General features: G+C 74.4%; 56 protein-coding genes, 1 other RNA gene, 1 pseudogene and 1 riboswitch (1 of these 59 running past the window's edge). Of the genes and pseudogenes, 23 read left to right on the forward strand and 35 right to left on the reverse strand.

The genetic code is table 11. The features are described from left to right. The 5 genes from M1O15_RS28620 to M1O15_RS28640 all read right to left on the reverse strand — a co-directional run. On the reverse strand, positions 1-624 hold a 624-nt coding region (locus tag M1O15_RS28620), incomplete at its 3' end, for a DedA family protein (protein WP_308282417.1). Between the two features lie 321 nt (positions 625-945). Then, the gene (locus tag M1O15_RS28625) at positions 946-1401 is read right to left on the reverse strand and encodes a DoxX family protein (RefSeq protein WP_248637118.1); all 456 of its coding nucleotides are present in this window, start codon (positions 1399-1401) and stop codon (positions 946-948) included. Between the two features lie 51 nt (positions 1402-1452). Then, complete coding sequence (locus tag M1O15_RS28630; protein ID WP_248637119.1) at positions 1453-3531, reverse strand: FAD/NAD(P)-binding protein; 2079 nt, start codon at positions 3529-3531, stop codon at positions 1453-1455. Between the two features lie 181 nt (positions 3532-3712). Further along, entirely contained in the window at positions 3713-5386 is a 1674-nt protein-coding gene (locus tag M1O15_RS28635; RefSeq protein WP_248637120.1) for an alkaline phosphatase D family protein, read from the reverse strand. A gap of 210 nt (positions 5387-5596) precedes the next feature. Beyond that, entirely contained in the window at positions 5597-6241 is a 645-nt protein-coding gene (locus tag M1O15_RS28640) for an HNH endonuclease family protein (protein WP_248637121.1), read from the reverse strand. 346 nt (positions 6242-6587) lie between these two features. Between M1O15_RS28640 and M1O15_RS28645 the strand changes: the two genes are divergently transcribed. The 3 genes from M1O15_RS28645 (at position 6588) to M1O15_RS28655 (ending at position 8540) form a co-directional block, all read left to right on the forward strand. Further along, positions 6588-7742 carry a helix-turn-helix domain-containing protein gene (locus M1O15_RS28645; protein ID WP_248637122.1) on the forward strand — a complete coding sequence of 385 codons (1155 nt, stop codon included), beginning with the start codon at positions 6588-6590 and terminating at the stop codon, positions 7740-7742. A gap of 178 nt (positions 7743-7920) precedes the next feature. Beyond that, positions 7921-8340 carry an ATP-binding protein gene (locus tag M1O15_RS28650; protein WP_248637123.1) on the forward strand — a complete coding sequence of 140 codons (420 nt, stop codon included), beginning with the start codon at positions 7921-7923 and terminating at the stop codon, positions 8338-8340. Continuing rightward, positions 8337-8540 carry a hypothetical protein gene (locus M1O15_RS28655; protein ID WP_248637124.1) on the forward strand — a complete coding sequence of 68 codons (204 nt, stop codon included), beginning with the start codon at positions 8337-8339 and terminating at the stop codon, positions 8538-8540. The genes M1O15_RS28650 and M1O15_RS28655 overlap by 4 nt, the downstream gene beginning before the upstream one ends. Before the next feature lie 22 nt (positions 8541-8562). Here M1O15_RS28655 and M1O15_RS28660 read toward each other — a convergent pair. Further along, positions 8563-8745 (reverse strand): annotated as a pseudogene (locus M1O15_RS28660) (class I SAM-dependent methyltransferase); the annotation flags it as partial. 96 nt (positions 8746-8841) lie between these two features. Then, the gene (locus tag M1O15_RS28665) at positions 8842-9528 is read right to left on the reverse strand and encodes an HAD-IA family hydrolase (RefSeq protein ID WP_248637125.1); all 687 of its coding nucleotides are present in this window, start codon (positions 9526-9528) and stop codon (positions 8842-8844) included. A 354-nt stretch (positions 9529-9882) separates the two neighbouring features. Here M1O15_RS28665 and M1O15_RS28670 point away from each other — a divergent pair, with 354 nt between their 5' ends. Next, positions 9883-11964 (forward strand): MDR family MFS transporter, encoded by a 2082-nt coding sequence (locus tag M1O15_RS28670; protein ID WP_248637126.1) that lies wholly within the window; start codon positions 9883-9885, stop codon positions 11962-11964. 11 nt (positions 11965-11975) lie between these two features. Here the strand turns inward: M1O15_RS28670 and M1O15_RS28675 are convergent, their stop codons facing one another. Continuing rightward, entirely contained in the window at positions 11976-12587 is a 612-nt protein-coding gene (locus M1O15_RS28675) for a GNAT family N-acetyltransferase (RefSeq protein ID WP_248637127.1), read from the reverse strand. Between the two features lie 168 nt (positions 12588-12755). Here M1O15_RS28675 and M1O15_RS28680 point away from each other — a divergent pair, with 168 nt between their 5' ends. Continuing rightward, a complete protein-coding gene (locus tag M1O15_RS28680; protein WP_248637128.1) occupies positions 12756-13415 on the forward strand; it encodes a hypothetical protein in 660 nt (219 codons plus the stop codon). Next, positions 13415-14239, forward strand: coding sequence for a hypothetical protein (locus tag M1O15_RS28685; protein ID WP_248637129.1), 825 nt, complete (start codon positions 13415-13417; stop codon positions 14237-14239). Before M1O15_RS28680 ends, M1O15_RS28685 begins: the two co-directional genes overlap by 1 nt. 95 nt (positions 14240-14334) lie before the next feature. On the opposite strand, the gene M1O15_RS28690 is transcribed toward M1O15_RS28685, so the two are convergent. The 7 genes from M1O15_RS28690 to M1O15_RS28725 all read right to left on the reverse strand — a co-directional run bounded on the left by M1O15_RS28690 (position 14335) and on the right by M1O15_RS28725 (position 21688). Continuing rightward, positions 14335-15003, reverse strand: a complete 669-nt coding sequence (locus M1O15_RS28690; protein WP_248637130.1) for an O-methyltransferase — start codon at positions 15001-15003, stop codon at positions 14335-14337. Between the two features lie 38 nt (positions 15004-15041). Continuing rightward, positions 15042-15914: an ECF transporter S component gene (locus M1O15_RS28695; RefSeq protein ID WP_248637131.1), complete on the reverse strand. Its 873-nt coding sequence runs from the start codon at positions 15912-15914 to the stop codon at positions 15042-15044. Next, entirely contained in the window at positions 15911-17608 is a 1698-nt protein-coding gene (locus M1O15_RS28700) for an ABC transporter ATP-binding protein (protein WP_248637132.1), read from the reverse strand. Before M1O15_RS28700 ends, M1O15_RS28695 begins: the two co-directional genes overlap by 4 nt. Continuing rightward, positions 17605-18765, reverse strand: a complete 1161-nt coding sequence (locus M1O15_RS28705; RefSeq protein ID WP_248637133.1) for an energy-coupling factor transporter transmembrane component T family protein — start codon at positions 18763-18765, stop codon at positions 17605-17607. Before M1O15_RS28705 ends, M1O15_RS28700 begins: the two co-directional genes overlap by 4 nt. After that, entirely contained in the window at positions 18762-19445 is a 684-nt protein-coding gene (locus tag M1O15_RS28715) for an SCO2322 family protein (RefSeq protein ID WP_372499607.1), read from the reverse strand. Before M1O15_RS28715 ends, M1O15_RS28705 begins: the two co-directional genes overlap by 4 nt. Further along, on the reverse strand, positions 19442-20776 hold the full coding sequence (locus tag M1O15_RS28720; RefSeq protein ID WP_248637134.1) for an SCO2321 family membrane protein: 1335 nt from the start codon (positions 20774-20776) through the stop codon (positions 19442-19444). The genes M1O15_RS28715 and M1O15_RS28720 overlap by 4 nt, the downstream gene beginning before the upstream one ends. Positions 20777-20931: 155 nt before the next feature. Then, positions 20932-21019: riboswitch (cobalamin riboswitch) on the reverse strand. Positions 21020-21100: 81 nt separating this feature from the next. Then, positions 21101-21688, reverse strand: a complete 588-nt coding sequence (locus M1O15_RS28725; protein WP_248637135.1) for a TetR family transcriptional regulator — start codon at positions 21686-21688, stop codon at positions 21101-21103. A gap of 215 nt (positions 21689-21903) precedes the next feature. On the opposite strand from M1O15_RS28725, the gene M1O15_RS28730 reads away from it, so the two are divergent. Genes M1O15_RS28730 through M1O15_RS28740 form a run of 3 tightly spaced genes read left to right on the forward strand, consistent with a single transcriptional unit; the run spans position 21904 to position 25222 of the window. Further along, positions 21904-23370: a glycosyltransferase family 4 protein gene (locus M1O15_RS28730; RefSeq protein WP_248637136.1), complete on the forward strand. Its 1467-nt coding sequence runs from the start codon at positions 21904-21906 to the stop codon at positions 23368-23370. Next, on the forward strand, positions 23364-24125 hold the full coding sequence (locus tag M1O15_RS28735) for a class I SAM-dependent methyltransferase (RefSeq protein ID WP_248637137.1): 762 nt from the start codon (positions 23364-23366) through the stop codon (positions 24123-24125). The genes M1O15_RS28730 and M1O15_RS28735 overlap by 7 nt, the downstream gene beginning before the upstream one ends. Further along, a complete protein-coding gene (locus tag M1O15_RS28740; RefSeq protein ID WP_248637138.1) occupies positions 24122-25222 on the forward strand; it encodes a prenyltransferase/squalene oxidase repeat-containing protein in 1101 nt (366 codons plus the stop codon). The genes M1O15_RS28735 and M1O15_RS28740 overlap by 4 nt, the downstream gene beginning before the upstream one ends. A gap of 24 nt (positions 25223-25246) precedes the next feature. On the opposite strand, the gene M1O15_RS28745 is transcribed toward M1O15_RS28740, so the two are convergent. The 4 genes from M1O15_RS28745 to M1O15_RS28760 form a co-directional block, all read right to left on the reverse strand. Then, a complete protein-coding gene (locus M1O15_RS28745; RefSeq protein WP_248637139.1) occupies positions 25247-25540 on the reverse strand; it encodes a hypothetical protein in 294 nt (97 codons plus the stop codon). Positions 25541-25705: 165 nt separating this feature from the next. Beyond that, on the reverse strand, positions 25706-26566 hold the full coding sequence (locus M1O15_RS28750) for a DUF5336 domain-containing protein (RefSeq protein ID WP_248637140.1): 861 nt from the start codon (positions 26564-26566) through the stop codon (positions 25706-25708). A gap of 98 nt (positions 26567-26664) precedes the next feature. After that, the gene (locus M1O15_RS28755) at positions 26665-27558 is read right to left on the reverse strand and encodes an N-acetylmuramoyl-L-alanine amidase (RefSeq protein ID WP_248637141.1); all 894 of its coding nucleotides are present in this window, start codon (positions 27556-27558) and stop codon (positions 26665-26667) included. A gap of 242 nt (positions 27559-27800) precedes the next feature. After that, positions 27801-28445: a class I SAM-dependent methyltransferase gene (locus M1O15_RS28760; RefSeq protein WP_248637142.1), complete on the reverse strand. Its 645-nt coding sequence runs from the start codon at positions 28443-28445 to the stop codon at positions 27801-27803. 183 nt (positions 28446-28628) lie between these two features. On the opposite strand from M1O15_RS28760, the gene M1O15_RS28765 reads away from it, so the two are divergent. Then, positions 28629-30086 carry an MFS transporter gene (locus tag M1O15_RS28765; protein ID WP_372499609.1) on the forward strand — a complete coding sequence of 486 codons (1458 nt, stop codon included), beginning with the start codon at positions 28629-28631 and terminating at the stop codon, positions 30084-30086. 288 nt (positions 30087-30374) lie between these two features. Here M1O15_RS28765 and M1O15_RS28770 read toward each other — a convergent pair whose 3' ends face one another. Further along, complete coding sequence (locus tag M1O15_RS28770) at positions 30375-31748, reverse strand: hypothetical protein (RefSeq protein WP_372499610.1); 1374 nt, start codon at positions 31746-31748, stop codon at positions 30375-30377. 228 nt (positions 31749-31976) lie between these two features. On the opposite strand from M1O15_RS28770, the gene M1O15_RS28775 reads away from it, so the two are divergent. The 3 genes from M1O15_RS28775 to M1O15_RS28785 are packed head-to-tail and all read left to right on the forward strand — an operon-like array spanning position 31977 to position 34839. Further along, entirely contained in the window at positions 31977-32852 is an 876-nt protein-coding gene (locus tag M1O15_RS28775; protein ID WP_248637144.1) for a Nif3-like dinuclear metal center hexameric protein, read from the forward strand. Further along, entirely contained in the window at positions 32849-33592 is a 744-nt protein-coding gene (locus tag M1O15_RS31730; RefSeq protein ID WP_308282419.1) for a zinc ribbon domain-containing protein, read from the forward strand. The genes M1O15_RS28775 and M1O15_RS31730 overlap by 4 nt, the downstream gene beginning before the upstream one ends. Then, positions 33592-34839, forward strand: a complete 1248-nt coding sequence (locus M1O15_RS28785; RefSeq protein WP_248637146.1) for a bifunctional RNase H/acid phosphatase — start codon at positions 33592-33594, stop codon at positions 34837-34839. Before M1O15_RS31730 ends, M1O15_RS28785 begins: the two co-directional genes overlap by 1 nt. Positions 34840-34899: 60 nt before the next feature. Here the strand turns inward: M1O15_RS28785 and M1O15_RS28790 are convergent, their stop codons facing one another. Next, the gene (locus M1O15_RS28790) at positions 34900-35775 is read right to left on the reverse strand and encodes an endo alpha-1,4 polygalactosaminidase (RefSeq protein ID WP_248637147.1); all 876 of its coding nucleotides are present in this window, start codon (positions 35773-35775) and stop codon (positions 34900-34902) included. Positions 35776-35926: 151 nt separating this feature from the next. Between M1O15_RS28790 and M1O15_RS28795 the strand changes: the two genes are divergently transcribed. From M1O15_RS28795 to M1O15_RS28805, 3 genes are read left to right on the forward strand one after another with little or no spacing between them, the layout of a single operon-like run. Then, positions 35927-36409: a hypothetical protein gene (locus M1O15_RS28795; protein WP_248637148.1), complete on the forward strand. Its 483-nt coding sequence runs from the start codon at positions 35927-35929 to the stop codon at positions 36407-36409. Further along, positions 36406-36864, forward strand: a complete 459-nt coding sequence (locus M1O15_RS28800) for a hypothetical protein (RefSeq protein WP_248637149.1) — start codon at positions 36406-36408, stop codon at positions 36862-36864. The genes M1O15_RS28795 and M1O15_RS28800 overlap by 4 nt, the downstream gene beginning before the upstream one ends. A 4-nt stretch (positions 36865-36868) precedes the next feature. Further along, positions 36869-37231, forward strand: a complete 363-nt coding sequence (locus tag M1O15_RS28805) for a GntR family transcriptional regulator (protein ID WP_248637150.1) — start codon at positions 36869-36871, stop codon at positions 37229-37231. Positions 37232-37271: 40 nt separating this feature from the next. Here M1O15_RS28805 and M1O15_RS28810 read toward each other — a convergent pair whose 3' ends face one another. From M1O15_RS28810 to M1O15_RS28835, 6 genes are all read right to left on the reverse strand, one after another. After that, positions 37272-38222 (reverse strand): sporulation-delaying protein SdpB family protein, encoded by a 951-nt coding sequence (locus tag M1O15_RS28810; protein WP_248637151.1) that lies wholly within the window; start codon positions 38220-38222, stop codon positions 37272-37274. Position 38223: 1 nt separating this feature from the next. After that, a complete protein-coding gene (locus M1O15_RS28815; RefSeq protein WP_248637152.1) occupies positions 38224-38817 on the reverse strand; it encodes an SdpA family antimicrobial peptide system protein in 594 nt (197 codons plus the stop codon). Positions 38818-38942: 125 nt separating this feature from the next. Beyond that, on the reverse strand, positions 38943-39614 hold the full coding sequence (locus M1O15_RS28820; RefSeq protein WP_248637153.1) for a sporulation delaying protein family toxin: 672 nt from the start codon (positions 39612-39614) through the stop codon (positions 38943-38945). A gap of 231 nt (positions 39615-39845) precedes the next feature. Next, positions 39846-41162: a sensor histidine kinase gene (locus M1O15_RS28825; RefSeq protein ID WP_248637154.1), complete on the reverse strand. Its 1317-nt coding sequence runs from the start codon at positions 41160-41162 to the stop codon at positions 39846-39848. Further along, positions 41159-41833 (reverse strand): response regulator transcription factor, encoded by a 675-nt coding sequence (locus M1O15_RS28830; RefSeq protein WP_248637155.1) that lies wholly within the window; start codon positions 41831-41833, stop codon positions 41159-41161. The genes M1O15_RS28825 and M1O15_RS28830 overlap by 4 nt, the downstream gene beginning before the upstream one ends. A 175-nt stretch (positions 41834-42008) precedes the next feature. Further along, positions 42009-42662 (reverse strand): SRPBCC family protein, encoded by a 654-nt coding sequence (locus M1O15_RS28835; protein ID WP_248637156.1) that lies wholly within the window; start codon positions 42660-42662, stop codon positions 42009-42011. Between the two features lie 164 nt (positions 42663-42826). Here M1O15_RS28835 and M1O15_RS28840 point away from each other — a divergent pair, with 164 nt between their 5' ends. Then, complete coding sequence (locus M1O15_RS28840) at positions 42827-43510, forward strand: TetR/AcrR family transcriptional regulator (protein ID WP_248637157.1); 684 nt, start codon at positions 42827-42829, stop codon at positions 43508-43510. 22 nt (positions 43511-43532) lie between these two features. Further along, the gene (locus M1O15_RS28845; RefSeq protein WP_248637158.1) at positions 43533-44066 is read left to right on the forward strand and encodes a 2'-5' RNA ligase family protein; all 534 of its coding nucleotides are present in this window, start codon (positions 43533-43535) and stop codon (positions 44064-44066) included. Between the two features lie 29 nt (positions 44067-44095). Here M1O15_RS28845 and M1O15_RS28850 read toward each other — a convergent pair whose 3' ends face one another. The 3 genes from M1O15_RS28850 to yaaA all read right to left on the reverse strand — a co-directional run bounded on the left by M1O15_RS28850 (position 44096) and on the right by yaaA (position 47823). Beyond that, positions 44096-46159: a neutral/alkaline ceramidase gene (locus M1O15_RS28850; RefSeq protein ID WP_248637159.1), complete on the reverse strand. Its 2064-nt coding sequence runs from the start codon at positions 46157-46159 to the stop codon at positions 44096-44098. A 171-nt stretch (positions 46160-46330) separates the two neighbouring features. Next, positions 46331-46975, reverse strand: a complete 645-nt coding sequence (eda, locus tag M1O15_RS28855; protein ID WP_248637160.1) for a bifunctional 4-hydroxy-2-oxoglutarate aldolase/2-dehydro-3-deoxy-phosphogluconate aldolase — start codon at positions 46973-46975, stop codon at positions 46331-46333. 65 nt (positions 46976-47040) lie between these two features. Next, positions 47041-47823, reverse strand: coding sequence for a peroxide stress protein YaaA (gene yaaA / locus M1O15_RS28860; protein WP_248637161.1), 783 nt, complete (start codon positions 47821-47823; stop codon positions 47041-47043). A 126-nt stretch (positions 47824-47949) separates the two neighbouring features. Here yaaA and rnpB point away from each other — a divergent pair. Beyond that, positions 47950-48357, forward strand: an RNA gene (gene rnpB, locus M1O15_RS28865) — RNase P RNA component class A. 120 nt (positions 48358-48477) lie between these two features. On the opposite strand, the gene M1O15_RS28870 is transcribed toward rnpB, so the two are convergent. The 3 genes from M1O15_RS28870 to M1O15_RS28880 all read right to left on the reverse strand — a co-directional run bounded on the left by M1O15_RS28870 (position 48478) and on the right by M1O15_RS28880 (position 49634). Next, the gene (locus M1O15_RS28870) at positions 48478-48771 is read right to left on the reverse strand and encodes a DUF6087 family protein (RefSeq protein WP_248637162.1); all 294 of its coding nucleotides are present in this window, start codon (positions 48769-48771) and stop codon (positions 48478-48480) included. Positions 48772-48960: 189 nt separating this feature from the next. Continuing rightward, positions 48961-49380 (reverse strand): PIN domain nuclease, encoded by a 420-nt coding sequence (locus M1O15_RS28875; protein WP_248637163.1) that lies wholly within the window; start codon positions 49378-49380, stop codon positions 48961-48963. After that, a complete protein-coding gene (locus M1O15_RS28880; protein WP_248637164.1) occupies positions 49380-49634 on the reverse strand; it encodes a type II toxin-antitoxin system VapB family antitoxin in 255 nt (84 codons plus the stop codon). The genes M1O15_RS28875 and M1O15_RS28880 overlap by 1 nt, the downstream gene beginning before the upstream one ends. Positions 49635-50066: 432 nt before the next feature. Here M1O15_RS28880 and M1O15_RS28885 point away from each other — a divergent pair, with 432 nt between their 5' ends. Further along, positions 50067-50348 (forward strand): hypothetical protein, encoded by a 282-nt coding sequence (locus M1O15_RS28885; protein WP_248637165.1) that lies wholly within the window; start codon positions 50067-50069, stop codon positions 50346-50348. Between the two features lie 205 nt (positions 50349-50553). Further along, positions 50554-51969: an MFS transporter gene (locus M1O15_RS28890; protein WP_248637171.1), complete on the forward strand. Its 1416-nt coding sequence runs from the start codon at positions 50554-50556 to the stop codon at positions 51967-51969. A 10-nt stretch (positions 51970-51979) separates the two neighbouring features. Here the strand turns inward: M1O15_RS28890 and M1O15_RS28895 are convergent, their stop codons facing one another. After that, complete coding sequence (locus tag M1O15_RS28895; protein ID WP_248637166.1) at positions 51980-52642, reverse strand: TMEM175 family protein; 663 nt, start codon at positions 52640-52642, stop codon at positions 51980-51982. Positions 52643-52849: 207 nt separating this feature from the next. On the opposite strand from M1O15_RS28895, the gene M1O15_RS28900 reads away from it, so the two are divergent. Then, a complete protein-coding gene (locus tag M1O15_RS28900; RefSeq protein WP_248637167.1) occupies positions 52850-53176 on the forward strand; it encodes a nuclear transport factor 2-like protein in 327 nt (108 codons plus the stop codon). Positions 53177-53192: 16 nt separating this feature from the next. Here M1O15_RS28900 and M1O15_RS28905 read toward each other — a convergent pair whose 3' ends face one another. Then, positions 53193-53978, reverse strand: coding sequence for an SDR family oxidoreductase (locus M1O15_RS28905; protein ID WP_248637168.1), 786 nt, complete (start codon positions 53976-53978; stop codon positions 53193-53195). Positions 53979-54167: 189 nt separating this feature from the next. On the opposite strand from M1O15_RS28905, the gene M1O15_RS28910 reads away from it, so the two are divergent. After that, positions 54168-54209 carry the 5' portion of a multidrug effflux MFS transporter gene (locus M1O15_RS28910; protein WP_248637169.1) on the forward strand. 1338 nt of this gene lie beyond the right edge of the window, so 42 of the gene's 1380 nt are visible here — the first part of the coding sequence; it begins with the start codon at positions 54168-54170; the stop codon falls past the right edge of the window.

Below are 54209 nucleotides of genomic sequence, written 5' to 3' on the forward strand. Positions count from 1 at the left end.
CTCTCCCACCCGGCGCTGTTCGGATGTGTTGGTGGGGGGGGGGGGGGGGGGGGGGGGGGGGGGGGGGGGGGGGGGGGGGCGGGGGATGAGGCAGAGGGCGAGGGTGCCGGCGAGGAAGAGGGCGAGGACGGGGACGGCGACCGCGGTCCAGGTCGTGCCCAGCCACTCCCGTCCGAGGTAGCCGAGACCCACGCTGTAGGTGGCCCAGGCCGCGCCGGCCAGGGCGGACCAGGGGAGGAAGTGGGCGGCCCTGCGGCGGGCGGCGCCGGCGGCGAGGGAGACGACGGAGCGGCCCGCGGGGGCGAAGCGGGCCACCACCACCAGGGCCCCGCCGCCGCGGGCGAGGGCGGTGCCGAGTCGTTCCTGCGCCGCGCGCAGCCGGGGGGAGCGGGCCACCGCGCGGTGCAGCCGGGAGCGGCCGTGCCAGGCGAGGCGGTAGGCGGCCAGGTCGCCGAGGAGGGAGGCCGCCGCCGCGCAGAGGGCGAGCGCGGGCAGGGAGCCGTCGCCGGCGGCGGCCACGGTCGCGGCGGTGACCAGCAGCACGCCGCTGGGCAGGATCGGCAGGAACACGTCGAGGAGTACGGAGAGGGCCACCGCCGCGTAGATCCACGGGCCGGCGGCCACGCTTTCGAGCACCTTCACTCCCCGGGTCCGGTCAGCCCCCGGTTCCCTGCGGGCGGTCCCCGTGCCGCGGCGGCTTGGCCGAAAGCGTACGCGCAGTGCCCGCCCGGAGGGTCACCCGGGCGGGCACCGGAGCCGTGTGCGACGAGCGGACGGCGGTCGGGGAAGGCCGGCGGAGCGGGCGCCGGGAAGACCGCCGGGGTGGCCACCGGGTGCGGGCCGGGGCTGGTGCGCCGGGGCCGGTGCGCCGGGACCAGGGCCCGGGCCGCTGCGCGAGGGCTCAGGGCGCGGAGCGGTCTGCTGGGGCCTGGTCCTGGCGGCGGGTCAGGCGGTGGCGGGCTCGCGCTCGGCGTCGCGGTTGCGGCCGAGGGCCTTGGCGAAGAGCGCGTCCAGGGCAAACGCGCCGGGGCCGGTGAAGACCAGCAGCAGCATCGTCCAGCAGAACAGCACGGAGGCCTCGCCGGAGTTCTGGATGGGGAACAGGCCGTCGGCCTGGTGGGCGCTGAAGTAGGCGTACGCCATCGAGCCGGAGGCGAGGAACGCGGCGCTCCGGGTGCCGAGGCCGATCATGACCAGCAGACCGGTGACGAGCTGGATCACCGCCGCGTACCAGCCGGGCCAGGCGCCGACGGGGACGGTGCCGCCACTGCCCTGTGCGCCGCCGAGCACGCCGAACAGCGAGGCGGCGCCGTGGCACAGGAAGAGCAGTCCGATGACGATCCGGAACAGGCCCAGGGCGTAGGGCCGCGCCTGATCGAGACGGGCGGGGAGAGCGGACATGGGGACTCCTTCGGTTGGGGACGGACCGACGAGCCCATAGGTTAGGGGGACCTAATCTATGCTTGCAAGTTCAACATTTTGCCGTTCGGGATGATGAGCGGATGAAGGGGGGATGGAGGGGAGGGCGGGAGGGGTGGGGGAGGAGGACGGGGGATCGGGGAGCAGGCCGGGGGCGGTGGGGGGCTCGGTGGGCGCGGGAGGGGTGGTCAAAGGGTCGGCGGGTGCGGCGAAGGCGGTGGGTGGGTGAGGGGGGAGGGGGGTGTGGAGGGTGCTCAGGGCGGCTCGGGCTACGGCGTCGGCGTCGGACAGGGTCACCGAGCCGACGCCGGGCCTCGCGCCGGCCGCGGTCACCCAGTGGACCCCCTCGGTGGGCACCCCCAGGGCGAACCGCCGGGGGTGCGCCCGGCCCGTCGCGTCCACCAGCCGGTACGGGGGCGGGGTGACGTCCAGGCCGCCGGTGTCGTGGCCGTCCACCCGGTGGGTGCGGCAGCCGCCGTCCCGTAGCAGTGCGGCCAGCAGTTCGTCCCCGGTGAGCCGCAGGTCGGGCTCGGGCAGCCGGGCCTCGATCAGCGTGGTGGCCGTCACGGCCGAGCCGGGCACGTCGGGGGAGGAGGCGGTGAAGGCGCCGCCCTCGGCCCGTACCTCCAGGCGCGGGCCGACGACACGGAGCACGCCCGCCTCGATCAGGGCGGCCAGCTCCTCGATGCGCCGGCGCGGGGGGCCGATGGAGAGGAAGGCGTTGAGCGGGGTGTACCAGCGTTCGAGGTGCTCACGGCGGGAGTAGCCGGGCAGTCCGGCGTGGTCCACCACCTGGCGCACCTCGTTGCGGATGTCCCGCAGCACGTCCAGCGCGGCCTTGACCGGCCCGGAGACATTGCCGAGCGCCGCCTCGGCCGCGTCGGCGCGCAGATGGTCCAGCAGCCAGGAGTGGAAGTCGGCGGGGGAGGTGAAGGGGCGGTGGGTGTAGGGGTGTTCGATGCGGTCCCAGGACCAGCGGGCCGCCGCCGGCACGCCGTACTCGTCCAGCGCGGCGGCCAGGTCGGCGGAGTCGTAGGGGGCGGCGGTCAGGCGGGCCGTGAGGGCCCCGTGTCCCGTCGGTACCGCCGGCGCTCCGTGTCGCGTGGGCACCCGGAGGAGGGTGGTGTAGTAGACGGTCTCCACCTCACGGGCGATCAGGGGCCAGACCTCCTGGCGGAAGTCCGGGGGATCGCCCGCCTCCGCACGCTTGCGGAAACGTTCCACGACGTCGGGGGTGAGCAGCCGTGGGGTGTGCCGGTCCGATGACCCCTTCTCGTTGTCGCCGCGCGCCTGGTACGGCACACCGCGGCGGGAGCCCGCGTACAGCAGCGGCTCGCGGCCGGAGGGGCGGTAGGCCAGGCGGCCGGAAGCGCCGTCCCGTGCGAAGGTGCCACCGCGACCGGCCGTCAGCAGGGCCATATGGTCGAAGAAGTTGAGGCCGAGGCCGCGGAGGAGGACCGGCTCCCCGGGGTCGATCTCCGCCAGGGGGGAGGTGAGGTCGGCGGGGTTGGCGGGGGGCAGGTGGCGCAGGCCGTGGCGTGCGGCGTAGGCGCCCAGGGGGGACGGGGTGCCGGAGGTAGAAAGGTGGCCTTGGGCCAGGATGACGGCTTCCAGGGCGTTCAGCACGGTGCCGTCCGCGAGGGTGAGGGTCTGCCGGCCGTCGGACTGGTCGGTGAGGTGGACGGCGCGGGTGCGGTGGGTCCGTACGGTGACTTCGGAGGGCGCGTTCCGTACGGCGCGGGTGAACGCCCATTGCAGGTACGCCCCGTAGCAGGCGCGGGTGGGGTAGTCGTCGGGGCCGAGCGGGAGGTGGCGGGCGGCCGCCCACTCGTGGAGGCTCGGCCCCCGGCGTATCGGGCCCTCGCAGTCCACGCTCTCGTCGGTGAAGACCGTCACCTGGCAGGCCACCGTGTTCATCAGCAGCTCGGCCGGCTGGTCGGTGCGCCACACCCGCCCGGCACCCGGCGGGGACGGGTCCACGATGTGCACCGTCAGCGGGGTGCCCGCCGCCAGTTCCGGAACGGAGGCGCAGAGCCGTTCGAGCACCGAGGTGCCTCGGGGTCCTGCGCCGACCAGGGCTATGGCATGGGGAACTGCGGTCGAGACCGTCAAGATTCGGACTCCCTGGACAGGGTGGCACGGCACACGGAAGGGACATCATGCCGCTGTACCCCGGCGTACCGAAGCGTTGGCCAGGACGTTGCCGTCCGCTATGCGGGGAAAGGCAGCGAGCCTGTCCCGGACGTTCACCGGACGTTCACAGCCTCTGACCAGGGAGTCCTGCGGTGGGGGACTAGGCGCCGCCGCCCCGGGTGAGGCTGCGTTCGTGGGCGGTGCGCAGCTCGGACTTCGCGCCGCCGGGGCGGGCCGCCGCCTGCTCCAGGCGCAGCCGCGCCGACCGGCCGCGCACCGACAGGGTCATCAGCTGGTTGCCGAACCAGGGCCCGCCGGTCCGCTTCCAGTGCACCGGCGGCAGCCCCGCCCGGCCGTGCCGCAGCAGCACCTTGCCCAGAGCGCGCCCCGCCCCGCTCCAGCCGAAGCGGAACGCCATCCGCATCGAGCGCGGCACCCCGTTGTGCACCGGGGAGCAGGTCAGCTGGACCACCTCGGCGTCCGGCGCGGCATCGGCCGGCCAGCGCGGCTCGGCCACGTACGCGTGGTGCACGTCGCCGGAGAGCACGCAGATCGTGGCGGGCGCGTCCGGGCCGCTGCCCGCCTCGGCCAGCAGCCGGGCCAGCTTCTCGAAGGAGTCCGGGAAGGCGCCCCAGTGCTCCAGGTCGGCCGCCCGCCGGATCTTCTCCGAGAACCCGGCCCAGCGCGGACCCCGCGCGCCCCGGCAGAGCGCCGCGTTCCAGGCCTCGGCGTCATGCACCAGCGGCGGCAGCAGCCACGGCAGCGAGGTACCGACCAGCAGGTGGTCCACCTCCGAGCGGCGGTCCGTCATCTGCTCCCAGACCCAGTGCGCCTCCTCGTCGTCGAGCATGGCGCGCTCGGACTCCTTGAGCACCCGGGCCGCCCGGCTGTCGATCATCACCAGCCGGGTACGCCCGAAGTCCCGGCGGTAGCTCCAGCGGGTGCGCGAGGGGTCCTCGTCGGCCTCCACGGCGAACGCCCGCAACGCCTCCGTACCGTCCTCGGCGCCGCTGACCTTCGCGTACACCGGGTCGGCGGCCAGCTCGTCGGGGGAGAGGTTGCCGATGTGCTGGTACACCCAGTACGTCATCAGCCCGCTGAGGATGCGCTCGTTCCACCAGTCGGTGCGGCGCATGTCCGCCACCCAGGAGGCGCTGGTGTTCCAGTCGTCGATCACGTCGTGGTCGTCGAAGATCATGCAGCTGGGGACGGTGGAGAGCAGCCAGCGCACCCCGGGGTCGCGCCAGGACTCGTCGTAGAGGTGGGTGTACTCCTCGTAGTCCGCGACCTGGTCCCCGGGCGGCTTCTTCAGGTCCCGCCGGGTGGCCAGCCAGTCGCGGGTGGCCTCGGAGACCTCGTCGGCGTACACCTGGTCACCGAGCAGCAGCAGCACGTCGGGCCGCTCACCACCCGGGTCGGCCGCGATCCGCCGGGCCAGCGAGTCCAGCGCGTCCGGGCCGACCGGGTCCTCGCCGCCGGCCGGGGGCGCCGCCCAGCGGCAGGAGCCGAAGGTCACCCGCACCTCGCCGGCGGCGGCCGGGTCTGGGGCGGCGATGGTGGAGGCCGGGAAACGGGAGTCGGCGGGCGGCCACACCGTCTCGCCGTCCACCGCCACCTCGTACGCGGTGGTGGTGCCGGGTGTCAGCCCGGTGACCGTCACCAGGGCGTAGTGGTGGCCGGCCACCCGGAAGGTGCGCGCGGTGCCGCCCGCGCCGTCCGCGCACCGCACCTCGACCTCCCCGGGCCCCTGGGTCTCCACCCAGACGGTCGCCCGGTCGCCGCGGTCGAAATCCACGTACCGCAGCAGCGGCCCGAGCCGCAGTTCCGCCGCCATGCCGGCCTCCTCGTCGCCTGCCCCACCCGGCTCTCGGGTGCGTGCGCCGCCGTGCGCCTACCCGCGTACGGGGTGCGCGGAGCCACCGCGGTGCGCGGACACGGGTCGCCGCTTCGGCGATGGCTCTCCCTGCACCGTACGGGTGCCCGGATTACCGGCGCAGCAGCACCCCGGTCCGGGCGCGTGGGGGAACGGCGGCGGGCGGGTGGTTCAGCAGCCGCTGAGCTGGGACTGCAGGGCGCTCTTCTCGGCCGAGTCGACGCTGAGGTTCCAGTGGTGCTTCACATGCACCCACATACGGGCGTAGGTGCAGCGGTACGAGGTGCGCGAGGGCACCCACTCGGCCGGGTCCTTGTCGCCCTTGGCCTGGTTGACGTTGTCGGTGACCGCGATCAGCTGGGGCCGGGTGAGGTCGTTGGCGAAGGCCTGGCGCTGGGAGGTGGTCCAGCTGTTGGCCCCGGAGCGCCAGGCCTCGGCGAGCGGCACCATGTGGTCGATGTCCACGTCGGAGGCGGCGCTCCAGGTGGCGCCGTCGTACTCGGAGAACCAGCTGCCGCTGGTGGCCGCACAGGAGGAGTCCGTCACCACGCCGGAGCCGTCGCGCTTCAGCACGGTCTCGCGGGTGTTGCAGCTGCCGGAGACGGTGCTCCAGTGCGGGAACATGTCGCGGCTGTAGCCGCTGGAGGAGCCTTCCGCCCGGACGGTGAGCTGGCCCAGGTAGGTACGGGCGGTGGCGGCGCTGACCGGGGTGGGCGGGGCGGCCTGGGCGGTGGGCGCCGAGGTCAGCAGGGTGGTGGCGGTGAGCGCGGCGGCCGCGGCGAGACCGGATATGCGACGCGCGTAGACAGCGGACATGGGTGAACTCCCTGAGGGTGGCGGGACCTTGGCGCCCTGGGTGGCTGGCGCCACCGGGAGCGGGGGTACGGCTCGGTCATCCTGGTGGCGCGAAGTTGCCGTGAGGAGTGCGCCGGGTAACAGGGTGACGACATGGGCACGTCACATCAAGGGGTGACGGCCTTTCGCTCAGGGCTTGTTGGCGGTTTGGTGGGCGGGTGTGGGGGCGTTTGGGGCGGGGTGGGGCGGTTGGGTACGGGAGTGGGTCCTGGGGCCGGTCGCCGGGGCCGGTCGCCGTCCGGCTGGACGGTCCGCCGCCTCGTCGTCACCGGTACCGTCGGAAGGGAGCGCGTCGATGGGAGGAACCATGGCCGAATCGCCCGCCATCGGGGAGCGGTTGCGTGAGATCCGGAAGCGGCGGGGGCTCACCCAGCGGGAGCTGGCGGGTGCTTCGCGGGTCAGCCATTCGCTGATCACCAAGCTTGAGCAGGGTGTACTGGCGGACACCCGTATGGAGACCGCGCGCAAGCTCGCGGCGGCTCTCCGGGTGCCGACCACCGCACTGGTGGCCCCTGCGCCGGCGGAACCCGGGCCCGCCCCCGAGCCGTGGCTCGACCTCCAGCGGGCCGTGGAGCATCCGGCGCGGCAGCCCGACGAGGAGCCGACGGCCCACGGTCTGCTGGACGGGGTGCGCGAGGTGCGGGCGGCCCACTTCGAGAAGCGGATGGGCGATGCCGTGGGACTGCTGGTGGTGCTGCTCCGGGATGCCGAGGCGCTGGGCGACGAACCCGACGTACGGGCGGCGCGTGCCCAACTGCTCCAGATCGCCGGGTCCACGCTCACCACCGCCCGGCAGTTCGCGGCCGCCGAGACGGCGCTGCGGCGGGCGCTGGACGAGTCCCCGGACCGGCTCCGCGCGGCGAGCGTCATCACCACCTGGACCTGGCTTCTGGTGCGGCAGGGGCGCTTCGACGCCGCCCGGGAGCTGGCCGTGAAGTGGGCCGATGACAGCGAGCCGCGACTGTCCCGGGCGACGCAGGAGGAGATCGCGGCCTGGGGCTGGCTGTTGCTTCAGGGGCAGGCGGCCGCCCTGCGGGACAACCGCGGTGGGGAGGCGGCCGACATGCTGCGGCTCGCCCGCTCCGCGGCGGTCGCCACCGGGACCTTGCGCCGCGGAGAGGTGCGGCTGGCGACCTGGGGGCCGTCCACCGTGGCGTACAAGGCGGCCGAGCAGGGCGTGGTCACGGACCGACCGGAGGAGGTGCTGAGCGTCGCCGCCCGGTTCGAGGGCGGTTCCGGGACGGAGTACCACCGCCATCGGCTCGACGTGGCGAAGGCGTACGCGATGACGCGCCAGCACGGCCGGGCGGTGGAGGTCCTCGGGGAGGTCGCGGGCAGCGCCCCGGAGTGGCTCGCGCAGCAGCGCTATGCACGGGACACCCTCGCGGACACGATCTCCCGGCGGCGCACGCTGACCGACCAGACGCGTCAACTCGCCGACCTGGTCGGGCTGCCGCTGTGAAGGGCCCGAGCTGCGGCCTTGATACAAGCTGCTGACAGACCGTCAAACTGTCATTGCGGGGGCGGGGTGCCGGTGGCCACCTTGGGGCTATGACTCACGTCACAGAGCACCCCGTTCCCTGTCCACCCCGCAGGGCTTCTGCGCCCTGCCGACGGCGTACCGCCGAGGGGGACGGGCGATGACCATGACCGTCACCCCCCGCCCCACCGGCCACCCCGGGTACAGCGAGACCCTGCCCTGCGACCCCCGCAGCGCGTCCGCCGCGCGCCGTCTGGTGCGGGTCGCGCTGGCCGTCTGGGGGTTGCCGGAGCTCGCCGGGGACGCGGGCCTGGTCGTCACCGAGCTGGTGGCCAACGCCGCCCGGCACGCGCGGGGGCGGCCGGTGCGGGTCGCCGTGGAGCGGCCCGCCGCGAACCGGGTGCGGGTCTCCGTCGCGGACGGGTCCAAGGTGCCGCCGGAGCCCCGGCAGCCTCGGGCGGACGACGAGCGGGGGCGCGGACTGGTGCTGGTCAACGCGCTCGCGGCCGGCTGGGGGACCGAGCCGCTGGCGACCGGGAAACGGGTCTGGGCCGAGCTGGACGGGGGGCGGCGCGGATGAGCGGGGAGCGTACGCGGCCGTGGGTCGGCGACCTGGTGCATGACGCGGACACCGGGCGGCAGGGGATCGTCACCGATGTACGGCGGGGTGTCTACGTCCTCCGGCCGGAGCGGGGGCCGGGGGCGTGGGCCTGGACCTCGGAACGGCCGGAGCGGTTGGGGGTGGTGGTGGCCCGGGAGGAGATGGGGGAGCGGTTGTAGGCGCGCCGGTCCAGGGCTACGCGTGCTCCAGGTCGTAGCGCTCGCCGTCGTCGTGCCAGTGCCAGTGCCAGAGCTGGAAGGTGACCGTGCGGTCGGTGCCGTCGGCGGCGCGGTGCACCCGGGGAGGCGTCGAGGCCGGGCGCTCGCGCGGGAGTTCGTCGTACGGGCGGGTGCTGATCAGCAGCCGCCCGGCGGGGCGCAGGACGGAGAAGTGCCCCCCCGAGGTCTCGGTCATGGACCGGAGGCTGTCGAGCGGCGCGACCGGGTCCCGCGGCGCCGTACCCCCGGCCGCCGTATCCGTCTACGCGTCGAAGTGGAGCAGCAGGGTCCCGTCCGGGCCGCCGGCCGTGACGCGCACCCGGGTCAGGTCCGGGACGTGGACGTCGGGGGCGTGGGCGGCCGCGCGGGGGCCCACGCCGATCACCCGCATCCCGGCGGCGCGGCCCGCCGCGATGCCCGCCTCGGAGTCCTCGAAGACCAGGCAGTCGGACGGGTCCACGCCCAGCTCGGCGGCGCCCTTGAGGAAGCCCTCGGGGTCGGGCTTGCTGGCGCCGACGTTCTCCGCGGTCACCCGTACGTCCGGCATCGCGAGCCCCGCCGCCGCCATCCGCGCCCCGGCCAGCCGGGCGTCGGCGGAGGTCACCAGGGCGTGCGGGAGCGCGGCCAGCGCGGCCATGAATGCGGGGGCGCCCCCGACCGGGACGACGCCGTCCATGTCGGCCGTCTCCTCGGCGAGCATGGCCCGGTTGTCGGCGAGGTTCTGCTCCATCGGGCGGTCGGGGAGGAGGACGGCCATGGTGGCGTACCCCTGCCGTCCGTGCACCACCTTCAGCGCCTCGTCCGGGTCGATGCCGTGCCGTACGGCCCAGCGGCGCCAGCAGCGCTCGACGACGGCGTCGGAGTTGACCAGGGTGCCGTCCATGTCGAGCAGCAGCGCCCGCGCGGCGATCGAGGCGGGGGAAGGGGAGGAGGGGGCGGCCGGGGTCATGAGGGGCTCCGTCCGGGCAGGGTGCGGGGGTACGAAGCGGTTCGCCCGCCGGTCAGGGAGTGCGGGCGAACCACTTTGTTCCTGCAATATACAAAACGCGGGGCATGCTGCGCCACCGGGGTCCCGGTGGGGATCGAACGCGGGTCCGAGGTGGTTCGACCGGAGAAGGGGCGCCTGAGGGGCCGGGGACGCCGGTTTCCGTATCCGGGATGAATCGGGCGGAAAGGGGTACGCGTCGCGTTCGGTGACGGCCGACCCCACGCCGCCGAGGAGAGCACGGCGACGAAGAACAGGACGACGGAGGCAGGCCGGACCGGCGAGAGAGCGTGGCGGCGAGCGGCAGCGGAGGAGCCCATGGCGCAGCAGACGACCACCCGCGCGAACGGGGGCGGGCCGATGCCCGGGGAGGGGCAGACCCGGCGTACCGTCCTGGTCGCGATCAGCGCCCTGCTGCTCGGCATGCTGCTGGCGGCGCTCGACCAGACGATCGTCTCCACCGCGCTGCCGACCATCGTCAGCGAGCTCGGCGGGATGGACCACCTCTCCTGGGTGGTCACCGCGTATATGCTCGCCGCCACCGCCGCCACCCCGCTGTGGGGGAAGCTCGGCGACCAGTACGGCCGCAAACGGCTGTTCCAGACCGCCATCGTGATCTTCCTCGTCGGCTCGGCCCTCTGCGGGATCGCCCAGAACATGCCGCAGCTGATCGGCTTCCGCGCGGTGCAGGGCCTCGGCGGCGGCGGGCTGATGGTGCTGTCCATGGCCATCGTGGGCGACCTGGTCTCCCCCCGGGAGCGCGGTCGCTACCAGGGGCTGTTCGGTGCGGTGTTCGGCGCGACCAGTGTGCTCGGGCCGCTGCTCGGCGGGCTGTTCACCGAGCATCTGAGCTGGCGGTGGGTGTTCTACGTCAACCTGCCGATCGGGGTGGTCGCGCTCTTCGTGATCGCCGCGGTGCTCCACATCCCGACCGGTTCCACCCGGCACACGATCGACTACCTCGGCACCTTCCTGATCGCGTCGATCGCCACCTGCCTGGTGCTGGTGGCCTCCCTGGGCGGCACCACCTGGGCCTGGGCGTCGCCGCAGATCATCGGGCTGGCGGTGCTCGGCGCCGTGCTGCTGGCCTTCTTCGTACGGGTCGAGCGGCGGGCCGCGGAACCGGTGCTGCCGCTGAAGCTGTTCCGCATCCGCACCTTCGCCCTGGTGTCGGTGATCAGCTTCGTCATCGGCTTCGCGATGTTCGGCGCGATGACCTATCTGCCGACCTTCCTCCAGGTGGTGCAGGGGGTCACCCCGACCATGTCCGGCGTCCATATGCTGCCGATGGTCGCGGGCCTGCTGATCACCTCCACCGCCTCCGGGCAGATCGTCAGCCGCACCGGCCGCTGGAAGGTCTTCCCCGTCGCCGGGACCGCGATCACCGCGATCGGCCTGCTGCTGCTCCACCGGCTCACCGAGACCAGCTCCACCGCCGAGATGAGCCTGTTCTTCTTCGTCTTCGGCGCCGGGCTCGGGCTGGTCATGCAGGTGCTGGTGCTGGTGGTGCAGAACGCGGTGGCCTACGAGGACCTCGGCGTCGCCACCTCCGGCGCCACCTTCTTCCGCTCCATCGGCGCGTCCTTCGGCGTCGCCATCTTCGGCACGATCTTCACCAACCGGCTCACCGGCAAGCTCACCGACGCGCTCGCCGGGCAGGAGGTCCCGCCCGGCACCGGGGCGGACCGGATCGCCGCCGACCCGCGCGCCATGGCGACCCTTCCGCCGCGGCTGCGCGCCGAGGCGCTGCACGCCTACGCCACCTCCATCACCGACGTCTTCCTCTACGCCTCGCCCATCGTGCTGGTCGCCTTCGTGATCGCCTGGTTCCTGAAGGAGGACCGGCTGCGCGCCTCGGTCACCGCGCCGGACACCAGCCAGACCCTCGCCTCCAACCCGGTCGAGCGGTCCTCCTACGAGGAGTGCGCCCGCGCGCTGTCGGTGCTCGGCAGCCGGGAGGGCCGGAAGAAGGTGTACGAGCACATCACCGAGCGCGCCGGTCTGGACCTGCTGCCCGCCGCCGGCTGGCTGCTGCTGCGGGTACGGCGGCACGGCGCCGTCGAACCGGCCCGGCTCGCCGACACCACCCCGGTGCCGATCCGGGTGATCAGCGAGGCCTCGCGCCAGCTGGAGGAGCGCCGCCTGGTACGCCGGGAGGGCCTGCAACTGGTGCTCACCGACGAGGGCGTACGGACCGCCGTCCGGCTGGGCAAGGCCCGTGAGGACTCGCTCGCCGAACTGCTCGGCGACTGGTGGGGCCCGGACCGGCCCACCGACCTCGTCCAGCTGGTCGAGCAGCTGAGCGGTGAGCTGTGCGGCTCCCGTGGCGAGCAGCCGCGCGGGGCGCACCCGGCCCGCGACCACGCCAACCCGCACCACCGCGCCCCCGCCCCGCACTGACCGCCGGGGACTCAGGGGGACGCGGCCGGAAGAGGGGCCGGCTCGGGTACGCGGGGGGCCTCCAGCTCCTTGCCGAACCAGACCTCCGCGTACGGGGCGTCGCCGTAGGGCGGGATCTCCCGGTAGCCGGCGCGCGCGTACAGCCGGCGGGCCTCGATGAGGTCGAGCCGGGTGTTGAGCACCAGCCGCCGCACACCCAGCCCGGCCGCGGCCTCCTCCAGCGCGGCCATCAGCAGGGCCGCGCCACTGGTGCCCCGGTACGCGGGGCGGACGAACACCCGGGTCAGTTCGGCCCGTTGGCCGTCCGCCCGTTGGCCGTCCAAGCCGTCCAGTCCCTCCGCACCGTCCAGTCCCTCCGCACCGCCCAGCAGCAGGACGCCTCCGCAGGCGGCGGGCGGGCCGTCCGGGCCGCCCGCCCGGCCGACCAGGAACTGCCCGGTGGGCGGGGCGAGCAGCTCCACGCCGTCCCCGGCCAGCCCGGAGTCCACCTCCGCACCGGTGGCGGGCCGCCCCCAGTACCGTCCGGCCACCTCGGCGTAGTAGTCACGGCGCAGCGCGGTGGCCGCCGCGGTGTCGTACCGCTCCGGCGCGAACACCCACCCGGCCCGTCGAACACATTCCATGGGTCCGTACCTATCCCGGGGCGCCGCCGTTTGCCCAACGGTTTTCCGGCAACCCGCCCGTCGAGCTCACCGAACCACCGCCGGCTTTCCCCTGTTTCACCCACCAGTCCGACGAGGCTGACGGTCCGTCAGGTCCGTCGGCCCTCCCGCACCCAGGGAAAGGCAGTCATGTCAACTGTCCTGATCGTCGTCGCTCTGGTCCTCGTCTTCGCCGCCGTGGTGGCCGCGGTCCTGTACGTGGGACCCGGCAAGTCCGGCGGTCGGCGCGGACGAGGTCTGAAGCGGCGTTTCGGCCCCGAGTACGAGCGTACGGTCGCCCTGCACGACGGCGACACCAAGGCCGCCGAGCGTGAACTGGCCGAGCGCGTCGAGCGCCACGGCCAACTGCGGGCGCGACCGCTGCCCCCGGAGGCCCGTGAGCAGTACGTCGCCCTGTGGGCCGGCCTCCAGGAGCGCTTCGTGGACGCCCCGCAGCAGGCGGTCGTCGAGGCGGAGCGGCTGGTCGCCCGGCTCGCCCAGGACCGCGGCTACCCGGACGCCCAGGCGTACGAGGAGCAGCTCGACGCCCTCTCCGTGCACCACGCCCACCAGATCGAGGGCTACCGCAATGTGCACCGCGCGGCCGAGATGACCCAGGCCGCCGAGGTCCAGGGCGGCGCGCACACCGAGGAGTTGCGCGAGGCCATGCTGGACGCGCGCCGGCTGTTCGAGGTCCTGGTCGCCGAGCAGGGCGAGGACTCCGGCCGCCACCCGTCCGACCGCCCGACCCGCCGCAGCGAGCGCGGGAACCGCAGCCAGGCCGCCTGGCCGAAGGGGAGTGGTGCCTGATGTCCTACGACCCCGCCGGCACCGACCCGGCCCGCACCCCCCGCACCCGGCCCGCGCCCCGGCACCTCGGTGCCCGGGCCGGTGCCGAGCACCCGGAGAGCCCCGAAGGCCGGGCCAAGGGACCCGCCGCCCCGGGCGTCTCCCCGGACCCGGTGCAGCACAGCGGGCAGCCGGGGCAGGTGCCCCCGCCCCCGCCGGGCCCCGGCACCGGGCACACCCCGCCCCACGCCGGGCAGCACCAGGCTCCGCCCGCCCCGCCCGCCACCCCGAACGGTGACCCCGCGGCCACCGCCCACTTCCCGCCGATCACCGCCGACACCGCCCCGCCGCCGCCGAGCACCGGGCACAGCACCGGTGTCGGGACGGGAACGGGGACGGGGACGGGAGTGGGTACGGGTGCCGGCACCGGCACGGCGGGGCATGTCCCGCCCGCACCGGCCGCCGACCCCCGGACCGGCGCCCACGGCGTCCGGACCGGTGACCGGGCTGGTGACCGGACCGCCGGCCACGACAAGGACCATGACGAGCTGCTGCCCGCCCATGAGCGGGACGAGCTCACCCGGCGTATGCAGCACGCCCTGTCCGAATTCGTGGACAGCCCGCAGCGCGCGGTGCGCGAGGCGGCCGGGGTGCTGGAGGCGGCCACCGAGCAGCTGACGGCCGCGCTGGACGAGCGGCGCCGCTCCCTGCGTACCGGCTGGGACGGCGACGGCGAGGGGCGCGCCGGCAGGAAGGGCGAGGCGGGTCCGGCGCACGACACCGAGCAGCTCCGGGTCACCCTCCGGGCGTACCGGGAGATGACGGAGCGGCTGCTCCGGCTCTGAGCGACCGGCGACCCCAGACGAACGAGCGGCCCGGGCGGCCCGGACGGCGAACGATGCCGTCCGGGCCGCCCGCTGCCGTGTACGGGCCGGAACGGTCAGTCCGTGACGCGGGCGATCAGCATGCCGTCCCAGCCCTTGCCGCCGACCGTCTGGACCGCCGTGGCGTCCAGCCGGGGGTGCTCGGCCACCAGGTCGAAGGTCTCCCGGGTGCCCCGCACCGACGGGTCATCGCCGGAGCCGTCGACGACCGCGCCGCGGCGCACCACGTTGTCGACCACGATCAGGCTGCCGGGGCGGGTGAGCTTCAGCGCCCACTCCACATAGCGCGGGTTGTTCACCTTGTCGGCGTCGATGAAGACCAGGTCGAACGGGCCCGCGCCCTCCTCGACCAGCTCGGGCAGCGAGTCGAGCGCCGGCCCGACCCGTACCTCCGCCACCTTCTCCAGCCCGGCGCGGGCGAGGTTGCCCCGGGCCACCTCCGCGTGCGCCTCGGCGTACTCCAGGGTCACCAGCCGGCCGTCCTCGGGCAGCGCGCGGCCCAGCCAGATGGTGCTGTACCCGCCGAGCGTGCCGACCTCCAGGATGGCCCGCGCGCCGATGGAACGGGCCAGCAGCTGGAGCAGCTTGGCGTGCGGCGGGGACACCTCGATCTGCGGCAGTCCCGCCGCGTCGCTCTCGGCGAGCGCGGTGCTCAGCACCTCGTCGGCGGGGAGGAGGCGGTCGACCACGTACTCCTCAACGGCTTTCCACTGATCTTGAGTCATAGGGGAAACGTACGCCAGTTCGCCTTCTCCCCGGAGCGCTACGGCGACTTGTCGCCATCCATATGACCATCATGACCATCGGCTTGGAACGCGGGCCGGGCGTCGAAGGCGGCCCGGCGGGTCGCCCGGCGCAGCGCCCGCAGCACCGCCGGGCCCACGGTGGCGACCAGCACCACGGTGAGCACCGCCCGCCCCAGGTCCCAGCCGAGCGAGGTCGCCGCGCAGTACGCCAGGAAGCGCAGCAGGTTCTCGGTGAGCGGGTCGCCGGGCCGGAACGAGATCCCGCTGCCGACACCCTGGAGCAGCACCCAGCCCTGGAGGTTCATCACCATCCCGTACGCGAAGGCCGCCACCGCCCCGTACCCGGCCAGCAGCGCCAGCTCACCGCGCCCGCGCAGCACCCGGCCGCCCGGCAGCAGCCCCGCGCCCAGGGTGAACCAGCCCATCGACAGCATCTGGAACGGCAGCCACGGCCCGACCCCGCCGGTCAGCAGCGCCGAGGCGAACATGGTCACCGACCCGAGGACGAAGCCGAAACCGGGCCCCAGCACCCGGCCGCTCAGCACCATCAGGAAGAACATCGGCTCCAGCCCGGCCGTGCCCGCGCCGAGCGGCCGCAGCGCCGCGCCCACCGCCGCGAGCACACCGAGCATGGCGACCGCCTTGGCGTCCAGCCCGCTGTCGGCGATGGTGGCCAGCACCACCGCGACCAGCAGCGGCAGCAGCGCCGCCAGCAGCCACGGGGCGTCCAGGGAGCGGCTGACCAGGGCCGAGGAGGGGTCGGCCAGCAGCGGCCAGCCGAACGCGGCCACCCCGACCAGGCTGACCAGCAGCAGCGCGGCCACCGAGCGCGGCCCGAGGCGGATCGGGCGCCCGCCGGCCTTCGGGGAGGCCGGCCCGGTACGGCTCACAGTGCCGCCTCCACCTGGGCGACCGTCAGCCACGGCCGGGGCGCCAGCACCTTGGCCACCTGCGGGGCGAAGGAGGGGGAGGAGACCACCACGTCGGCGGTCGGCCCGTCGGCGACGACCTCGCCGTCCGCCAGGATCACCACCCGGTGCGCCAGTTCGGCGGCCAGCTCCACGTCATGGGTGGCCAGCACGATCCCGTGCCCCTCGGCGGCCAGCCCGCGCAGCACCCCGGCCAGCCGGGCCTTGGCCGCGTAGTCCAGGCCCCGGGTCGGCTCGTCGAGCAGCAGCAGCGGCGGGCGCGCGGTCAGCACCACGGCCAGCGCCAGGGCGAGCCGCTGCCCCTCGGAGAGGTCGCGCGGATGGGTCGCGTCGGCCACGTCCGGCAGCAGCGCGGAGACCAGCTCCCGGCAGCTGCCCGGGGCCGCGCCCGCGTCGGCGTCGGCCGCCCGGCACTCGGCGGCGACGGTGTCCGAGCAGAGCAGGTCGCGCGGCTCCTGCGGGACCAGGCCCGCGTGCCGGATCAGCTCCTTGGGCGCGGTGCGGTGCGGCTCCAGGCCGTGTACGCGGACGGTGCCGCCGGCCGGCTCCACCATCCCCACCAGCGCGCCGAGCAGGGTGGACTTGCCCGCGCCGTTGCGCCCCATCAGCGCCACCGTCTCCCCGGGCGCGACCCGCAGGTCCACCGCCCGCAGCGCCTCCACCCGGCCGCGCCGCACGGCCAGCCGCTCCACGGTGAGGAGGGGGGCGGCGTCCGGTACGGAAGCCGGATTCCGCCGCAGCAGCCGGGCGAGCGGCCCGCGGGCCGGGACCCCGCCGCCCGACCCTTGAGCCGCAACCGGAGCCGAAAACGGAGCCGGAACCGGAACCGGAACCGGGGAGTCCGCCAGGCGCTCCCGCAGCGGGGCGGCGCGGCGACGGGCGTCGCGGACGGTCAGCGGTACGGGCTCCCAGCCGGCCAGCCGGGCCAGTCCCACCACCGGCGGGTACACCGGGGAGTGCGCCATCACCTCGGCGGGCGGCCCCACCACCACCGGGGCGCCGGGGGCGGGCAGCAGCGCGACCCGGTCGGCGTACTGCACCACCCGCTCCAGCCGGTGCTCCGCCATCAGCACGGTGGTGCCCAGGTCGTGCACCAGCCGCTGGAGCACCGCGAGCACCTCCTCGGCGGCGGCCGGGTCCAGCGCGGAGGTCGGCTCGTCCAGCACCAGCACCCGGGGGTGCGGGGTGAGCACCGAGCCGATCGCCACCCGCTGGCGCTGACCGCCGGAGAGGGTGGCGATCGGGCGGTCCCGCAGCTCGGCCAGGCCCAGCAGGTCGAGGGTCTCCTCCACCCGGCGGCGCATCACCTGCGGCTCGATGCCCAGCGACTCCATGCCGTAGGCGAGTTCGTCCTCCACCGTGTCGGTGACGAAGTGGGCGGACGGGTCCTGGCCCACGGTGCCGACCACATCGGCCAGTTCGCGGGGGCGGTGGGTGCGGGTGTCGCGGCCGTCGACGGTGACCCGGCCTCGGAGGGTGCCGCCGGTGAAGTGCGGCACCAGCCCGCAGACCGCGTTCAGCAGGGTGGACTTGCCCACCCCCGACGGGCCCGCCAGCAGCACCAGTTCACCCTCCGGGACGGTGAGGTCCACCCCGCGCAGCACGGGTGCCCCGGCGCCCTCGTAGACCACCGAGACGTTCTCGAAGCGGATCAACCCACTGCCTCCTTCTCCGACGCGCGGACGGGGTTCCTCGGTACGCGGACGGGGGCGGCGGGCTGCCCCGGCACCGGGGCGACGAACGCGGGCAGCAGGCCCGGCAGTACGGCGAGCGCCGGCCACAGCGGCAGCCCGGGCGCCTCCAGCGGGACGACCCCGGGGTGCAGCGCCGGGCTGTCCAGGGCGAGGACCAGGGCGGCGACCAGCAGCCCGGAGCCGGCCACCAGCCAGGCCCGGACGCCCCAGCGGTCCGGCCGGTAGCGGGTGCGCACCGAGCGGCGGCCGCCCAGGCGCAGCCCGGCCAGCGCCAGCGCCGTACCGGCCGCCGCGCACGGCAGCCCGTAGCCGATCCCGGCCTCCCCGCCCGTACCGCCGGCCGTGAGCAGCCCGTACACCCCGATGACGACGGCGAACAGCCCGCCCAGCGTCAGGACGGCGGTGAGCCGGCGGACGGCCGCCGGGACCGGGGCGGTACGGCCGAAGCCGCGCGCGTCCATCGAGGCGGCCACTGCCACCGAGCGCTCCAACGCCCCCTCCAGCACCGGCAGTCCGACCTGGAGCACCGCCCGCACCCCGCCGGTGGACCGGCCCCGCAGCCGGCGGGCGGTGCGCAGCCGCAGCACATCGGCGACCAGGGTCGGGGCGAAGGTCATCGCGACCACCCCCGCCACCCCCGCCTCGTACAGCGCGCCCGGCAGCGACTTCAGCAGCCGCGCCGGGTTGGCGAGCGCGTTGGCCGCGCCCACGCAGATCAGCAGCGCCGCCAGCCGCGCCCCGTCGTAGAGCGCGAACACCAGCTGCTCGGCGGTGACCCGGCCGCCGAGCCGGATGCCCCGCGCCCAGTCGGGCAGCGGCACCTCGGGCAGGGTGACCAGTACATGGCTGCCCGGGATGGGCGAGCCCAGCAGCACCGAGAAGACCAGCCGGAGCAGGAGTACGGCCAGGCCCAGCTTGACGAACGCCCCGTACGCCCGGGCCCAGGGCGCGTCGGTGCGGCGGGCCGCCACCACATAGCCGGAGACCGCGACCAGCAGCCCGAGCAGCAGCGGATTGGTGGTACGGGAGGCGGCGACCGCCAGGCCCAGCGCCCACAGCCACCAGGCGCCGGCGTGCAGGGCGTTGGACCGCCGGGCCTCCGGGGCGCGCAGCCTCATCGGCGCCGGCGCCTGGCCTGCCAGACGGCCGCGGCGGCGATCACGGCGACGGCCGCCGCCCCGGCCGCCAGCCCGACCGACGGCCCGTCCCCATCAGCACCGGAACCGGAACCGGAATCCGAAGCGGAAGGGGAAAGGGAGGCCGTGGCCGACGGGGTGGTGGCCACCTGCTCGCCGCAGCCGGTCCTCGGGTAGCCGGAGATGGCGCAGAGCAGCGCGCCGTCGCCGTAGCGGAGCGGCTTGGCCACCGCCGCCAGGGCCTCGGCGCTGGTGGCGTCCTCGTCCACCCGGGCGCAGGCCTCCCGCTGGGCGGGGGGCCGTTCGCCGGTCGGGGCGTCCGCGGCGGTGCCGAAGTCCAGCACCACGGCGACCCGCTTGGTGCCCTGCGGCGCCGGGCCGGAGCCGCAGACGGCGGCGAAGTCGGGGGCGGGGCGGGGCTTGGTGGCGTCGGCGGAGTCGGCGCTGACCGCGAACCGGTAGCCGTTGACGTCCCCGTCGGCCGGGCGGGCGGTCGCCGGGCCCTGGGTGGCGTAGGTCCAGGCCCCGCCGCCGCTCTCCCAGAACGACCAGTAGCGGTAGCCGGCCGCCCGCGCCGGACCGGCGGCCGCGACCGTCAGCACGAGCACCGCCGCCAGGGACAGCAGCCCGGCGAGCAGCGCGGAGAGGGGGCGGCGGGTCACGGGGTGCGGTTCCGGCCGCGGCCGCTGATCAGGAAGCCGATGCCGATACCGGCGACCAGGAAGCTGCCGACGACCACTCCGGTGTTGATGCCGTCGCCCTCCTCGTCGCCGTTGCCCTCCTCGCGGGTGGAACCCTGGTCGGTGGCGGCGGCCTCGGGGGTGGGCGCGGTGGCGGGCTGGGGGCCGGTGGCGTTCAGCCGGGCGACCAGGTCGGTGCCGCCGAAGTCACGGGCGTCGGCGCCGGCGGCGTGCGCGGCCAGCACCAGCTGCGCGTAGGCGGCGGGCCCGCCCTGGTCGGCCCAGCCCTCGGCGTTCTTCTCCAGCCACTGAAGCGCCGGCTGGGCCTCCTCGGTGGCACCGGCCGCCGCGAGGGCGATCACCGCGTCGGCGGTGTTGCCGAAGTCGGGCGCGGGCGCGGTCTCCTCGGCGCCCGGCAGCGGCGGCTGCTCCAGATGGCCGCTCCCGGCCAGGGCGTCGGCCAGATAGGCGGCGCCGTTGCGGGCGGCCCGCTCGATCGCCGGCTTCGCCGGGGTGGCGCACTCCGGCTTCTGCTGCGGCTGGGCGCCCCGGGTCCGGAGGTCCTTGCCGAGCCCGGCGAGCACCGCGGCGGCGGTGGCGTCGGCGTTCGCCGCCAGCTTGCCCGCCTTGTCCGGCTGGTAGGCGAAGGCGCCCCCGCCCGGCTCGGCGTCGCAGGGCAGCGCCAGGCCGAGCAGCGCGTCGTACGGGGTCTTCCCGGTGCCGGAGACCAGGTCACCGGGGCGTTGCCCGGTCGCGGCCAGCGCGCTGATCACGAGGGAGGTGGAGTTGGCGTCGCTCGGGGAGCCGGGGTTGTAGCCCCAGCCGCCGTCCTCGTTCTGCGCCTCCTTCAGCCAGGACGCACCCGCCTTCACCGCCTGGTGCGGCGCGCCCTTCTCCTCCTCGGCGCCCTCGGGGTCCTCCACCCCGGTCAGCGCCTGCACCGCGGCCGCCGTGGCGTTGGTGTCCGGCACGGTGGCGTCGTCGCAGGGCTTGTCCGGGGCGGGCCGGTAGGCCGCGAAGCCGCCGCCCGCGCACTGCTGGTCCAGCAGCCAGCGCACCGACTCCCGGGCCGGCTCCACGCCCGACACCTGCTGGGCCATGAAGGCCAGCGACTGGCGCCAGACCCCGTCGTAGGTCGGGTCGCCGGTCCCGTACAGCCCCTCGGGCAGCGCCGGGGCGGCGGGGGAGGAGCTGGGGGAGGGCTTGGGGGCCGCGGAGGCGGCGGTCGCGGGGCCGAGGAGGCCGGTGCCGAGCAGTGCCGCGGCGGCGGCGAGCACGGCGGCGCCGGGGCGGCGGACGCGGACGGTGGTCATGGGGGCCTCTCTGCGCGATGTGCTCGGTACCGGGCCGGGAGCGGGCACCGGCACAACGCGGCGGCCGGGCTCCGGCCCCGCGTCTCCCGACGGTGCCGGCCACCGTCGACGCTCCCGTGGAGCTCTTGGCGGCCCGAGCCGGTCAGTCCGGTACGAGGTGTTCCGACTCACCGCGCGCTGGTGCCCCTGGGGGCGGCGCGGCTCACGGTTGCGGGTCAGTGCCGGATTCGCACCGGCTTCCCCCCGTACGGGACGATGACTGCCCGACCACTTTACCGGTGGGTCGTCCGCGCCCCGACGCCGGAGGCCCCGAGGTCTTCGAGGTCAGCGGTCGACCAGCAGGCTGGCCGTCTCGATGTCGGCGCGGACCTGGTCCAGCGAGGCGCGGCCGCAGAGCCAGGCGATCAGCACCGAGTACCAGGTGTGCTCCACGACCCGGACCGCGCAGAGCTGGTCGGCGGTGGGGCGGTCCAGGCCGGTGGCGTCCACGATGATCGCGGTGGTGCGCCGGGAGACGGCCTCCACCTCGGCGCTGGCGCCCCGGTCGGCGAAGGTCAGCGCGCGCACCATGGCCTCGGCGAGGTGCGGCTCGCGCTGGAGCGCCCGGAAGGCGCGCATCAGGGTCTCGGCGACCCGCTCGGAGGCCCGCTCGCCGGACGGGGGCCGCTTGCGCAGGGTGGTGTGCAGCCGGTCCAGCTGGTCCTGCATCACGGCGACCAGCAGATGGATCTTGGACGGGAAGTAGCGGTAGAGCGTGCCCAGGGCCACATCGGCGGCCTCCGCCACCTCACGCATCTGGACGGCGTCGAACCCGCCCCGCCCGGCCAGCTCGGCGCTGGCCCGCAGGATGGCGCGGCGGCGTGCCTCCTGGCGCTCGGTCAGCGGCACCGCCGCCCTGGCTTCCTCGGTCATCGGTCCCGTCCGTCGTGCCGCTGTCCGTGATGCCGCTGCCACTCCGGGAGGTGTCCGCCGTGGCGGGAATCACCTGTTCCGGCCCGCACAGCGGCGCTACCTGCCGGTAGATTCGATGCTCCTGAACGACCAAGTCTGAAACTTGTTCCAGATTAGCGCCAGCGGTTACGCTCCGGCGAAACGCAGGCAGGAACAGGCGAGAAGGGGGCCCGCGAGTGACCGCCGAGGCCATGGACGCAGGCCCCCGCCGAGACATCGGCACTGACACCGGCACCGGCATCGGCACCGCCTTCGGGCATCCCGCCGGCCCCGCCGGCCCGTCCGGTGACCGCCCGCTGCGGATCGCGCTCCTCACCTACAAGGGCAACCCGTTCTGCGGCGGCCAGGGCGTCTACGTACGCCACCTCTCCCGCGAACTGGCCCGGCTCGGCCACCGCGTCGAGGTCATCGGCGCCCAGCCCTACCCGGTGCTCGACGGCGGGGTCCCGCTCACCGAGCTGCCCAGCCTGGACCTGTACCGGCAGCCCGACCCGTTCCGCACCCCCAAGCACGGCGAGTACCGCGACTGGGTGGACGCGCTGGAGGTCGCCACCATGTGGACCGGCGGCTTCCCCGAGCCGCTCACCTTCTCGCTGCGTGCCCGGCGCCATCTGCTGGCCCGGCGCGGTGAGTTCGACGTGATCCACGACAACCAGACGCTCGGCTACGGCCTGCTCGGCGACCTGGGCGCCCCGCTGGTCACCACCATCCACCACCCGATCACCGTGGACCGGCGGCTGGAGCTGGCCGCGGCGGCCGACCTCAAGCGCCGCGCCTCGGTCCGCCGCTGGTACGCCTTCACCCGGATGCAGAAGCGGGTCGCCCGCCGGCTGCCCTCGGTGCTCACCGTCTCCGGCTCCTCCCGCGACGAGATCGTCGAGGACCTCGGGGTGGCCCCCGAGCGCATCCGGGTCGTGCACATCGGCGCCGACACCGAGCTGTGGTCCCCCGACCCGTCCGTGCCCGAGGTGACCGGCCGGATCGTCACCACCTCCAGCGCCGACGTCCCGCTCAAGGGCCTGGTGCACCTGGTGGAGGCGCTGGCCAAGCTCCGCACCGAGAACCCGGACGCCCATCTGGTGGTGGTCGGCCGCCCCGCCGAGGACGGGCCGGTCGCCCAGGCCATCGAGCGGTACGGGCTGGGCGGGGACGCGGTCCGGTTCGTCAAGGGCGTCACCGACGCCGAGCTGGTCGACCTCTACCGCTCGGCCCAGGTGGCCTGCGTCCCCTCCCTCTACGAGGGGTTCTCGCTGCCCGCCGCCGAGGCCATGGCCACCGGTACGCCGCTGGTCGCCACCACCGGCGGGGCGATCCCCGAGGTCTCCGGCCGCGACGGCGACACCTGTCTGGCCGTCCCGCCCGGCGACGCCGGGGCGCTGGCCCAGGCCCTGGGCCGGCTGCTCGCCGAGCCCGCCCTGCGCGTCCGGCTCGGCGCGGCCGGCCGCGCCCGGGTGCTGGAACGGTTCACCTGGGCCCGCGCCGCCCAGGGCACCGCCGAGCTGTACCGCGAGGCCCTCGCCACCGGGACGCCGGCCGGGACCCGCCGGGCCTCCCGTACCCCGGCGCCCGCGACTCCGCATGCGCGCGCGACCCGCGCCGCCGCCACCCCGAACGACCGCGAAGGCAGGCCGACCCCGTGCTGACCGTCGACTTCACCCGCTTCCCGCTCGCCCCCGGCGACCGCGTCCTCGACCTGGGCTGCGGCGCCGGCCGGCACGCCTTCGAGGCCTACCGGCGCGGGGCCAGGGTCGTCGCCCTCGACCAGAACGCCGAGGAGATCCGCGAGGTCACCAAGTGGTTCGCCGCGATGGCCGAGGCCGGGGAGGCGCCCGCCGGGGCCAGCGCGGTCGCCATGGAGGGCGACGCGCTCAACCTGCCCTTCCCCGACGAGTCGTTCGACGTCGTGATCATCTCCGAGGTGATGGAGCACATCCCCGACGACAAGGGCGTGCTCGCCGAGATGGTCCGGGTGCTCAGGCCCGGCGGCCGGATCGCGGTCACCGTCCCGCGCCACGGCCCCGAGAAGGTCTGCTGGGCGCTCTCCGACGCGTACCACGAGGTCGAGGGCGGCCATATCCGCATCTACAAGGCCGACGAGCTGCTGGCCCGCATCCGCGAGGCGGGGCTGCGCCCGTACGGCACCCACCACGCGCACGCGCTGCACTCGCCGTACTGGTGGCTGAAGTGCGCCTTCGGCGTGGACAACGACAAGGCGCTGCCGGTGCGGGCGTACCACAAGCTGCTGGTCTGGGACATCATGAAGAAGCCGCTGGCCACCCGGCTCGCCGAGCAGGCGCTCAACCCGGTCATCGGCAAGAGCTTCGTGGCGTACGCGACCAAGCCGCACCTGCCCAGCCCGGCCGCCTCCGAGGCCGGCGCGGCGGACGCCGAGCGGTGACCAGCCCCGACCGCGTCGCCGGGCACCTGGTCCTGCCCGGGGTGCTCACCGCCGGGCAGGCCGCCGAGACCGTCGCCTCGCTGCTCGCCGTCCAGCGACCGGACGGCGCCATCCCCTGGTTCCGCGGCCACCACCTCGACCCCTGGGACCACATCGAGGCCGCCATGGCGCTGGACACGGCCGGGGAGCACTCCGCCGCCGCCCGCGCCTACGACTGGCTGGCCCGCCACCAGAACGCCGACGGCTCCTGGTGCGCCGCCTACCACGACGGGGCGTACGACCAGGTCACCGACCACGGCCGGGAGACCAACTTCTGCGCCTATGTGGCGGTCGGCGTCTGGCACCACCACCTCGCCACCGGCGACGACGCCTTCCTGGACCGGATGTGGCCGGTCGTCTACGCGGCCGTGGAGTTCGTGCTGCGCCACCAGCAGCCCGGCGGGCAGATCGGCTGGCGCAGCGAACCCGACGGCACCGTCACCGCCGACGCCCTGCTGACCGGCAGCTCCTCGATCCACCAGGCGCTGCGCTGCGCGCTGGCCATCGCCGAGGCGCGCGAGGAGCCCCAGCCCGACTGGGAGCTGGCCGCGGGCGCGCTCGGCCACGCGGTGCGCCACCACCCCGAGCGCTTCCTGGACAAGGACCGCTACTCGATGGACTGGTACTACCCGGTCCTCGGCGGCGCGGTCACCGGCGAGGCCGCCCGGGCCCGGATCGACGCCCGCTGGGACGAGTTCGTGGTGCCCGGGCTGGGTGTGCGCTGTGTGCTGCCCAACCCCTGGGTCACCGGTGGCGAGAGCTGCGAACTGGCGCTCGCCCTCTGGGCGGTGGGCGAGTCCGACCGCGCGCTCGCCATCCTGAAGTCGCTCGGCCATCTGCGCGCCGAGGGCGGGATGTACTGGACCGGCTACGTCTTCGAGGGCGATGCCGAGACCGGGCGCGAGCCGGCCGTGTGGCCGGAGGAGTTGACCACCTGGACGGCCGGCTCGCTGCTGCTCGCGGTGGCCGCCCTCGGGGGGGACGAGGCGACCACCGCGGTCTTCGGGGGCACCCGGCTGCCCCGCGGCCTGGAACCGGACTGCGCCGACTGCGGCTAGCCGGGGGACCGCCGGGCGGGCGGGTCAGCCGCGGCGGATGCGGCCGGCGATCAGATGGCCGATGAAGAGGTAGACCACCGCCGCCAGGCCGTAGCCCATGACGACCCGGGCCCAGGCCTCGTCGAAGGTGAACAGGTCATAGGACCAGCCCGCGAGGAACCGGGCCGCGTCCGCCACCCACGCCACCAGGTCGTTCGCCCGGTTGGCGTCGAGCAGATACATGATGATCCAGAGGCCGATGATGGCGGCCATGACATCCGCGATGACGACGATCACGGTCGCCGCCTGGTTGCTGCCGCTGCGATGACGGGTTGACATGCTCGACGGATTGCCGCCGGACCCCCGCGCAAACCTCTGCCCATGGGTCCAACCCTGGGTGATCATGGGTGGGTTGGGCCGCGGGCTCCTCACCGTGACACGGCGAAGCCCCCGCCCTGCGGAGAGGGCGGGGGCTTCGTGCGTACGGATTGGCCGGGTTCGGCCTCAGCCGCGCTGGATGCCGGTGGTGTCCTGGAGGACGCCGCGGCGCCCGTCCTGGGTCTGGGCGATCAGCCCGGAGCCGCGCTGCTCCACCGCCAGGTACCAGGTGCCGGGGGCGAGTTCGGCGAGCGGGGTCGGCGAGCCGTCCTCCGGGTAGAGCGGACGGGCCACCGGGACCGCGAACCAGAACGGGGAGAAGTCCCCGCCGGGCGCGGGCGCCGGGGTGGCGCCGCCCTGCGGGGCCTGGCCCGCGTCGGCCGGGGCGCCCGGCTGACCGGCCTGCGAGGCCCCCTGCGGCTGCGGGGCGCCCGGGTAGCCGTAGCCGCCCTGCGGGGGCTGGCCGCCCTGGGTGCCGTACGGCTGGCCCTGGGCGCCGGGGTAGCCGTAGCCGCCCTGCGGCTGGCCGCCGTACGGGCCCGGGACCTGCGGACGCGGGGCCCCCATCAGCGGGGCCTTGAGCGCGGGGACCAGCGGGGCGGCGATGGCGCCGGCGGCCAGCACGATGGCGGCCAGCAGGCCGAGGATCATGCCCGCGCCCGCGTCGGAGGGCATGTCGATGATGGTCCAGAACGCCGTCCACAGCGCGAAGACGCAGAACGCCACACCGAACTGGCCCAGGTCCAGCCCGGCCACCTTGCGACCCGGCAGGGCGCGGCCGACCACGACCAGCGCCGCGCCGATGACACCGGCCAGGAACATGCTCATCAGCAGGCCGAGGCTGTCCCAGGCGTTGGTGCCGTAGTCGGAGCAGTCGATGCCGCTCGGGCAGTCGATACTGGCGAGATCGAGGAACGAGGCGATGAACAGCACCACCGCTGCTCCGATCACCACGCCGTCGCCTCTAGTGAGGGATCGGATGTTCACGTGAAAGAGTCCTTCGTCGGTTGTCTCATCGGGGTGGCGCGAAGCACGGGGGTGGTAGCCGGACCCCATCGTACGGAGGAATCTATCGTCCGGTCCCGTCAGCGCAGCAGGTAGGTGCGGATGCCGTCGGCCATGCCCCGGGCCGCTTTCTGACGCCATGCCGGGTCTGTCAGCAATGCGGCGTCCTGCGGATCGCGCATGTTGCCGCACTCCACGAAGACCTTGGGGACCGTGGAGAGGTTGAGCCCGCCGAGGTCCGCGCGCACGTCCAGGCCGGTGCCGCCGCCCACGTAGTTGGAGGGCTCGGTTCCGGTGGCGGCGCGGAATCCGGCCGCGACCCGCTCGCCGAGGGCCCGCGAGGGGGCGGCGATCGCCGAGGTGTCCGCGCTGCCCTCGGCGACCTTCGCCGGGAGGATCACGTGGTAGCCGCGGTTGCCCCGGCCCGAGCCGTCCGCGTGGACGGAGATCGCGGCGTCGGCACGGGCCTCGTTGCCGATCCTGGCCCGCTCGTCCACACAGGGGCCGAAGGGCCGGTCGGCGTCATGGGTGAACACCACCTTCGCCCCCTGGGCGGTGAGCAGGTCCCGCAGCCGGTGGGCCACGTCCAGGGTGAACGCGGCCTCGGTGTAACCGGCTTCGGTGGCCGTGCCGGTGGTGTCGCACTCCTTGCGGTGCGTCCCGGCGTCCACCTGGCGGTTGATCTCCGCGGTGTGCCGGAAGTTCCCCGGGTTGTGCCCCGGGTCCACCAGCACGGTCCGCCCGGCGAGCGGCTTCGATCCGTCCGGGGAGACGGCGGGGGAGGGGGTACGGGACGGGGGGACGGCCGTGCTGTCCGGACCGCGGCCGTCGGCGGGGGCGCCCGTGTCCGGTCCGCGCGCCACCCCCCACACCAGTGCGCCGGCGGCGGCCGACACCGTCAGCAGGGCGGCGAGGACGAGGAGCGGTCGGCGGCGGATGGACGCGGGGCGGGGGCTGTCGTCGTCGTCGTGCACCCGCGCATGCTACGGGCCGGGGCGCGGGCGGACCGGCAGGCGGGGGAGGCGCCGACTCGGCCGCCCGGCCGGTGGCCGGTCGGACACCGGAGCCGGGCGTCAGCTGCCCGTGCCGGTGCCGGGCGTCAGCTGCCGGTCCCGGTGGCCAGGTGTCGGACACCGGAGCCGGGCGTCAGCTGCCGGTGCCGGTGCCGGGTGTCAGCTGCCTGGGCCGGTCCCGGTGGTCGGGTGCCGGGCGCCGGTCAGCTGCCGGGGCCCGTCCGGCGGAGCACCCGCAGCGAGTCGGTCGCCGACACCTCGGTGAACGCCCCGGAGGCCAGCGCCCGCTGGTGGATCCGGTACGGGGCCTGGCCGCCGTCCGCCGGGTCGGGGAAGACGTCGTGGATGACCAGCAGCCCGCCCTCGGCGACCTTGGGCGCCCAGCCCTCGTAGTCCCCGGTGGCGTGCTCGTCGGTGTGGCCGCCGTCCACGAAGACCAGCCCCACCTGGCCCGCCCACACCCGGGCCACCTGCGGGGAGCGGCCGACCACCGCGATGACGTGCTCCTCAAGCCCGGCCGCGTGCAGGGTGCGGCGGAAGGCCGGCAGCGTGTCCATCAGCCCCACCTCCGGGTCCACCACCTCCGGGTCGTGGTACTCCCAGCCCGGCTGCTGCTCCTCGCTGCCCCGGTGGTGGTCCACGGTCACCGCGACCGTCCCGGCCGCGCGGGCCGCGTCGGCGAGCAGGAGGGTGGAGCGCCCGCAGTAGCTGCCGACCTCCAGCAGCGGCAGCCCGAGCGCCGCCGCCTCGGCCGCCGCCGCGTACAGCGCCAGCCCCTCGCGTACCGGCATGAAGCCCTTGGCGGCCTCGAAGGCGGCCAGCGTCTGCGGCCCGGGTACGGCGGCCATGGGGTTCCTCCAGCACATGGTCAGGGATCTGCGGTGCGGGGCCCATGCTGCCGTACCCGCTGGTAGCCGCGGTGACCGGGCCGCCCGGGACCGGTCCGGGACCGGCTCGGGACCCCGCGTAGGACCAAGGTCCCGGGCCGGTACGACGACAGACGCTTCAGGGAGCACCGGCCGGCTGCGACCATGGAACGCATGCCCGAACCCCGTCCGCACACCGCCGTGTCCCCGTCCCCCCGGCCCTCCGCCGCCCCCGCCGACCGCCCGCGCAGGACCTGGGCGGTGCTCGCCGCCGCCTGCGCCGGGCAGTTCCTGGTCGTCCTCGACGTCTCCGTGGTCAATGTGGCGCTGCCGTCCATGCGCTCCGACCTCGGGCTCTCCGCGCTGGGGCTGCAGTGGGTGCTCAACGCGTACACCATCGCCTTCGCCGGGTTCATGCTGCTGGGCGGGCGGGCCGCGGACCTGTTCGGGCGCAAGCGGATGTTCCTGGTGGGCCTGGGGCTGTTCACCGCCGCCTCGGTGGCCGGCGGACTGGCCGCCGAGGGCTGGCAGCTGCTCGCCGCCCGGGCGGTGCAGGGACTCGGCGCCGCGGTGCTGGCGCCCGCCACGCTCACCATCGTCACCTCGTCGGTGCCGCCGGGACCGGCCAGGACCCGGGCGATAGGCACCTGGTCCGCGGTCGGCGCCGGCGGCGGCGCGGCCGGCGGGCTGGTCGGCGGGGTCCTCACCGACCTGCTCTCCTGGCGCTGGGTGCTGCTGATCAACGTACCGGTCGGCGCGGTGGTCATCGTCGCCGCGGTGCTGTGCATACGCGAGGGGCGCGGCGCGGAAGGCCGCCGCCGGCTGGACCTGCCGGGCGCCGTGCTGGCCACCGCCGGGCTCGCCGCCGTCGCCTACGGCATCGTGCAGACCGAGCAGGCCGGCTGGGGCGACGCCGCCACCCTGCTCCCGCTGCTCGGCGGGCTGGCGCTGCTCGCCGTCTTCGTCGCGGTGGAGGCCCGCACCAGGGAGCCGCTGATGCCGCTGAAGGTGTTCCGCTCCCGCCCCGTCTCGGCGGCCAACGCGGCCATGCTGGTCAACGGTTCGGCCTCGTTCGCCATGTGGTTCTTCCTGACGGTGTACGCGCAGGGGGTGCTCGGCTACTCCCCGCTGGAGGCCGGAGTGGCGCTGGTGCCCAGCTCGCTCAGCGTGGTCCTCGGCTCCAAGCTGGCGCCCCGGCTGATGGCGCTGGTCGGGGCCCGGGACCTGGCGATCCTGGGCGCCCTGGTGGCCGCCGCCGGGTTCGGCTGGCAGTCCCTGATGGACGCCGACGGCTCGTACGCGACCACGATCCTCGGCCCCGGCATCCTGATGATGCTGGGCGTCGGCCTGTCGATCACCCCGCTCGCCTCGCTGGCCACTTCGGGCGCCGCGCCCGGTGACGCGGGCCTGGTCTCCGGCCTGGTCAACACCTCGCGGACGATGGGCGGCGCGCTGGGCCTCGCGGTGCTCTCCACGGTCGCCGCCGCGCGCACCGGGGCGTCCGCCACCCCGGAGGCGGTCACCGCCGGCTATGCGCTGGCCTTCCGCACCGGGGCCGTGGTGCTGCTGGCCGGGGCGCTGCTGACGCTGCTGTGGATGCCGCGCCGGGCCGAGCAGCACTGAACCGAGGCGGGGAAGGGGAGAGGGCCGGGCCCGGGGATCGCCCGGGCTCCGGCCCTCTCGTCATCTCTCGCTCCTGCCCCGTGGGTCAGGCGGCCTCCGCCTGAGGGTCCCTGCGGTGGCGGCCGTGCGGGCGGTCCGCGGAGTCCTCCGTGCGCGCGGAGCCGCCTCGGTGCTTTCCGGAGCCGCCGGCGTCCCCCTGCGGTCCTGCCTGGGTCGTGTCGGTCATGGCTTCAGACATGTGGGAACTTCACCCCGTCGTGATCGTCCGATGATGTGCGGCCCGCGAGTCTAGGGCCTCCCGTTGACAGGTGCGCGACCGGTCAGCGGCGCCTGCTGGAGCGGGACCGGTCTGCACACCCCGACAGTCGCCGCCACGGCCGCCCGCGGTTCCGCCCCGGAGGGCTCCGGTTGTGCGGGTGTGGTGGAGGGCGGGGACGCGGGGGCGGCGTCCCGCTCCGGGGGCGCCGAACGGGCCAGCCGGGCCAGCCCGCAGGGCACCGCCCCGGTCGCGTACGGCAGCAGCAGCACCCCCTCCCGGGTCCACAGCCCCGCCCCGGCCTGCCAGCCGGGCGGCGCGGCCACCTGGTGCAGCCGCCGCTCGGCCGGGCGCCAGACGCCCACCCAGCTGCCCGCCGCCCCGTCGATCCGCAGCGCCACCGCGCACCCCTCGGGGGTGAGCGTCTGCCCCGGCTGCACCGCGAACGGGGTCACCGCCGCGTCCGCCAGCCGCAGGCACTCCGGGAACCGCACCGGCAGCGTGGAGCCCAGCACCCCCCAGCCCAGCCGGGGCGCGCCCGGCGAGGGGGCGTCCGAGCGGACCAGCAGCAGCCCGCTGTCCGCGTCCGCCAGCAGCACCCGGTCGTCGCTGTCCTCGGTGATCTGCAGCAGCGGCGTCACCTCGCCGCCCCGCTCCAGGTCCACCGCGACCGACTTGACCGGCCCGCCCCGCGCGGGCCGCCGGTCCAGGGCCAGCAGCCGCCCCGTACCGTCCAGCCAGACCCCGCCCGCGCAGCGCCCGGGCACCTCGGCCACCAGCTCCGGGCCGCCACCCGACCCGCCGCACACCCGCCACACCCCGGTGGCGTGCTCGCCCGCGCTCAGCGCGTACGCCCGCGTCCCCTCCGGCGACGGCGGCAGCAGCCGCACCGCCCCGCCCGCCCCCGGGCCGTCCGCCACCGCGCCGAGCGGCACCTCCCCGGTGCGCGGCCCGCTCGGGTACAGCAGCGAGAACAGCCGCCGCCCCTCGCTCCGGCGCCCGATCAGCACCCGGCCGTCCGCCAGCGCCAGCAGCTGCGCGTCCGGGTCCTCCGGCTGGTCGGCCGGCAGCGGTACGGCGTAGGGCTCGGGCCCGTCCAGGGTCCACCGCTCCGGGTAGCGGGACTCGCCCGCCCCGGCCAGCCGCACCGCGTAACCGCCGCCCGCGGCCAGCGTGAACCCGGCCCCGGAGCCCGCCGGCCCGCCGCCCGGCATCCCCTGGCCCGGCGGACCGGCCGACCCGGCCTCCGTGCGCGGCGCCCCGCCCTCGTCCGGCGCCCCGGCCCCGCCCGGCGTCCGGTCCGGTCCGGGACCCTCCGCGGCGGTCCGTGCGGCCGTGCGAACGGCGGTGCCTACGGCAGTGCGTACGGCGGTCTGCGTGGCGGTCTCGATGGCACAGGCTGTCATCGGTTCGTCACCTCCGGCGACTGAAGCTAGTTTTCGCACGTCCAGCCGGACAACGGGACCTTGCCCGCTTCACCTGTAAGGGTGGCCCTCGGCCCGTTCACCGGGTGTCGCGGCGGCGGCTGTGCTGGCGGGGTCCTCCCGCACCCCCCCCCGCCGCCCCGGGGCTCCCGCCCCCCGCCCCCCACCGGCCATGACCGTCCCGTTACGCCGGACAGGTAGCCTTGCCCCGTGCCCCGTCTGTCTGAAGTCATCGCCGAGCTGGACGCCCTGTGGCCCCCCGAGCGGGCCGAGCAGTGGGACGCCGTCGGCACCGTCTGCGGCGACCCGGACGCCCCGGTGCGCCGGGTGCTGTTCGCCGTCGACCCGGTCCGGGAGACCGTCGAGGAGGCGATCGCGTTCGGCGCCGACCTGCTGGTCACCCACCACCCGCTCTACCTCCGCGGCACCACCACGGTCGCCGCCGGGCACTTCAAGGGCCGGGTGGTGCACACCCTGATCAAGCACGACATCGCCCTGCACGTGGCCCACACCAACGCCGACACCGCCGAGCCCGGCGTCTCCGACGCCCTGGCGGCCGCCCTCGGGCTGCGCACCACCGGGCCGCTGGTCCCCGAGAACGGCCTCGGCCGGATCTGCGAGCTGGACGAGCCCGAGACGCTGCGCGCCTTCGCCGAGCGGGCCGCCCGCGCCCTGCCCGCCACCGCGCAGGGCATCCGCACCGCCGGAGACCCGGACGCCCCGGTGCGCCGGGTCGCGGTCAGCGGCGGCTCCGGCGACAGCCTCTTCGACGCGGTACGGGCCGCCGGCGTGGACGCCTTCCTCACCGCCGACCTGCGCCACCACCCGGCCTCCGAGGCCGTCCAGCACTCCCCGCTCGGACTGGTCGACGCCGCCCACTGGGCCACCGAGCAGCCCTGGTGCGCGCTGGCCGCGAGCCAGCTCGCCGGGATCTCCGACCGCCTCGGCTGGGACCTGGCGGTCCACGCCTCCACGACGGTCACCGACCCCTGGTCACACCACTCCGACTCCCTCCGCCCTTCCTCTGATCATTCTTCTGCTGATCACTCTTCCCCTGATCACTCTTTCTCTGGAGCCCCCAACTGAACGCCGCGCCCGCCGACCAGATCCGCCTTCTCGACGTCCAGGCCCTCGACCTGCGCCTCGCGCAGCTCGCCCACAAGCGCGACGGGCTGCCGGAGCACGCCGAGATCGCCTCGCTCACCAAGGAACTCGCCCAGCTGCGCGACCTGCTGGTGGCCGCGCAGACCGAGGAGGGCGACTGCGCCCGCGAGCAGACCAAGGCCGAGCAGGACGTCGACCAGGTCCGCCAGCGCGCCGTCCGCGACCAGCAGCGCCTGGACTCCGGCGCCGTCACCTCCCCCAAGGACCTGGAGAACCTCCAGCGCGAGCTGGTCTCCCTCGCCAAGCGCCAGGGCGACCTGGAGGACGTGGTGCTGGAGGTCATGGAGCGCCGCGAGTCCGCCCAGGAGCGGGTCGCCGAGCTGACCGAGCGCACCGGCGCCGTGCAGGCCAAGCACGACGACGCCACCTCCCGCCGGGACGCCGCCCAGGGCGGTCTGGACGACGAGGCCGCCTCGGTCACCAAGGAGCGCGAGGTCGTCGCCGGGTCCGTGCCCGCCGACCTGATGAAGCTCTACGAGAAGATCCGCGGCCAGCAGGGCGGGGTCGGCGCGGCCAAGCTGTTCCAGCGCCGCTGCGAGGGCTGCCGGCTGGAGCTCAACATCACCGAGCTGAACGAGGTCCGCGCCGCCGCCCCCGGGACGGTCGTCCGCTGCGAGAACTGCCGCCGCATCCTGGTGCGCACCTCGGAGTCCGGCCTCTGATGGCTGCCCCGCCCAGTGAACTGGTGGTGGAGGCGGACGGCGGCTCCCGGGGCAACCCGGGCCCGGCCGGGTACGGGGCGGTCGTCCTGGACCCGGTCTCGGGCGAGCCGCTGGCCGAGGCCGCCGAGTACATCGGCACCGCCACCAACAACGTCGCCGAGTACCGGGGCCTGATCGCCGGGCTGAAGGCCGCCCGCAAGCTGGCGCCGGAGGCGTCGGTGCGGGTGCGGATGGACTCCAAGCTGGTCGTGGAGCAGATGTCCGGCCGCTGGAAGATCAAGCACCCGGACATGAAGCCGCTGGCCGCCGAGGCGGCCCGGGTCTTCCCCGCCTCCCAGGTCCGCTACGAGTGGATCCCGCGCGAGCGGAACAAGCACGCCGACCGGCTCGCCAACGAGGCGATGGACGCCGGCAAGCGCGGCCGCCCGTGGCAGCCCGCCGACTCCTCCGTGATCCGCGCCGTGTCCGCCACCGACACCGACACGTCCGCCGCCCGGGTGGTCGGCGACCAGGCGGCGGGCGCCGCCAGGGCCCGCGCGGCACTGGCCGGCGATGGCTCATCCCCGGATACCGAGGCGATCACCCGGGCCGCCGTCCCGTCCGTCGGCTGGGCCACCGCCGATCTGGGCGCCCCCGCCACCCTGGTGCTGCTGCGCCACGGGGAGACCGCGCTCACCCCGCAGAAGCGGTTCTCCGGCAGCGGCGGCAGCGATCCGGAGCTGTCCGAGGCCGGGCGGCGCCAGGCCGAGGCGGCCGCCGCGATGCTGGCCGCCCGGGGCACCGTCCAGGAGATCGTCACCTCGCCGCTGCTGCGCTGCCGGCAGACCGCCGCCGCCATCGCCGAACGGCTCGGACTGGACGTCCAGGTGGAGAAGGGGCTGCGGGAGGCGGACTTCGGCGCCTGGGAGGGGCTGAGCTTCGCCGAGGTGAAGGAGCGCTACCCGGACGACCTGGACGCCTGGCTGGCCTCCCCGAAGGCGGCGCCCACCGGCGGCGAGTCCTTCACGGCGGTCGCCCGCCGGGTCGCGGCCGCCCGGGACCGGCTGGTCGAGCGGCACGCGGGACGCACGGTGCTGGCGGTCACCCATGTCACCCCGATCAAGACCCTGGTCCGGCTGGCGCTGGGCGCCCCGCCGGAGTCGCTGTTCCGGATGGAGCTGTCGGCGGCCTCGCTCTCCGCGGTCGCCTACTACCGCGACGGCAACGCCTCGGTGCGGCTGCTCAACGACACCTCGCACCTGCGCTGAGCCACCCCTCAGGGCCCCCGCGCCGGCACGGCGCGGGGGCCCTTCGTCATCCCGAGGGGGTCAGCAGGAGCGGAAGACGTATCCCTCGCCGCCGCGCGGCGCCACGTCCACGTCCCGCCGGACGACCGAGAGCCGGCCGCCCCACTCGTCGCAGGCCCCGGCGTAGCCGTCCTCCTCGTACTCGATCACGAAGACGCGGTTCTCGTACGCCGAGGCGAAGGCGCCGCACTCGCCGTACCGGCCGCACTCCTCCGCCACCGCGAAGTCGAAGCCGATCCTCGCGCGCTCGGGCAGCAGCGCCGTGGTGTTCTTCTGGCCGATGGCCAGCCCCGCGGCGTGCGCCCGCTGGGCGAGCAGGGTGGCGAAGGCCGCGTTGTGCGCCTTGGTCAGCCGCCCGCCGGAACGCTCGTAGGAGTCCAGGTTGTCCGGCTCGACGGCCTGGAAGCCGCTCTTGGCGCAGCCGTCGATCCAGCCGCCGACCACCGCGGCCAGCCGGGCGCGCTTGGCGGTGGTCGAGGTGTCGAGCAGCGCCTCGCCCCAGTCCTCGTCGTTCACCGGGTTGCCACCCCGGTCCTTGAGCACCAGGTCGGGGTGGTTCTTCCGCCACCAGCCGAGCGCGTCGGGCTGGGCCTGGAAGGCGTTGACGTAGCAGACGTTGTAGAGGCCCGGGGCGGGCTTGGCCGAGCGGTCCCTGGAGACCGCCCTGACCCCCTTGGGCGGGGTGTACGCCCCGCCGATCTGGTAGTCGAAGCCGGTGTCGGCGGTGGGCAGGACGACCTTCTCGGCCTGGGTGGCCTTCTTGGCGGACCGGGCCGGCTGGCTGGCACCGGCCGGGAAGAGCAGCAGCCCGGCGGCCAGCGCGCCGACCGCTCCGGCGGCGGCCGCGACCCGGGTGGAGCGGCGGCGGTGGAACGGGGTGGCGGAGTGCTTCGGCACACGATCTCCAGTGCGGGGGGAGGTACGCCCGTACGAGGGGAGTACGGGTGTACGCATCCTGCGCCGCCGATCGTGAGGGTTCCATGAGGCGGCCCAGGGCATTGTTATCTTTGAGCTATAACAACCACGTCAGAATGAAGGGGAGAGTCTCATGGTCTCGCGAGTCGAAAGTGCCCGTTCCGGGTCCTCTGACCGCAGCCGGATCCTGTTAGGCGCCGGCCCGTGGATCGCCGCGGCCCTGGCGCAGTTGGCCGTCTACGCCGCTCTCAGCGGCCGGCTCCCCGATGAAGTGGTCTCCCATGTGGGATCTTCCGGGCCCGACGGCTTCATGTCGCCACTCAAGCTGGTGGCCATCACCGTCGCCGTCTACCTGGCAGAGGCGGCTCTGTTTGGATACCTGCTGATCCGTCGTCGGCAGACGGCGGGGCAGTACCGGCTCACCGCCGCCTGCGGATGGGGCGCCGCCTGGGGCGAGGGCTACTTCCTCACCGCCTCCTTCGCCGCCAACGCCGGGTTGTCCGACCCGCGCGACCTCGACTTTCCCCTGTCCGTGCACGGGCCGATCGCCATCGCCGTCTGCGTGGCCGGCGGGGCCGTCGGCGCGGCTCTGGCGTGGAAGGCGGACCGCCGGTGACATCGCCCGCCCCGTACCGGGCGGCGTGGAGCCGGAAGGCGGGACCGGCCTGGTGCGTACCGGTCGGGGTGCTCCTCGCTGTCGCGGGCGTCGTCCTCACCTGCCTCACGTCAGCGGCCTGGTGGCTGTTTCCCGCCCTGCCCGTGGGGCTGCTGATCGTGCTGTTCGGCGGCACGCGGGTCACCGTCGACGCCCGTGGTGTCAGCGTCTCGGCTGCTCGGCTGCCCCTTCGGCGCTTCCGTCTGGACCGGATCGCGGCTGCGCGCTCCGGCTACGCCCGCCTCGCCGACCTGGGGGGTTTCGGCTATCGCGTGGTGCCCGGTCGACACGCCGTGTCCTTGCGGTCGGGCGACGCCCTGTGGCTGGAACTGACCAATGGACGGCAGTTCGTTGTGACGGTCGACGACGCCGGGACCGCCGTGCGTCTGATCACGAGACTCCTGGGAAGGCCCTGACTCCATGTTGGTGGAGATCGATTCAAGCTCCACGCAACCGCTGTCCGAACAGGTTGCCGCAGCCGTACGACGTGCCATGCTGGCCGGCTCCCTGCGCGTCGGTGACCGTCTGCCGGCCGCCCGGGATCTGGCCGGGGCACTGGGGATCAGCATGCACACCGTGCTGCGGGGCTACCAGATGCTCCGGGCGGAGAAGCTCATCGAGCTGCGGCGTGGCCGAGGGGCGGTAGTGGTCGCCTCCGCCCCGCAGGACCGCGCCGCAGTCGTGGAGCACGCCCGGCAGTTGGTGACCGCCGCCCGACGGATCGGAATGCCGGACGCCGAGACGCTCGCGCTGGTCTCGACGTGCATGGACCGGGAGCAGTGAGCCGTCGACGGCGGTCCGCGCAGACATCCCACCGCTCCAGTCAGGCGGCGGTCCGCGCCGGAGGCCGAACAGCCGCGGACTCGCCAGGATCGGCGACGAGGTCGCCGGTGGACTGAGGCCGGCGCCGGGTGATGGTGGCGCCGGACGGCAGGCAGAGCACCAGAATGCCACCCGCCATCGCCAAGGCGAAGCTCCACAGACCCATCATCAGCCCGATCGAGAAGTGGAACAGCAGACCGGCCCACATGGCCGCATGGCGAATCCGCCGCGGCAGCAGCAGAGCGACCGCGAGGGTGATCTCGATGAGCAAGGGGAGCCAGGTCATCAGAGCGACGCCCCAGGATGTCGACACGACAGGGCGCACCAGGGTGTCCAGCCATCCAGGAGCGCCGAAGCTGAGGTTGGTGCTCCAGTACCACATGGCCGTTCCGTCGTACCACTCCTGATGAGGCAGCTTGGCGACGCACGCGTTGAAGTAGACGAGGGACATCTGCAGCCGCAGCATCAGCAGACCTGAGGATCCGGCGAGAGCCCAGCCGCACCGGGCGCGGGAGCCGTTGTCCGACGGCGGCGCCTGCCAGTGCCAGCGGCGAGGGTCGCCCAGCGCGGGCAGGAGGAACAGGATCGACAGAACGAGACCGATCTGATCGCCGCCGTCGCTGATGGCGATCCCCGCGAACACGCTGTAACTGACGTAGGCGTGCGGAAGTGCGGTCAGGCGGGGGCGCCAACCGGCGGCGACGACCAGGAGCGCCAGAACGCACAGCCACTTCAGCCAGCCGAGGCCGCTGTGGTCCCCCTTCGCCAGGCAGAAGACGGCAGCGGACGCGGCTCCCTCGCAGGACGGGAAATCACCGGCCAGGGCAACGGGGCGAAAGAGGGTGTCGACACTGGAGAACGCGAGGGTGCCCGCGGTGCCGAGGGCGACGAGAGTGCGGGCGAGGCCGTAGACGTTGCTCCACGGCAGGGCGACGAGGCGGTCGACGGCCATCTCAGCACTCCACATCCCAGACAGCGGCCCGCACCGGCGTATGGGTGCCGGGCAGCAGATCGCGCCAGGCCCATGGAACCGGTTTCATCTCGACCATGGCGGAGCGTCCGCACACAGTGGGTGAGGGCGAACGGTTCTTCAGTCTCTTCGTCACCGCTGCCTGCTGAAGGCAGTCGGCAGCCGAGGTGGCGTCACCACAGGGGTGCCAGACCAGGTCCTTCTCGTGGAGGAGCAGCGCTCCCTCGATTCCCTGGGAGCGAGAGGCCCGGTCCAGCCCGAACGCGTTGGAGGCGCGGGCGTGCGGCCCCAGTCGGACATCGCCCCACGCTCCGTCCTGCCGGCGGAAGGGAACGTACTCGGAGTCCTTGGCCGACTTGGTGAAGAACGCCCAGCCTTGTGGCGCGATGACGAAGGCGATGTCGTGTGTCTTTTCCTGCCCCGGTAAGTGGATGACGTTTTTCGGCAGGAAGGCCTGGGCCACGTAGAGGGCGACCAGTGCCCATATTCCGGCGACCATGGCAATCCATCCGCCCGGTACGCGGATACGGGTAGTGTTATCGGTTGCTTGCAGCGGTACGCGGTCGGTGAGTTTCATCAGGACTTTCAAGCTGGGCGCGCTGCGTCGGCGCCGGGAATGGCAGAAGGCGGCATGGGCTGGGCCGCACCTCGGGAGTCCCGGGGTGCGGCCCGTCTCCGGGTGGAAGGAGACTCACCCGCGGATCACGCGGCGGCGAGCCGGGTGATGTCGGCGATCTTCTGGTCCTTGGTGATGCTGCCCTCGTCAGCGGGCGCGACCGACATGTTGATGACGTTCTTCCATGCCTGCAGATTGACCGCGACGGAGACGTTCACGGCGCCGCCGACGTTCACGACGATGAGTACGTTCAGCGCCAGGACGGCGCAGCGGCCGTCACCCGCGCCCAGGGCCTTGGGGCTGGTGGTGTCCTTCTCGTCGACCGTGACCTCGGTGAGCAGCTTGACGGCCCGGTCCATGCCGGACTCGACCTTGCGCGGGTCGCCGGAGCGCACCTGGGTGGAGAAGGCGCTGAAGAACCCGGAGTCCTTCTCGGCGATCGCGTCGAGCACCTGGGCGACGGCCTGGCGCGCTTCGGCATTGTCGTTCTTGCGGTAGGACTCCGCAGCCCCGGTGTACGGCCCGAGTTCGGCGAACTTCCGGCCGAGATCGCCCTGCAGGAAGATCAGGCCCGCGTACACGTCACGACCGTCCTGGACGGTGCCGACCGCCGGGCCCGACCGGTGGGCGGCGACGGGTGCGGTGCCCGTGGAAGGGGCGGCGGACGCGTTCGAGGTGGCCACCCCGCCGACACCGATCGCGGTGACTGCGGCGACCGTGGCCAGGATGCGCTTTGTTCTCGCGTTGCGGCTTAACACGACTCTCCTCTTGATGGCTGGAAAAGTGCGTTCGGCTGAATGGCGCCGTTCCGCGCCACTCACCCGTTTCGGATTGTGCGAGGAACACACTCCCCAATGGACTCCGAGCGATCAAGCGAATAAAAAGATCCTGTGTTGTCGGCGACATTTCGCCAGGGAAGCGTTTACTCCGGTTCAGACGTGGCTCCGCCCTTTTTCCGGGCTACCGGCTCACAACCGGTTGCCGCCGCTTTAGGGACGCCCGAGCCGCGCGTGCCGGGGCTCGGTGGCTCCCGGGCCGAGGCGGAGTACGAAGACGGAGCCGCCGCCGGGGCGGGTGCGGACGGTGACGGTGCCGCCGTGGGCGGTGGCGATCTCGTGGACCAGGGAGAGCCCGATGCCGGTGCCGCCGCCGTCCGAGCGGTAGCGCTCCAGCAGCTCGGGCAGGTCGCCCGGGGCGAGGCCGGGGCCTCGGTCGGCGACCGTCACCGTGGCGCCGTGCACGGACACCGCCACCTCGGCGGTCCCGCCCGGGGTGGCGCCGTGGCGCAGCGCGTTGTCCAGCAGGTTGCGCACCGCGATCCGTACCAGCGCCGGGTCGGCGGCCACCACCGAGTCGTCCAGCCGGACGCTCACCGGCTGGGCGGCGGGCGGCAGTTCGGCGCAGACCTGCTCCACCAGCTGGTCCAGCCGGAGCGGTTCGGGGCGAAAGGATTCGGCGGCGGCCTGGAGCCGGCCCCGGGTGAGCACGTTGTCGACCACGTCGGCCAGCCGGTCGGTGGCCCGCCGCATCCGGGGCAGATGCTGCTGGAGGCGGCGCGGGTCGGCGTCCGCCGTGTCCACCGAGCTGCGCATGATCGCCACCGGGGTGCGCAGCTCGTGCGCCGCGTCGGCGAGCAGCCGCTCCTGCGCCTCCAGCGCCTGCCAGGCGGGGCGCAGACTGCGGCCGGACAGCAGATGGCCGGTCAGCGCGGCGACGCAGGTGAGCAGGGCGGAGCCGGTGAGCACGGCGGCGGTGAGCCGGCGGTGCTGGGCCATCCCCTGGTCCGGGTCGCCGACCACCACCACGGCGCCGACGGTCCGATGGGTCTCGTCGTGGTAGTACGGCTGGGCCAGCAGATAGGCGGCTGTGCCGTCGCGGGCGGGCGTCTCCCCCCGTACCGTGGCGTCCTCGGTCATCGCCGTCCGCGCCAGCCGGGCCAGCTCCGCCGGGGCGACGGGCACGGCGGGGCCGCGCGAGGTGAAGACCCGTTCCAGCGCGCCCCCGGCCGCGGTGTGCAGCACCACCACCCGGGGGCGGCCCCGGGTGGCGGCGTCGTCCTGGAGGCCGTCAAGCCGCAGCCGGCCGCCCTCGTCGTAGTAGATGAGCGAGGCGCTGACGGCGGCCCTGCGGTCCATCTCGTCGTACTCGGCCTCCCGCCAGGAGCGGGCGTCGGTGCGGATCACCATCCAGCAGAGCACGCTGACCCCGGCCAGGGTGACCAGGGTGTACGCGAGCGTCAGCCGGAACTGCAGGCGCCGCAGCCGGCGCCGGGCGGGGGAGTGGCGCCGCCGGCCGACTGCTCTCATGTCCCGGCCTGACCGGCGCCGAGCAGGAAGCCGTGGCCGCGCACGGTGTGGATCAGCGGCGGGCCGCCCAGTTTGCGGCGCAGCCCGGCCATCACCGCGTCCACCACGTTCGACGCGGGGTCGGCCATCTCGTCCCAGCAGTGCTCGATCAGGGCGCTGCGGGTGACCACCGTCTCCTGGTGGACCAGCAGCCGGTGCAGTACCGCGTACTCCTTCGGCGTCAGCGTCAGCAGCACACCGCCGCGCCGCACCTCGCGGCGGGCGCCGTCCAGTTCGAGGTCGGCGCAGCGCAGCTGGACCGGGAGCCGTCCGGGGGCGCGCCGGGCGAGGCTGCCGACCCGGGCCACCAGCTCCACCATGGCGAAGGGTTTCGGCAGGTAGTCGTCCGCGCCGAGCCGGAAGCCCTCCACCCGATCGGGCAGCGCGTGCAGCGCGGTGAGGCAGAGCACCGGGGCCGCCCAGCCGGTGCGGCGGCGCCCGGCCAGCGCGTACAGCCCGTCCCCGGACGGCAGCAGCCGGTCCAGCACCACGCAGTCGTAGTCGGTGACGTCCAGCAGCAGATCGGCGTTCGGCCAGTCGGCGACGGCGTCCACCGCGTATCCGGCGTCCCGGAGCCCGGCTTCGACGGTGTCCCGGAGGTCGGGCTCGTCCTCGACGAGGAGTACGCGCATCTGGTCATCGCCCTTGCGGTCGCGGCGCCGGCCGCCCTCGGCCGATCGGATGGAGCGGGCCCGGGCGGGGGCGCCGCCCGGAACCGGGACGTCATCCTAGACAGGCCGTGGCCGGATACCTCCGCCCGACCGCCGCGCCCAAGCGGGCGCACCCGGAGTGGGCGGGTGAGCCGGCTCAGCGGGCCCGGCCCTCGGCGGCGGTCTTCAGATCGAGCAGCCAGGCCTCCAGTCCCTCCCGCAGCACCCTGGTCGCGTTCGGCACGTCCCCCTCGACCACCGCGCCGGTGTGGGTCTCCTCGGTGCTCACCCGGACACCGCCCCTGACCTTGGTGAAGGTCCACACATGCACCCCGTCGATCCGCAGTCCCGGGGCCGCCTCGGCGACCGCGGGGCCGGTCCACCGGACGCAGGACTTCTGCTTCAGCTGCCGCACGGTGGAGGTGATGTCCAGGTCCAGCGCCGGGGTGGTGGGCGTGGGCGGCACCGGGATCGTCCAGCGGAACGCCGAACCGGCGCGGAGCGGGCCGTGGTCGAGGCGTTCGGCGGAGGCGACGGGCTTCTGCCAGGACGGCCAGCGCTCCACCTCGGTCTGGAGCCGCCAGATGGTGCTCAGCGGCGCGTGGATCACGGTCTCGGTGCGGTGGCGCACCCGGGCGTCCGGGTCGACGCCCTTGCCCCGGCAGGTGAGCGAGGCCCCGGGGCGGTGGCTCCCGGCGTCGGCGGTGACGGGCGCGGTGGCGGCCCCGGCCGGGAGGACGGCGGTGCCAAGGAGGCCGGCGGCCACCAGCGGGACGGTGAGCAGGGCGGCGGTGCGGGCGGTACGGGACATGGGTTTCTCCGTCTCGGTGGGCTTCGGTCGAGGGGGTGTTCGCGAGAAGCTCCCGCGTTCGTGAGAAGTTATAGCGTTACGTGAATCGGAAGGTCAAGAGCTTCCGTGATACCCTCTAACTAATTCTTCGGTCGGTAGTGAGTGTGCGAGAGGGGTGGCCATCCATGGCGAAGCCGGACACCGAGGCGAAGCCGGACCCGGGCACCGGTGCCAAGACCCCCCGGGAGCGCTACCGGGCCCAGGTCCGCGAGGAGATCAAGGACCGCGCCTGGGAGCAGATCGCCACCGCGGGGGCGTCCGCCCTCTCCCTGAACGCGATCGCCAAGCAGATGGGCATGAGCGGACCCGCGCTCTACCGCTACTTCGCCGGCCGCGACGAGCTGATCACCGAGCTCGTCCGGGACGCCTACCGCAGCCTCGCCGACGCCCTGCGCGCGGCCGCCGCCGACGGTGCCGACCTGGCCCGGCTGGCACATGCCCTGCGCGACTGGGCCCTCGCCGACCCGCACCGCTACTTCCTGGTCTACGGCACCCCCGTCCCCGGCTACCACGCCCCGGCGGACACCACCGCCATCGCCGACGAGATCGTGGCCCTGCTGCTCGACGCCTGTACGGCACTGCTCCCGGCGGGGGCCACCACCCCCCTCGGCGCCCACCTCCAGGAGCACCGGACCTGGGCCGAGGGCCACCCCGCCCCGCCCGCCGCCCTCCAGCTGGCCATGAACCTCTGGACCCGGCTGCACGGCGCCCTGTCCCTGGAGCTGGCCGGCCACTTCACCGGGATGGGCTTCGACCCCGCCCGCTACTTCGCGGCCGAGCTGGACGGCCTGCCGGCGTCCGGACGCTGACCCGCCGTCGTAGGCTTCGGCGGTGCGTACGGTCGAGCTCCTGCTGAACGAGGCGGCGGACCTCGCGGTCCGGGAGGCGTGGCGGCGGCTTGCGGACGCGGGACTGCCCAGTCAGGCGCGCCACCGCAGCCCCACCAACAGCCCGCACCTCACCCTGGCCGCCTGCCCGGAGCTGACCGCCCCGATCCGCTGGGAGCTGGCCGAGGTGGCGGCCGCCCTGCCGCTGCCGGTGCGGTTCACCGGGGTGGTCCGCTTCGAACGGCCCACCTCGGTGCTGGCCTGGGCGCTGGACCCCGACCCGGAACTGACTGCGCTGCACCGCCGGGTGTGGGAGGCGGTGGTCTCGGACACCCCGCCCGACGCCCTCAACCCCTTCCACCAGCCGGGCCGCTGGCGCCCGCACATCACCCTGGGCCGCACCCGCCGGGCGGGCGCCTTCGCCGGGCGGCGGGTGCCCGAGCTGCTGCCCGCGCCGCCGCTCTCCGCCCGGCTCACCACCCTGCGCAGCTACGACACCGAGACCGGCGCCCTGGAGATCCTGGCGACCCACCCCTGACGGCGACCGGCGACCGCCCGGCGGACCGCTCAGCGCACGCTGAAGCCCCCCGTCGTCCCGGTGATCGGAGTGATCCGCCCGGTCAGGCTCTTCGCGTCGCCGTGGTAGCGGAGGCGGTAGCGGCCGGGCGGAGTGCCGGCCGGGATCTCCCAGGTCACGGTCGTCCGGGAGGCGGCCGTCCCGTCCCGCCGCCAGTGGAACCTGGTCGCCCAGTCCCCGTCGTCGGCGACCGTCCGCCAGCCGCCGCCCTCCTCGCGCTGCACCTCCAGGAAGGTCCCGCCCCGGTGCAGGTCGTTGCCCGGGTGGGCGCCGGCGAACACCGCCTCCACCACCTCCCCGGCCCGGTAGGTCTCGCGCGGCGGGCTCAGCACATCGCCGAAGCGGTGGAACAACTGCGGCGCGTCCACCACCACCCCCGGTTGCAACGAGATCTGCCGGCCGCTCAGATCGGGCGGTACGGGACCCAGCGGCAGCCGCCGCCCGTCCCGCATCGCCGTCGCCAGCGCGGCCACCGTCTGCTGGAGCGCGGGCAGCTGCCAGCGGCCGAAGAGCGTGCTGCCGCCCTCGTACTGCTGGGCGTCGTACTCCTCCGGTGTGGTCACATAGTGGAAGTAGGCGTTGGCGTACCCGGCGACCAGTACGTCGTCCAGCTCCGAGCCGGTGATCGCGGCGACCGTGCGCCGCAGCCGCAGCCCGGCCGCGATGGTGACCTCGCCCGGGACGCCGACCAGATACAGCCGGCCGATCCGCACCAGCTGCACCGGCACCTGCTCCTGCACCCACGGGTAGACCCCGTTCAGCAGCCCGATCGGCACGAAGACCGCCTTGGGCGCCTGCGCCTGCCGCAGCTCCGGCGAGGCGTTGTACACCAGGGCCTGGGACACCAGGTCGAAGAACGGGTTCTCGCCCTCCTGGAAGCCGGGGAAGGCCGGCCCGTCCTCCATGCTCCCGGCCGCCATCGAGGCGCCGATACAGGGCGTGGAGGTGGTGTGGCCGCGCCCGTCCCCGGTGAACTCCGGCCCCACCTCCGTCTTCGACAGGTCCACGTACACCAGCCGCGAGTCCACCCCGCCCTCCAGCCGGGTGCCCGCCCGCGCCAACTGCCCCGCCGCCGCCTCGTACTGGCGCAGCCCGCTCTCCCGGGTCCGGGCGAAGTCGGCCGGGGTGGTCGGCGGCTTCAGATCCAGGTTGGGGGACATGTCCCCGGCGTTGGTCTGGGCGAAGGCGGAGACGAACGCGGGCGGCCGGCCGTCCAGATAGTCGACCCGCTCCACCTCCCGCTCCCAGTGGTAGGCGGCGTAGCCCTTGTTGTCCGCGCTGATCAGCCGGTTGTCCCCGGACATGCTGGTGCCGTGCACGGCGAACCAGTTGACCGCGCCCACCGCCCGCCCGCCGCGCTCGATCCGCAGCACCGTGGAGAGCGGATCGACGGCGTCCGGGAAGTGGGCCCGCACCTCGGCCGGATTGCGATCGAACGCGGTACGCGACCGGTTGACACTCACCCCGTGCAACTGCTCACGCGTCAGGATCAGTTCGGAGGGCGCCAGATCCTCGTGGGCACGCTGGGCCGCCTCCACCAGACCGGCGGCCACCGCCTCGAAGGTCCTGGCGTGGAAGCCGCTGGTGGTGGTGTTGTACAGCACATGGTGCGAGTAACCGCCCGGGCCCGCATGCGTATGGGTGGCGGTGATCAGCACGTTCTGCTCGGTGTAGAGCCCGCCGTACTTCTCCGCCAGCCGTCGCAGCACCGCCTGGTGCACGCTGCTGAAGATCATCGGTGAGTCGGCGACGATCAGCAGCACCCGCTCACCGCTCGCCCGGTCCACCACCGCGAACGCCCGCGCCCGCAGGCGGGTGTGCAGCCCGGCGGCCTGCTGGTCGAACCGCCCGTAGCCCATCATCCCGACCTCGGCGACCTCCCCGGTCGCGTCCGCGATCCCGCGCCCGACCAGATACCCCCCGCCCTCCGCCGTACCGCTCTCCCGGGCGGCGGCCTCCGCCGTCCCGCTCGCGGCTCCGGCGGCTCCCAGCCCGAGGGCCGCGCCGGTCTGGAGGACGGTACGCCTGCTCGGTGCCGGCGGCGGTGGGGTCATGGACGTCTCCTGGCGGGTGGGGGAGCGGGGAGGGCCAGCCATGCGTCTTTCACCCGTACGGGCCTCTCGCTGTGCTGGGCGTCAGGCCGTCCGGGTGGCCGTATTCGTACTCGCTGGTACGCCGACCCGCAAGACCCTCTACCGCCCCAACTCCCCGCCACCGCGGGTTGCTCAGGGTCGCAGCCCCGCCGCCTCCCGGGCCAGCGACTCCACCCGCGCCCAGTCTCTCGCGGCGAGCGCGTCCGGCGGCAGCATCCACGTACCGCCCACACACCCCACGTTCGCCAGCCCCAGATACCCCGGCGCGGAGTCCAGGCCGATGCCCCCGGTCGGGCAGAACCGGGCCTGGGGGAGCGGGCCGCCGATCGACCTCAGATACGGCACCCCGCCCGCCGCCTCGGCCGGGAAGAACTTCATCTCACCGACCCCGCGCTCCAGCAGGGCCAGCACCTCCGAGACCGTGGAGACGCCCGGCAGGAACGGCAGCCCCGAGGCCCGCATCGCCTCCAGCAGCCCGTCCGTCCACCCCGGCGACACCAGGAACCGCGCCCCGGCGGCCACCGCCGCGGCCACATGCTCCGGGGTGATCACCGTCCCGGCGCCCACGACCGCCTCCGGCACCTCCGCAGCGATCGCCCGCACCGCGTCCAGCGCGGCGGGCGTCCGCAGGGTCACCTCGATCGCCGGCAGCCCACCCGCCACCAGGGCGCGCGCCAGCGGCACGGCGTCCGCGGCGTCCTCGATCACGACTACGGGGATCACCGGCGAGAGATCCAGCACCGACGGAGCGGCGGACTGAGCAGCAGCAGAATCCATGGCCCCCATCCTGCCCACCCCCTCACACCCCCCGCAACGCCCGTTGCGCACCGTGCAACGCGCGCCTAATGCACCTCATCCACCAGCACATCCAGCGACCACGCCCGCCCGCTCTTCCCCGGGGCGTCCGCCTCCACCACGTACCCCATCCCCCGCAGCACCTCCACCAGCTCCGCCGGAGTCCCCGGCTCCACCCCCGCCACCAGCAGACTCCTCACCAACCGCCCCTTGGTCGCCTTGTTGAAGTGGCTGACCACCTTCCGGGTCGGCGCGTGCAGCACCCGTACCGTCGCCGTCCGCTCGGCCACCTCGCCCTTGGGCTTCCAGGCCGCCGCGTACGCCGCCGACCGCAGGTCCAGCACCAGCCCGTCCCCGGCCGCGTCCGGCAGCACCTCGGCCATCGGCGCCCGCCAGTGGGCGCCCAGCGCCCCCAGCCCCGGCAGCCTCACCCCCATCGAGCAGCGGTACGAGGGGATCCGGTCCGCCACCCCCACCGCGCCCCACAGCCCGGAGAACACCAGCAGCGCCGCCCGCGCCCGCTCCCGGGCCGCCGCGTCCAGCGTGGCCAGGCCCAGCGCGTCGTACAGCACCCCGGTGTACACCTTACCGGCCGGCCGCGCCCCCGCCGTCCGCAGCCCCGCGTTCTTCGCCACCTCGCCCCGCAGCCCCTCGCTCAGCCCCAGCACCTCCCGGGCCTTCTCCTCGTCCGCCGAGCACAGCTCCACCAGCTCCTCCAGCACGGCCGCCCGCGCCCCGGCCAGCCCCGGCAGCGACAGCGCCCCCGGGTCCAGCGGCGCGCCGTCACCGGACGGGGCCTTCCCCTCGGAGGGCGGCAAGAGCACGAGCACGGCGGTTCTCCTTCACGCGGTACGGCTGGACGGGGTGCGGCCCCGCGCGCCAGCGTACGCATCCCCGCCCCCCGCCCCCGGACCTCGCCGGTCCTCCCGCCCGGGTACCATGACCAGCACGGCAGACGAGCCGGGCGGACGGCCGCGTGAGGATCTCCACGATCCCCCCGAGGAACGTCCGGGCTCCACAGGGCAGGGTGGTGGCTAACGGCCACCCGGGGTGACCCGCGGGACAGTGCCACAGAAAACAAACCGCCGGGACCGTATCCGTACGGCCCCGGTAAGGGTGAAACGGTGGTGTAAGAGACCACCAGTGCCCAGGGTGACCTGGGCAGCTAGGTAAACCCCACCCGGAGCAAGGTCAAGAGGAGCGCCGTCACACGCGCTCTGCGCGGACGTTCGAGGGCTGCCCGCCCGAGTCCGCGGGTAGACCGCACGAGGCCGGCGGCAACGCCGGCCCTAGATGGATGGCCGTCACCCCGACGACCGCGAGGTCCCGGGGTACAGAACCCGGCGTACAGCCCAGCTCGTCTGCCCCTCAGAGCTCCCGACCAGCGAAACCGCAGGTCAGGGGCTCTTTCTCACGGAGGGCCAAAGGGAGCCTCGCCGCTGCGAAGGTAGCCATGAAAGTAGCCACGCCGGGCGGCTGGGTCGTCAGGACACCGGAGGCTTGCGGTGTCTGCCGGTCCCCGGGCCGAGTTTCGGTGCCGCTTCGGGGGCGGAGGTCGCCTCGGTGTGGGGAAACAGGATGCGCCGTGCTTCCGCGAGGTTCGCCGCGAAGCCGTGCGGCTCCCACAGATGGCCGTTCCACCGCTGGATCGCACGGGGCGCGTCGGGGTTCAGATGCGATGCCCTCGGGCCGTCGCCTGTGACGAGGGGTACAGCGCGAAGCTGGCCGATCCTCGCGTCCCGGCGCTCGGCCCACTGGGAAAGCGGCTCGTCGTCCATGTCCGGAGCGTAGTGGTTCAGGTGGAAGTGGTGTGTAACTCTCCCGGCGTACGTCCGTCGGGGCGTGATCAGCCGTCCGCCCAAGGCATCGAGGAGTTCGGATGGCCCCTGATGAGGGCTGGGAGGTCCCGGGGTACAGAACCCGGTGCATGTCCCGACTTGTCTGCCGCCCCTCCGCGTCCGGCACGATCATCGATCGGCGGTGCCGGGTGGGACGACCCATTCGGTGGGCTGGCCGGTGAGCGAGGCGATCATGTCGAAGTCGCCGTCGTAGTGGAGGACCGTCAACCGGTTCAGCTCCGCGGTGGCGGCGATGAGGACATCGGGCAGCGAGAGCGCCCGGTGGAAGCCCGCGTTGAGCGCGAGGCGCTGGACTTTGAGAGCGCGGGTGAAGGTGTCGTCGTCCGCGCGCAGGTAGTCGAAGGCGTGGAGCCATGTACTGATGCGCATCGCCTCCGCGCTGTCCCTCGCGGAGTGGACCAACTCGTACTCGGTCGGTTGGCACACCGCGAGCAGGTAGCGCTCGTGGAGTGGTTTGAGGACTGCCTTCACGCCCGGCTTCGTCCAGCGCGCCAGGGCGGACTTGTCGATCAGGTAGCGGTCCTGCATCAGGCGGCGCGGTTCCCCTCGCGGCCGTCGCCGCGCTTGAGGGAGCCGTCGGCGTTGCGCGGCCCGGTGGTCTCGACGATCTCGCTGAAGTCGACTTCACCGGCGTCCATGGCGTCGAAGAACTCCTGCCGCAGATGACGCTTGACGGCGTCCTCCATCGCGAGGCGCACGGCCTTCGCCTTCGTCTTGGTGCCGAAGATGCGCATGGCTTCGGCAACCATGTCCTCATCGAGGTCGATGACGGTCCTCGCCATGGGGGCAGCTCCCTTCGTGAAGCTCCTGGGGCGGTAAACGATACCGTGGTTCCTTGATCGTAGATATCGTTTGTGGGGTGCTTCGGCGGTGGTCCGGGTGCTCGGCGGGCCCCGACCCTTGCTGGGGCGCCGCTGGCCCCGCACATGGAACGAGTCCACTTGTGCGGTCCAGGGTGAGGCATCGCTCCGGTAGGGGGGTCCGCGCTCCGGGGCGCGTGCCCCGCTGCTCGGCCAGCGCACCGTGCCCCGGCACCCTGGACGGGGCGGTGGAGCGGGTCGGGGCCGCGCTGGCCGAGGCTGAGCGGGCCGCCGGCCGGCCCGTGGTGCCGGCCGGGATGTCGCTCGGCGGGTACGTGGCGCTCGCCGCGGCCGTCCGCCACCCGGAGCTGACGGCGGGTCTGCTGCTCAACAACTGCACGGCCCAGCCGCGCGGTGGCGCCGCCCGGTGGTACGGGCGGCTGGTGCGGCGGGCCGGCGAGGGGTGGCCTGGCCGGGCGGTGCTCCGTCCCGCTGCTGATCGCCAACAGCCGGGCGGACCGGCTGTTCCGCTCCGACGAGCGCCGCTTCCTGGCGGCCGCCCGGGCGGCGGGCGCACCTGCCTCGCTGGTGCACATCGGCGGCTCGCACCTCGCGGCGCTGAGCCACCCGGAGACGTTCACCCGGGTGCTGCGGGCCGGTCACGAGCGGCTGACGGGCATGGGCGCCGACCGCTGAGTCCCACCGGGCCGGGGCCCGGTGGCGCAGCTGGGGAGCGCGCCGACAATGGAACGGACGACGGGCCGTTCCCCGGCCCGGTCCGGAGAGGGTGAGCGCGGTGGCGGACGACTCCACGGGTCGGAAGGACTCCACGGGCTCCAAGGACTCCACGGGCTCCGCGGGCGGCGCCGGGACGATCCGGATCGGGAGCACGCGGGGCCGGATGGTGCTGCTGGCGACCGTGCTGGGCTCCACCATGGCGCTGCTGGACTCCACCGTGGTCAATGTGGCGCTGCCGCACATCGGGGACGACCTGGACGCCGACCTCCAGCAGCTCCAGTGGGTGGTGACCGGCTATGTGCTCACCCTGGCCTCGCTGATCCTGGTCGGCGGATCGCTCAGCGACCGGCTGGGGCGGCGGCGGGTGTTCACGGTGGGGATCGTGTGGTTCGCGCTGGCCTCGCTGCTGTGCGGCATCGCGCCCAGCGCCCCGCTGCTGATCGGCGCCCGCGCGCTGCAGGGCGTCGGCGGGGCGCTGCTGACGCCCGGGTCGCTCGCGCTGATCCAGGCGGTGTTCCATCCCGACGACCGGGCCCGGGCGGTCGGGGTGTGGTCCGGGCTGGGCGGGGTCGGCGCCGCCGTGGGGCCGTTCCTCGGCGGGTGGCTGGTGGACGGGCCGGGCTGGCGTTGGGTGTTCCTGCTGAACCTGCCGGTCGCCGCGGTCTGCGTACCGCTGGCCCGGCGGTACGTTCCGGAGACCCGGGCGGCCGGCGAACCGCCCGGCTCCGACGTGGCGGGCGCGGTGCTCGGGGTGCTGGCCCTCGGCCTCGTCACGTACGCCTTCATCGACACCGACTGGCTGACCGGGGTGCTGGGCGTCCTCGCCGGGGCCGCCTTCGTCCGCACCGAGCGCCGCAGCCGCGCCCCGATGCTGCCGCCCTCGCTCTTCGCCTCCCGCACCTTCACGGTGATCAACGTGGTCACCCTGTTCGTGTACGCGGCGCTCACCGGCTTCTTCTTCGTGGTCGCCCTCCAGCTCCAGGTGGTCTCCGGCTACTCGGCGCTCGCCGCGGGCACCGCGATGCTGCCGACCACCGTGCTGATGCTGCTGCTGTCCGGCCGCTCCGGGGCGCTGGGCGCCAGGATCGGCCCCCGGCTGCCGCTGACCGCGGGCTGCCTGCTGGCCGCCGGCGGGGTGCTGCTCCTGCTGCGCGCCGGGCCCGGTGCCTCGTACCTCACCGATGTGCTCCCCGGGATGGCGCTGCTCGGTATGGGCCTGGTCGCCCTGGTCGCCCCGCTGACCTCGACCGTGCTGGCGTACGCGCCCGAGGACCGCTCCGGTATCGCCAGCGGGGTCAACAACGCGATCGCCCGCGCCGCCGGGCTGCTGGCGGTCGCCGCGCTGCCGCTGCTCACCGGGATGGGCCCGGAGGTCTACCGGCAACCCGCCCGGTTCGACGCGGCCTTCGACCGCTCGGTGGTGTGGTGCGCGGCCGCCTTCGCGGTGGCGGCCGCGCTCTCCTGGCTGCTGCTGAGGGTCCCGCCGGCCCCCGCCCCCGTCCGGCCCGAGTGCCGCACCCACTGCGCCCTCACCGCGCCTCCGCTGGACCCGGGGCGGCAGCGGCCGAAGGCGAAGTGAGGGGGATCGGTCAGGACTTCAGTTCGCGGCCGATGAAGGCCTTGAGCGGCCAGAGGGCCAGCCAGCTCCACATCGCGGCCTGGGGGGAGAGGAAGGCGATCGGCACGGCCACGCCGGTCACCGCCACCGTCGCCGCCATGTCCGCCGCCATCCAGCGGCCGGTGTGGTCGGTGATCGGCAGTCGGCGCAGGTGCTCGCGCTTCCACACGGAGACCCAGAGGGCCATGTGCAGCAGGGCGATCAGGGCGACGGCCGCCGAGTAGAGCGCCACCGCCGGCGACTGGTGGGTGTACTCGGAGAGCAGCGCGGTCGGGAACGGCAGCAGCGCGACGGCGCCCAGCTCGGTCAGGGTCACCCACACCAGCCGGCCGTCCACATGGTGCACATGGGCGAGGATCCGCCGCTGCCCCCGCCAGAACCCGCCCAGGATGGCGAAGCTCAGCGCATAGGCGAGGACGTTCGGCCAGGTGTCCGCCAGCGCCTGGTGGAAGGCCCGGTCGTCCAGGTCCGGCGCCACCCGGACATCGAGCACCAGCAGGGTCATCGCGATCGAGAAGATGCCGTCGGACAGTGCGGTCAGCCGCTCCGGGGTGCCCTGGTGGGCGAGCGGGCCGAGGGCTTCGTCGTCGTCGGAGGATGCGGGATCGGGGGCGGGCGTGGCGGGGGTGGTCATGACTGCGGGGGCCGCCCTTCCTCCTGCGGATGCCTGTGACGCGTACGGCGATGCGTACGAACGCGTACGGCGATGCGTACGGCACGCCGGCCCAGGGTCCCGCCGGCGCCCCGCCCGCCCCGCCGATTAGGCCGTGGGCGGCATGTCCGGGCCGTCCGCGTCCGCGCCGCCGGGCGGTACGGGGGAGGGGAGGTGTACGGGTGGGGGATGACCCTTTCCCAGGAACAGCTCAGCGACCCGTCCGTCCGGGCCTTCGTCGCCGCCGTGAACGCGGGGGACCGCGAGGCCTTCGCCGCCCTGCTCGCCCCGGGCGCCACCATGTCCGACGACGGCTCGGAACGGGACCTCGCGGAGTGGACCGAACGGGAGATCTTCTCCTCGGGCGGGCGGATGGACGTGGTGTCGGAGGCGGAGGGCGGGCGACGGCTGGTCGCCGACTACCGCAACGAGACCTACGGCTCGATGCGGACCGCCTGGCGCTTCGAGGTCGGCGGGGACGGGCGGATCAGCCGTTTCGAGACCGGGCAGGCCTGACCGTCGAGGGCCGGCGTCAGCCCCGGCCCACGTACGGCATGGCGGTCGCCATCACCGTGATGGACTGGACGTTCGCCTCCAGCGGCAGGGCCGCCATATGGGCCACCGTCCGGGCCACGTCGGCGGCGTCCATCACCGGTTCCGGGGCCAGCTCCCCGTTGGCCTGGAGGATGCCCCGCTCCATCCGGCGGGTCATCTCGGTGGCCGCGTTGCCGATGTCGATCTGCCCGCAGGCGATCCGGTACGGACGGCCGTCCAGGGAGAGGGATCTGGTCAGGCCGGTGACCGCGTGCTTGGTGGCGGTGTAGGCCACCGAGTGCGGGCGGGGCACATGGGCCGAGATCGAGCCGTTGTTGATGATCCGGCCGCCCTGCGGCGACTGCTCCTTCATCGTCCGGAACGCCGCCTGGGCGCAGAGGAACGCGCCGGTCAGGTTGACGTCCACCACGGAGCGCCAGACCTCGGGGGAGAGGTCCTCCACCGGCGTACCGCCGCCCGCGAAGCTGCCCGCGTTGTTGAAGAGCAGGTCCACCCGGCCCCAGCGGCCGGTCACCGCCGCGAACAGCGCGGCCACCGCCTCGGCCGAGGTCACATCGGTCGGGACGACCAGGGCCTCGGCCCCCTTCAGGGCGGCCGCGGTCTCCTCCAGCGGCTCGGCGCGGCGCCCGGCCAGCGCCAGTGACCAGCCGTCCTCGGCCAGGGCCAGCGCCACGCTCCGGCCGATGCCCGAACCGGCCCCCGTCACCACGGCGACCCGCCGCTCCCCGGCCGCCCCGGCCGCGGTCTGCTCGCTTGCGTCCATGGGGCCGCAGCGTACGGCAGCGTGCGTCCCTTGGGACCGGTGCGCTCGCCATACGGACAGTGCCCTTGCCGGTCTCCGCTTGAGCTTTCAACAAACGGGGGTGAGCTGAGAGCATGGGGGCCGCCCTCGTCAGACAGCGGGCAGCACGTAGCAGGTAGCAGTCAGCAGGAACGCAGGAGGAGAGACGTCATGCCGGACCGTGTCCCGGGACCGCAGACCCCTGGGCAGGCC

This window comes from Streptomyces lichenis (genome assembly GCF_023218175.1).
GTDB lineage: Bacteria > Actinomycetota > Actinomycetes > Streptomycetales > Streptomycetaceae > Streptomyces > Streptomyces lichenis.

Bases quoted from the DNA above. Each gene is read 5' to 3' on its own strand.
- M1O15_RS28625 (WP_248637118.1), bottom strand. From the start codon at position 1,401: ATGTCCGCTCTCCCCGCCCGTCTCGATCAGGCGCGGCCCTACGCCCTG.
- M1O15_RS28635 (WP_248637120.1), bottom strand. From the start codon at position 5,386: ATGGCGGCGGAACTGCGGCTCGGGCCGCTGCTGCGGTACGTGGATTTC.
- M1O15_RS28640 (WP_248637121.1), bottom strand. From the start codon at position 6,241: ATGTCCGCTGTCTACGCGCGTCGCATATCCGGTCTCGCCGCGGCCGCC.
- M1O15_RS28645 (WP_248637122.1), top strand. From the start codon at position 6,588: ATGGCCGAATCGCCCGCCATCGGGGAGCGGTTGCGTGAGATCCGGAAG.
- M1O15_RS28650 (WP_248637123.1), top strand. From the start codon at position 7,921: ATGACCATGACCGTCACCCCCCGCCCCACCGGCCACCCCGGGTACAGC.
- M1O15_RS28655 (WP_248637124.1), top strand. From the start codon at position 8,337: ATGAGCGGGGAGCGTACGCGGCCGTGGGTCGGCGACCTGGTGCATGAC.
- M1O15_RS28665 (WP_248637125.1), bottom strand. From the start codon at position 9,528: ATGACCCCGGCCGCCCCCTCCTCCCCTTCCCCCGCCTCGATCGCCGCG.
- M1O15_RS28670 (WP_248637126.1), top strand. From the start codon at position 9,883: ATGGCGCAGCAGACGACCACCCGCGCGAACGGGGGCGGGCCGATGCCC.
- M1O15_RS28675 (WP_248637127.1), bottom strand. From the start codon at position 12,587: ATGGAATGTGTTCGACGGGCCGGGTGGGTGTTCGCGCCGGAGCGGTAC.
- M1O15_RS28680 (WP_248637128.1), top strand. From the start codon at position 12,756: ATGTCAACTGTCCTGATCGTCGTCGCTCTGGTCCTCGTCTTCGCCGCC.
- M1O15_RS28685 (WP_248637129.1), top strand. From the start codon at position 13,415: ATGTCCTACGACCCCGCCGGCACCGACCCGGCCCGCACCCCCCGCACC.
- M1O15_RS28690 (WP_248637130.1), bottom strand. From the start codon at position 15,003: ATGACTCAAGATCAGTGGAAAGCCGTTGAGGAGTACGTGGTCGACCGC.
- M1O15_RS28705 (WP_248637133.1), bottom strand. From the start codon at position 18,765: ATGAGGCTGCGCGCCCCGGAGGCCCGGCGGTCCAACGCCCTGCACGCC.
- M1O15_RS28720 (WP_248637134.1), bottom strand. From the start codon at position 20,776: ATGACCACCGTCCGCGTCCGCCGCCCCGGCGCCGCCGTGCTCGCCGCC.
- M1O15_RS28725 (WP_248637135.1), bottom strand. From the start codon at position 21,688: ATGACCGAGGAAGCCAGGGCGGCGGTGCCGCTGACCGAGCGCCAGGAG.
- M1O15_RS28745 (WP_248637139.1), bottom strand. From the start codon at position 25,540: ATGTCAACCCGTCATCGCAGCGGCAGCAACCAGGCGGCGACCGTGATC.
- M1O15_RS28760 (WP_248637142.1), bottom strand. From the start codon at position 28,445: ATGGCCGCCGTACCCGGGCCGCAGACGCTGGCCGCCTTCGAGGCCGCC.
- M1O15_RS28765 (WP_372499609.1), top strand. From the start codon at position 28,629: ATGGAACGCATGCCCGAACCCCGTCCGCACACCGCCGTGTCCCCGTCC.
- M1O15_RS28770 (WP_372499610.1), bottom strand. From the start codon at position 31,748: ATGACAGCCTGTGCCATCGAGACCGCCACGCAGACCGCCGTACGCACT.
- M1O15_RS28785 (WP_248637146.1), top strand. From the start codon at position 33,592: ATGGCTGCCCCGCCCAGTGAACTGGTGGTGGAGGCGGACGGCGGCTCC.
- M1O15_RS28795 (WP_248637148.1), top strand. From the start codon at position 35,927: ATGGTCTCGCGAGTCGAAAGTGCCCGTTCCGGGTCCTCTGACCGCAGC.
- M1O15_RS28805 (WP_248637150.1), top strand. From the start codon at position 36,869: ATGTTGGTGGAGATCGATTCAAGCTCCACGCAACCGCTGTCCGAACAG.
- M1O15_RS28810 (WP_248637151.1), bottom strand. From the start codon at position 38,222: ATGGCCGTCGACCGCCTCGTCGCCCTGCCGTGGAGCAACGTCTACGGC.
- M1O15_RS28815 (WP_248637152.1), bottom strand. From the start codon at position 38,817: ATGAAACTCACCGACCGCGTACCGCTGCAAGCAACCGATAACACTACC.
- M1O15_RS28825 (WP_248637154.1), bottom strand. From the start codon at position 41,162: ATGAGAGCAGTCGGCCGGCGGCGCCACTCCCCCGCCCGGCGCCGGCTG.
- M1O15_RS28830 (WP_248637155.1), bottom strand. From the start codon at position 41,833: ATGCGCGTACTCCTCGTCGAGGACGAGCCCGACCTCCGGGACACCGTC.
- M1O15_RS28835 (WP_248637156.1), bottom strand. From the start codon at position 42,662: ATGTCCCGTACCGCCCGCACCGCCGCCCTGCTCACCGTCCCGCTGGTG.
- M1O15_RS28840 (WP_248637157.1), top strand. From the start codon at position 42,827: ATGGCGAAGCCGGACACCGAGGCGAAGCCGGACCCGGGCACCGGTGCC.
- M1O15_RS28850 (WP_248637159.1), bottom strand. From the start codon at position 46,159: ATGACCCCACCGCCGCCGGCACCGAGCAGGCGTACCGTCCTCCAGACC.
- eda (WP_248637160.1), bottom strand. From the start codon at position 46,975: ATGGATTCTGCTGCTGCTCAGTCCGCCGCTCCGTCGGTGCTGGATCTC.
- M1O15_RS28870 (WP_248637162.1), bottom strand. From the start codon at position 48,771: ATGGACGACGAGCCGCTTTCCCAGTGGGCCGAGCGCCGGGACGCGAGG.
- M1O15_RS28875 (WP_248637163.1), bottom strand. From the start codon at position 49,380: ATGCAGGACCGCTACCTGATCGACAAGTCCGCCCTGGCGCGCTGGACG.
- M1O15_RS28880 (WP_248637164.1), bottom strand. From the start codon at position 49,634: ATGGCGAGGACCGTCATCGACCTCGATGAGGACATGGTTGCCGAAGCC.
- M1O15_RS28890 (WP_248637171.1), top strand. From the start codon at position 50,554: ATGGTGCTGCTGGCGACCGTGCTGGGCTCCACCATGGCGCTGCTGGAC.
- M1O15_RS28895 (WP_248637166.1), bottom strand. From the start codon at position 52,642: ATGACCACCCCCGCCACGCCCGCCCCCGATCCCGCATCCTCCGACGAC.
- M1O15_RS28900 (WP_248637167.1), top strand. From the start codon at position 52,850: ATGACCCTTTCCCAGGAACAGCTCAGCGACCCGTCCGTCCGGGCCTTC.
- M1O15_RS28905 (WP_248637168.1), bottom strand. From the start codon at position 53,978: ATGGACGCAAGCGAGCAGACCGCGGCCGGGGCGGCCGGGGAGCGGCGG.